The sequence below is a fragment of the Bradyrhizobium sp. RP6 genome (assembly GCF_003837805.1).
Classification (GTDB): domain Bacteria; phylum Pseudomonadota; class Alphaproteobacteria; order Rhizobiales; family Xanthobacteraceae; genus Bradyrhizobium.
Window position 1 is genome coordinate 113291 of record NZ_RQIT01000013.1, and the last position, 56734, is coordinate 170024.

The 56734-nt window shown below is 65.7% G+C and carries 53 protein-coding genes, 1 tRNA gene and 1 riboswitch (2 of these 55 cut by a window edge); of the genes, 21 read left to right on the forward strand and 33 right to left on the reverse strand.

What is annotated here, in order from left to right; translation table 11 throughout:
• The 3 genes from EHH60_RS22730 to EHH60_RS22740 all read right to left on the reverse strand — a co-directional run.
• A protein-coding gene (locus EHH60_RS22730; protein ID WP_199751777.1) for a TIGR02281 family clan AA aspartic protease crosses the window boundary here: on the reverse strand, nt 1-263 show its 5' portion. Its footprint begins 250 nt before the window's first position; only the first 263 of its 513 coding nucleotides appear in the window; its start codon is at nt 261-263; its stop codon lies off the left edge, out of view.
• A gap of 127 nt (nt 264-390) precedes the next feature.
• On the reverse strand, nt 391-2865 hold the full coding sequence (gene hrpB, locus EHH60_RS22735; RefSeq protein WP_199751800.1) for an ATP-dependent helicase HrpB: 2475 nt from the start codon (nt 2863-2865) through the stop codon (nt 391-393).
• A 127-nt stretch (nt 2866-2992) separates the two neighbouring features.
• Complete coding sequence (locus tag EHH60_RS22740) at nt 2993-4309, reverse strand: UDP-glucose dehydrogenase family protein (RefSeq protein ID WP_124161667.1); 1317 nt, start codon at nt 4307-4309, stop codon at nt 2993-2995.
• Between the two features lie 192 nt (nt 4310-4501).
• Between EHH60_RS22740 and EHH60_RS22745 the strand changes: the two genes are divergently transcribed.
• The 3 genes from EHH60_RS22745 to EHH60_RS22755 all read left to right on the forward strand — a co-directional run bounded on the left by EHH60_RS22745 (nt 4502) and on the right by EHH60_RS22755 (nt 9666).
• Entirely contained in the window at nt 4502-5569 is a 1068-nt protein-coding gene (locus tag EHH60_RS22745; protein WP_124161668.1) for an acyltransferase family protein, read from the forward strand.
• 195 nt (nt 5570-5764) lie between these two features.
• A complete protein-coding gene (gene polA / locus EHH60_RS22750) occupies nt 5765-8851 on the forward strand; it encodes a DNA polymerase I (protein ID WP_124161669.1) in 3087 nt (1028 codons plus the stop codon).
• A 179-nt stretch (nt 8852-9030) separates the two neighbouring features.
• Entirely contained in the window at nt 9031-9666 is a 636-nt protein-coding gene (locus EHH60_RS22755) for a LysE family translocator (protein WP_124161670.1), read from the forward strand.
• 178 nt (nt 9667-9844) lie between these two features.
• On the opposite strand, the gene EHH60_RS22760 is transcribed toward EHH60_RS22755, so the two are convergent.
• Complete coding sequence (locus tag EHH60_RS22760; RefSeq protein ID WP_124161671.1) at nt 9845-10471, reverse strand: glutathione S-transferase family protein; 627 nt, start codon at nt 10469-10471, stop codon at nt 9845-9847.
• Between the two features lie 170 nt (nt 10472-10641).
• Between EHH60_RS22760 and pyrE the strand changes: the two genes are divergently transcribed.
• Together pyrE and EHH60_RS22770 are read left to right on the forward strand one after the other, a co-directional pair.
• Nucleotides 10642-11205 (forward strand): orotate phosphoribosyltransferase, encoded by a 564-nt coding sequence (gene pyrE, locus EHH60_RS22765; protein WP_100234702.1) that lies wholly within the window; start codon nt 10642-10644, stop codon nt 11203-11205.
• 245 nt (nt 11206-11450) lie between these two features.
• On the forward strand, nt 11451-12200 hold the full coding sequence (locus EHH60_RS22770) for a DUF2865 domain-containing protein (RefSeq protein WP_124161734.1): 750 nt from the start codon (nt 11451-11453) through the stop codon (nt 12198-12200).
• Between the two features lie 123 nt (nt 12201-12323).
• Here EHH60_RS22770 and EHH60_RS22775 read toward each other — a convergent pair whose 3' ends face one another.
• From EHH60_RS22775 to EHH60_RS22805, 7 genes are all read right to left on the reverse strand, one after another.
• Nucleotides 12324-12755: a hypothetical protein gene (locus tag EHH60_RS22775; protein ID WP_124161672.1), complete on the reverse strand. Its 432-nt coding sequence runs from the start codon at nt 12753-12755 to the stop codon at nt 12324-12326.
• A 121-nt stretch (nt 12756-12876) separates the two neighbouring features.
• Nucleotides 12877-13575, reverse strand: coding sequence for a ligase-associated DNA damage response endonuclease PdeM (pdeM, locus tag EHH60_RS22780; protein WP_124161673.1), 699 nt, complete (start codon nt 13573-13575; stop codon nt 12877-12879).
• 116 nt (nt 13576-13691) lie between these two features.
• On the reverse strand, nt 13692-16277 hold the full coding sequence (locus tag EHH60_RS22785) for a ligase-associated DNA damage response DEXH box helicase (protein ID WP_124161674.1): 2586 nt from the start codon (nt 16275-16277) through the stop codon (nt 13692-13694).
• Nucleotides 16278-16354: 77 nt separating this feature from the next.
• Nucleotides 16355-16720: a nuclear transport factor 2 family protein gene (locus EHH60_RS22790; RefSeq protein ID WP_124161675.1), complete on the reverse strand. Its 366-nt coding sequence runs from the start codon at nt 16718-16720 to the stop codon at nt 16355-16357.
• 114 nt (nt 16721-16834) lie between these two features.
• Nucleotides 16835-17185, reverse strand: a complete 351-nt coding sequence (locus EHH60_RS22795) for a RidA family protein (RefSeq protein WP_124161676.1) — start codon at nt 17183-17185, stop codon at nt 16835-16837.
• A 133-nt stretch (nt 17186-17318) separates the two neighbouring features.
• Nucleotides 17319-18236: a CE1 family esterase gene (locus EHH60_RS22800; RefSeq protein WP_124161677.1), complete on the reverse strand. Its 918-nt coding sequence runs from the start codon at nt 18234-18236 to the stop codon at nt 17319-17321.
• Between the two features lie 3 nt (nt 18237-18239).
• A complete protein-coding gene (locus tag EHH60_RS22805) occupies nt 18240-19898 on the reverse strand; it encodes an FAD-binding dehydrogenase (protein WP_124161678.1) in 1659 nt (552 codons plus the stop codon).
• Between the two features lie 263 nt (nt 19899-20161).
• Here EHH60_RS22805 and EHH60_RS22810 point away from each other — a divergent pair, with 263 nt between their 5' ends.
• The 5 genes from EHH60_RS22810 (at nt 20162) to EHH60_RS22830 (ending at nt 24632) form a co-directional block, all read left to right on the forward strand.
• Nucleotides 20162-20683 carry a Clp protease/crotonase-like domain-containing protein gene (locus tag EHH60_RS22810; RefSeq protein ID WP_124161679.1) on the forward strand — a complete coding sequence of 174 codons (522 nt, stop codon included), beginning with the start codon at nt 20162-20164 and terminating at the stop codon, nt 20681-20683.
• Nucleotides 20684-20793: 110 nt separating this feature from the next.
• Nucleotides 20794-20988: a hypothetical protein gene (locus EHH60_RS22815; protein ID WP_124161680.1), complete on the forward strand. Its 195-nt coding sequence runs from the start codon at nt 20794-20796 to the stop codon at nt 20986-20988.
• Between the two features lie 24 nt (nt 20989-21012).
• Nucleotides 21013-21603 (forward strand): SCO family protein, encoded by a 591-nt coding sequence (locus EHH60_RS22820; RefSeq protein WP_124161681.1) that lies wholly within the window; start codon nt 21013-21015, stop codon nt 21601-21603.
• A 233-nt stretch (nt 21604-21836) separates the two neighbouring features.
• The gene (locus EHH60_RS22825; protein ID WP_124161735.1) at nt 21837-22772 is read left to right on the forward strand and encodes an ABC transporter substrate-binding protein; all 936 of its coding nucleotides are present in this window, start codon (nt 21837-21839) and stop codon (nt 22770-22772) included.
• A 219-nt stretch (nt 22773-22991) separates the two neighbouring features.
• Nucleotides 22992-24632, forward strand: coding sequence for a lysine--tRNA ligase (locus tag EHH60_RS22830; protein ID WP_124161682.1), 1641 nt, complete (start codon nt 22992-22994; stop codon nt 24630-24632).
• 372 nt (nt 24633-25004) lie between these two features.
• On the opposite strand, the gene EHH60_RS22835 is transcribed toward EHH60_RS22830, so the two are convergent.
• Nucleotides 25005-25661 (reverse strand): S24 family peptidase, encoded by a 657-nt coding sequence (locus tag EHH60_RS22835; protein WP_124161683.1) that lies wholly within the window; start codon nt 25659-25661, stop codon nt 25005-25007.
• 284 nt (nt 25662-25945) lie between these two features.
• Between EHH60_RS22835 and EHH60_RS22840 the strand changes: the two genes are divergently transcribed.
• Together EHH60_RS22840 and EHH60_RS22845 are read left to right on the forward strand one after the other, a co-directional pair.
• Nucleotides 25946-26290, forward strand: coding sequence for a DUF952 domain-containing protein (locus EHH60_RS22840; protein ID WP_124161684.1), 345 nt, complete (start codon nt 25946-25948; stop codon nt 26288-26290).
• Entirely contained in the window at nt 26287-27384 is a 1098-nt protein-coding gene (locus EHH60_RS22845) for a quinone-dependent dihydroorotate dehydrogenase (protein WP_124161685.1), read from the forward strand. Before EHH60_RS22840 ends, EHH60_RS22845 begins: the two co-directional genes overlap by 4 nt.
• A 122-nt stretch (nt 27385-27506) precedes the next feature.
• On the opposite strand, the gene EHH60_RS22850 is transcribed toward EHH60_RS22845, so the two are convergent.
• The 5 genes from EHH60_RS22850 to EHH60_RS22875 form a co-directional block, all read right to left on the reverse strand.
• The gene (locus tag EHH60_RS22850; protein WP_124161686.1) at nt 27507-28832 is read right to left on the reverse strand and encodes an MATE family efflux transporter; all 1326 of its coding nucleotides are present in this window, start codon (nt 28830-28832) and stop codon (nt 27507-27509) included.
• Nucleotide 28833: 1 nt separating this feature from the next.
• Nucleotides 28834-29568, reverse strand: coding sequence for an MBL fold metallo-hydrolase (locus EHH60_RS22855; RefSeq protein WP_124161687.1), 735 nt, complete (start codon nt 29566-29568; stop codon nt 28834-28836).
• Nucleotides 29569-29589: 21 nt separating this feature from the next.
• Nucleotides 29590-29895: a DUF6460 domain-containing protein gene (locus EHH60_RS22860; protein ID WP_199751780.1), complete on the reverse strand. Its 306-nt coding sequence runs from the start codon at nt 29893-29895 to the stop codon at nt 29590-29592.
• Between the two features lie 270 nt (nt 29896-30165).
• Nucleotides 30166-31827, reverse strand: a complete 1662-nt coding sequence (locus EHH60_RS22870; protein ID WP_124161689.1) for a cisplatin damage response ATP-dependent DNA ligase — start codon at nt 31825-31827, stop codon at nt 30166-30168.
• A complete protein-coding gene (locus tag EHH60_RS22875; protein ID WP_124161690.1) occupies nt 31824-32861 on the reverse strand; it encodes a ligase-associated DNA damage response exonuclease in 1038 nt (345 codons plus the stop codon). Before EHH60_RS22875 ends, EHH60_RS22870 begins: the two co-directional genes overlap by 4 nt.
• A 197-nt stretch (nt 32862-33058) precedes the next feature.
• Between EHH60_RS22875 and EHH60_RS22880 the strand changes: the two genes are divergently transcribed.
• Together EHH60_RS22880 and EHH60_RS22885 are read left to right on the forward strand one after the other, a co-directional pair.
• Entirely contained in the window at nt 33059-33985 is a 927-nt protein-coding gene (locus EHH60_RS22880) for a class I SAM-dependent DNA methyltransferase (RefSeq protein ID WP_124161691.1), read from the forward strand.
• Nucleotides 33986-34099: 114 nt separating this feature from the next.
• A complete protein-coding gene (locus EHH60_RS22885) occupies nt 34100-35329 on the forward strand; it encodes an ABC transporter substrate-binding protein (RefSeq protein WP_124161692.1) in 1230 nt (409 codons plus the stop codon).
• A 76-nt stretch (nt 35330-35405) separates the two neighbouring features.
• Here EHH60_RS22885 and EHH60_RS22890 read toward each other — a convergent pair whose 3' ends face one another.
• The 8 genes from EHH60_RS22890 to EHH60_RS22925 all read right to left on the reverse strand — a co-directional run bounded on the left by EHH60_RS22890 (nt 35406) and on the right by EHH60_RS22925 (nt 44171).
• Nucleotides 35406-36257: an amidohydrolase family protein gene (locus tag EHH60_RS22890; protein WP_124161693.1), complete on the reverse strand. Its 852-nt coding sequence runs from the start codon at nt 36255-36257 to the stop codon at nt 35406-35408.
• Nucleotides 36258-36261: 4 nt separating this feature from the next.
• Entirely contained in the window at nt 36262-37239 is a 978-nt protein-coding gene (locus tag EHH60_RS22895; RefSeq protein WP_124161736.1) for an aldo/keto reductase, read from the reverse strand.
• A 105-nt stretch (nt 37240-37344) separates the two neighbouring features.
• Complete coding sequence (locus EHH60_RS22900) at nt 37345-38277, reverse strand: sugar-binding protein (protein ID WP_199751783.1); 933 nt, start codon at nt 38275-38277, stop codon at nt 37345-37347.
• Nucleotides 38278-38371: 94 nt separating this feature from the next.
• Nucleotides 38372-39454: an ABC transporter permease gene (locus EHH60_RS22905; protein ID WP_199751786.1), complete on the reverse strand. Its 1083-nt coding sequence runs from the start codon at nt 39452-39454 to the stop codon at nt 38372-38374.
• Nucleotides 39454-40212, reverse strand: a complete 759-nt coding sequence (locus EHH60_RS22910) for an ATP-binding cassette domain-containing protein (protein WP_124161696.1) — start codon at nt 40210-40212, stop codon at nt 39454-39456. Before EHH60_RS22910 ends, EHH60_RS22905 begins: the two co-directional genes overlap by 1 nt.
• 12 nt (nt 40213-40224) lie before the next feature.
• The gene (gene xylA, locus EHH60_RS22915) at nt 40225-41547 is read right to left on the reverse strand and encodes a xylose isomerase (RefSeq protein ID WP_124161697.1); all 1323 of its coding nucleotides are present in this window, start codon (nt 41545-41547) and stop codon (nt 40225-40227) included.
• Nucleotides 41544-43001: a xylulokinase gene (gene xylB / locus EHH60_RS22920; RefSeq protein ID WP_124161698.1), complete on the reverse strand. Its 1458-nt coding sequence runs from the start codon at nt 42999-43001 to the stop codon at nt 41544-41546. Before xylB ends, xylA begins: the two co-directional genes overlap by 4 nt.
• Nucleotides 43002-43082: 81 nt before the next feature.
• Nucleotides 43083-44171 carry a LacI family DNA-binding transcriptional regulator gene (locus tag EHH60_RS22925; RefSeq protein ID WP_124161699.1) on the reverse strand — a complete coding sequence of 363 codons (1089 nt, stop codon included), beginning with the start codon at nt 44169-44171 and terminating at the stop codon, nt 43083-43085.
• 118 nt (nt 44172-44289) lie between these two features.
• Between EHH60_RS22925 and EHH60_RS22930 the strand changes: the two genes are divergently transcribed.
• Complete coding sequence (locus EHH60_RS22930; RefSeq protein ID WP_124161700.1) at nt 44290-44817, forward strand: DUF1003 domain-containing protein; 528 nt, start codon at nt 44290-44292, stop codon at nt 44815-44817.
• Between the two features lies 1 nt (nt 44818).
• Here the strand turns inward: EHH60_RS22930 and EHH60_RS22935 are convergent, their stop codons facing one another.
• Both EHH60_RS22935 and EHH60_RS22940 read right to left on the reverse strand, forming a co-directional pair.
• On the reverse strand, nt 44819-45292 hold the full coding sequence (locus EHH60_RS22935; RefSeq protein ID WP_124161701.1) for a GNAT family N-acetyltransferase: 474 nt from the start codon (nt 45290-45292) through the stop codon (nt 44819-44821).
• Between the two features lie 40 nt (nt 45293-45332).
• Nucleotides 45333-45914: a helix-turn-helix domain-containing protein gene (locus EHH60_RS22940; RefSeq protein ID WP_026312288.1), complete on the reverse strand. Its 582-nt coding sequence runs from the start codon at nt 45912-45914 to the stop codon at nt 45333-45335.
• Between the two features lie 170 nt (nt 45915-46084).
• Here EHH60_RS22940 and EHH60_RS22945 point away from each other — a divergent pair, with 170 nt between their 5' ends.
• Nucleotides 46085-47077, forward strand: coding sequence for an alpha/beta fold hydrolase (locus tag EHH60_RS22945; protein ID WP_124161702.1), 993 nt, complete (start codon nt 46085-46087; stop codon nt 47075-47077).
• A gap of 4 nt (nt 47078-47081) precedes the next feature.
• On the opposite strand, the gene EHH60_RS22950 is transcribed toward EHH60_RS22945, so the two are convergent.
• Nucleotides 47082-47155, reverse strand: a tRNA-Gly gene (locus EHH60_RS22950).
• Between the two features lie 173 nt (nt 47156-47328).
• Here EHH60_RS22950 and EHH60_RS22955 point away from each other — a divergent pair.
• The 4 genes from EHH60_RS22955 to EHH60_RS22970 all read left to right on the forward strand — a co-directional run bounded on the left by EHH60_RS22955 (nt 47329) and on the right by EHH60_RS22970 (nt 49790).
• A complete protein-coding gene (locus tag EHH60_RS22955; RefSeq protein ID WP_124161703.1) occupies nt 47329-47907 on the forward strand; it encodes a methylated-DNA--[protein]-cysteine S-methyltransferase in 579 nt (192 codons plus the stop codon).
• Nucleotides 47908-47999: 92 nt separating this feature from the next.
• Nucleotides 48000-48839: a helix-turn-helix transcriptional regulator gene (locus EHH60_RS22960; protein WP_124161704.1), complete on the forward strand. Its 840-nt coding sequence runs from the start codon at nt 48000-48002 to the stop codon at nt 48837-48839.
• A gap of 57 nt (nt 48840-48896) precedes the next feature.
• A complete protein-coding gene (locus EHH60_RS22965) occupies nt 48897-49256 on the forward strand; it encodes a VOC family protein (RefSeq protein ID WP_199751788.1) in 360 nt (119 codons plus the stop codon).
• Nucleotides 49257-49388: 132 nt separating this feature from the next.
• Nucleotides 49389-49790 (forward strand): SRPBCC family protein, encoded by a 402-nt coding sequence (locus EHH60_RS22970; protein WP_124161706.1) that lies wholly within the window; start codon nt 49389-49391, stop codon nt 49788-49790.
• A 237-nt stretch (nt 49791-50027) separates the two neighbouring features.
• On the opposite strand, the gene EHH60_RS22980 is transcribed toward EHH60_RS22970, so the two are convergent.
• From EHH60_RS22980 to EHH60_RS22995, 4 genes are all read right to left on the reverse strand, one after another.
• Nucleotides 50028-51470 (reverse strand): MATE family efflux transporter, encoded by a 1443-nt coding sequence (locus EHH60_RS22980; protein WP_124161707.1) that lies wholly within the window; start codon nt 51468-51470, stop codon nt 50028-50030.
• A 165-nt stretch (nt 51471-51635) separates the two neighbouring features.
• On the reverse strand, nt 51636-52688 hold the full coding sequence (locus tag EHH60_RS22985; RefSeq protein ID WP_124161708.1) for a hypothetical protein: 1053 nt from the start codon (nt 52686-52688) through the stop codon (nt 51636-51638).
• A 104-nt stretch (nt 52689-52792) separates the two neighbouring features.
• Entirely contained in the window at nt 52793-53206 is a 414-nt protein-coding gene (locus tag EHH60_RS22990) for a PAS domain S-box protein (protein WP_124161709.1), read from the reverse strand.
• A 171-nt stretch (nt 53207-53377) separates the two neighbouring features.
• Nucleotides 53378-54484, reverse strand: coding sequence for a 2'-deoxycytidine 5'-triphosphate deaminase (locus tag EHH60_RS22995; protein WP_124161710.1), 1107 nt, complete (start codon nt 54482-54484; stop codon nt 53378-53380).
• A gap of 109 nt (nt 54485-54593) precedes the next feature.
• Nucleotides 54594-54673, forward strand: a riboswitch (SAM riboswitch).
• 76 nt (nt 54674-54749) lie between these two features.
• Between EHH60_RS22995 and EHH60_RS23000 the strand changes: the two genes are divergently transcribed.
• Nucleotides 54750-55937 (forward strand): O-succinylhomoserine sulfhydrylase, encoded by a 1188-nt coding sequence (locus tag EHH60_RS23000; protein WP_199751791.1) that lies wholly within the window; start codon nt 54750-54752, stop codon nt 55935-55937.
• A gap of 57 nt (nt 55938-55994) precedes the next feature.
• Here the strand turns inward: EHH60_RS23000 and EHH60_RS23005 are convergent, their stop codons facing one another.
• A protein-coding gene (locus EHH60_RS23005; protein WP_124161712.1) for an SGNH/GDSL hydrolase family protein crosses the window boundary here: on the reverse strand, nt 55995-56734 show its 3' portion. The gene runs 253 nt beyond the window's last position; only the last 740 of its 993 coding nucleotides appear in the window; its start codon lies beyond the right edge, outside the window; its stop codon occupies nt 55995-55997.

Below are 56734 nucleotides of genomic sequence, written 5' to 3' on the forward strand. Positions count from 1 at the left end.
GTCTCGTTCAGCGCAACGACCGAGGCGCCGGTGTCGATCATGAAGCCGATGCGCTGGCCGTCGATCCGACCCTCGGTCTGGAAATGACCGCGGCCGTCGCGCGAAATGCTGAGACTGCGGCCGCCGGCCGGGGCGGTGGAGGCAACGGCCACCGTCGTGCGGGGGATCGAGGTGGCGGAGGCGGAGCTCATCTTGTCAGCCATCTGGGCCATGAAGGTGCCGAGGCCGATCATCACGGCCGCGAAGATCATAATGTTACGCATCACACCACTTCCGAGCCGGAAAGCTCGATTTCATCACGCAGCGTGCCCGGCGGCGAGCGAAGCCGCGGTCAGAGCGCTGCTATTTTGACGAAAAGCATGAGCGGACGGTTAATGCGCGATCGAACTTTCACGTCCCGCGCGGCTTCGCCCGCCGCGTCGGCACTGCGTTCGCCGGATCGTCCGGCCAAGGGTGGCGCGGGTATCGGCCCCTCAGGTCGGAGCGTACGGCGGCGTAGCTGCCGCGCCAAAAGCCGGGGAGATCGCGCGTCACCTGCACCGGGCGCTGCGCTGGCGACAGCAATTCCAGCACCAGCGGCACCTTGCCGGCGGCGATCGATGGATGGGTGTTGAGGCCGAACAATTCCTGGAGCCGCACCGCGATGGTCGGCCCCTGCTCGGCCTCGTAATCGATCGCGAGCGCGCTTCCGGTCGGCGCTTCGAAATGGGTCGGCGCCTCGCGATCGAGCCGCGCGCGCATGTCCCAGGGCAGCAGCGCCATCAGCGCGTCCGAGAGGTCCCCCGCTGAGATGTCCCTGAGCGCGATCTTGTCGTAGAGCGCCGGCACCAGCCAGTCCTCGCGGCGCGCGATCAACCCATCGTCGGAGAGGTCGGGCCAGCTCTCGCCCTCGGCCTTGCGCAGGAACATCACGCGGTCGCGCCATTGCTTCGCGGCCTTCGACCAGGGCAGCCGGTCGAGACCTGCGGCGATCAGCCCATCGGCAAGGATCCGCGCTGTCTCCTCCGAAGGCGACACGGCGAGCGTCGCCTCGGACAGCGTGATCGCATGCAGTGCGCGCTTCCGTCGCGCGCGCAGCGCCATCGCGCCGCGATCAAAGGAGATCTCGTCGGAGGTCTCGATATGCTCGGCGAAATGCCGCTCGATCTCATCCTCGGTGATTTGCGCCGCGAGCAGGATGCGTCCGCTCGCCGCCGTACCCGTCATCTCGCCGATCGCGATGTAGGGCGCGCGCGCGAGCGAGGACGTCTGCTCGACGGACGCGCCACGGCCGTTGGCCAGCACGAAGCTGCCATTGCCGCGGTTGCGCGCGACACGGTCCGGAAAGGCATAGGCGAGCATCAGGCCGGTCGAGAGCTCCTCGTGCTGCCCGGTCTTCTCCGATGCCGCAACCTGCGAGGCCCAGCGGCGCGCCAGATCGCGCGCGCTCGCGGCACGCGGCGAGCGGTCGCGACGAAACTGGTCGCGCCGGTGCTCGAGATCGACGCTGTCGCCCCCTAACCCGCGCTCGGTGATAATCGCAGCGATCTCGGCGGCAGCCTCGCCGCTTCCCGCGCGATGCGAATCCACGATCATGCGTGCCAGCCGCGGCGGCAGCGCCAGCGCGCGCAGGCTCTTGCCCTCGGCTGTGATACGGCCGTCGCCGTCGAGCGCGTTGAGCTCGGTGAGAAGGCTTTTGGCTTCCTTCCAGGCTGGCTGCGGCGGCGGGTCGAGGAACGACAATGCGCCGGGATCAGTGACGCCCCATTGCGCGAGGTCGAGCACCAGCGAGGACAGATCGGCGCTGAGGATTTCCGGCTGGGTGTAGGGCGCAAGCGAGGCCGTCTGCGGCTCGTCCCAGAGCCGGTAGCAGACACCGGGCTCGGTGCGGCCGGCGCGGCCGCGGCGCTGGTCCACCGCCGCACGCGAGGCGCGCACGGTCTCGAGCCGCGTCAGGCCGATGTCGGGCTCGTAGCGTGGCACGCGGGCGAGCCCGGAATCGACGACGATGCGCACGCCCTCGATCGTGAGCGAGGTCTCGGCGATCGAAGTCGCCAGCACCACCTTACGCGAGCCCCTGGGCGCCGGTGCGATGGCGCGGTCCTGCACGGCCGCATCGAGCGCCCCGAACAGCGGCACGATCTCGATGGAGGCGTCGTGCACGCGCTCGCCGAGAAAGTTCTGGGTGCGGCGGATCTCGGCGGCGCCCGGCAGGAACGCCAGCACCGAGCCGCTGTCGACGCGCAGCGCAGACGCAATCGCATCCGCCATCTGCCGCTCGATCTGCGCATCGGCCTTGCGGCCGAGATAGCGCGTCTCGACCGGAAAGGCGCGGCCCTCGCTTTCGACGACGGGCGCCTCGCCGAGCAATTTGGCAACGCGCGCGCCGTCGAGCGTGGCCGACATCACGAGGATGCGGAGATCCTCGCGCACGCCGGTTTGCGCATCGCGCGCCAGTGCGAGGCCGAGATCGGCGTCGAGCGAGCGTTCGTGGAATTCGTCGAACAGGATCGCGGCAACGCCCGACAGTTCGGGATCGTCGAGGATCTGGCGAGTGAAGATGCCCTCGGTCACCACCTCGATGCGCGTCGCGCGCGATATTTTCGAGCCGAAGCGGACACGATAACCGACGGTCTCCCCCGCGCGCTCGCCGAGCGATTTGGCCATGCGATCGGCACTGGCGCGCGCGGCGATGCGGCGCGGCTCCAACACGATGATCTTCTTATCCTTCGCCCAGGGCGCATCCAGCAGCGCCAGCGGCACCCGCGTGGTCTTGCCGGCGCCGGGCGGCGCCACCAGCACGGCGGCATTGTTGGCCTCCAGCGTGCGCGACAAATCGTCGAGCACGGCATCGATCGGGAGGGGCGTGTCGAAGCTGCGGGCCAAGGTGTATCCACTCGTCATGCCCGGCCTTCTCGCCGGACATCCACGTTCTTTCAGGCGAGAGTGAACAAGACGTGGATGGCCGGGACAAGCCCCGCCATGACGGCTTCTTTCAACAAGAAAGCAGCTGTCAGCCCTGCACAGGGGGCCGGCCGACGCTCTCGTAGGTGAAGCCGGCGGCTTCCATGTCTTCGGGGCGATAAATGTTGCGGAGATCGATGAGAACGGGCTGCGCCATGGTCGCCTTCAACCGATCGAAATCGAGCGCGCGAAACTGCACCCATTCGGTGACGATGACGAGCGCGTCCGCGCCTTCCGCGCAGGAATAGGCGTCCTCGCAGTAGGTGACGTTGGGCAGCTCACTCTTTGCCTGCTCCATGCCGACGGGATCGAACGCCTTGACGTTCGCACCCAAGTCGATCAGGCCCGTGACCAGCGGGATCGACGGTGCGTCGCGCATGTCGTCGGTGTCGGGCTTGAAGGTGAGGCCGAGCACCGCGATGGTCTTTCCCCGCAGCGAGCCGCCGAGCGCCTGGCTCACTTTCCGCGCCATCGCGCGCTTGCGGTTCTCGTTGACCGCCAGCACGGATTCGACGATGCGCAGGGATACGTCGTAGTCCTGCGCGATCTTGATCAGGGCCTTGGTATCCTTCGGGAAGCACGAGCCGCCGAAGCCGGGACCTGCATGCAGGAATTTTGTGCCGATGCGGTTGTCCAGGCCAATGCCGCGCGCGACCTCCTGGACGTTGGCGCCGGCCTTTTCCGAGAGATCGGCGATCTCGTTGATGAAGGTGATCTTGGTCGCCAGGAACGCGTTGGCGGCGTATTTGATCATCTCGGCGGTGCGGCGCGCGGTGAACATCAGCGGCGCCTGGTTCAGCGACAACGGGCGGTAGATATCGCCCATCACCTTGCGGCCGCGCTCGTCCGAGGTGCCGACCACGATGCGGTCGGGGAACTTGAAGTCGCGGATCGCCGCGCCCTCGCGCAGGAACTCGGGGTTCGAGGCGACCACGACGTCGGCCGCAGGGTTCGTCTCGCGGATGATGCGCTCGACCTCGTCGCCGGTGCCGACCGGCACGGTCGACTTGGTCACCACGACGGTGAAGCCGGTGAGCGCTCGCGCGATCTCCCGGGCGGCGGCGTAGACGTAGGACAGGTCGGCGTGGCCATCGCCGCGGCGCGAGGGCGTGCCGACCGCGATGAACACGGCATCAGCATCCGCGACCGGCTTGGTGAGATCGGTGGTGAAGTCCAGCCGCTTGGCCTTGACGTTGGTCGCGACCAGTTCGTCGAGGCCGGGCTCGTAGATCGGAATCTCGCCGCGATGAAGCGCCGCGATCTTCTTCTCGTCCTTGTCGACGCAGGTGACGTCATGGCCGAAATCCGCAAAACAGGCCCCGGACACCAGTCCCACATAGCCCGTGCCGATCATCGCGATGCGCATGAAAAATCCTGTCCCAGCTTGGTTAACGGAAGCCCAATTCGCGGCGGTTTAGCATTTTCCCGAGGTCATGGAACAGTCCGGATGCAAAACCGGCCCGCGATTTGAACCGGTAAAGAAGTCGGAAACCACTGGGCCCCAAACTGCCCCGCACCCATACATGGACGGGCGGAACCCGCCTCGAAAAGGGACATCATGGCACGATCAGGCACAATCGCGGTGGCCGGGCTTTCCAGGGCCCCTTCTGCAGCGCGTGTCGACTGGGTCGACTACGCCAAGGGTATCTGCATCGTCATGGTGGTGATGATGCATTCGGTGCTGGGGGTCGAGCTCGCCGCCGGGCAGACCGGTTTCATGCATGTTGTCGTGGCCTTCGCAAAGCCGTTTCGGATGCCGGACTTCTTCCTGATTTCGGGCCTGTTCCTGTCTCTGGTGATCGATCGGGACTGGCGAACCTATCTCGACCGCAAGGTGGTGCATTTCGCTTATTTCTATGTCGTCTGGGTGACAATCCAGTTCGGCTTCAAGGCGCCCGCCTTCGCGGCGGAGACCAGCTGGCACGACGTCGGCCTCTTGTACCTCGAATCCTTCATCGAGCCGTTCGGCACGCTGTGGTTCATCTATCTGCTGCCGATCTTCTTCGTCGTCACAAAACTGACACGCAAACTCCCGCCGCTCGCGATCTGGCTTCTCGCGGCGGCGCTGGAGACTGCACGGATCACGACGGGCTGGACCGTCATCGACGAGTTCTGCGCACGCTTCGTCTATTTCTATTCGGGCTACCTGTTCGCGCCTTACGTGTTCGCCCTTTCGGATCGCGCGCGGAAGCATCCCGCGCTTGCGCTCGCAGCGCTCGCGGCCTGGGCACTGATCAATGCCGGCTTGGTCGCGCACGGGGCCAGCGAATGGAAGATCGTCTCGCTCGTGCTCGGCTTCGCCGGCGCCTGCGCCATCATCACGACGGGCACGCTGCTCGCGCGCGCGCGGTGGCTCAATTTCCTCCGCTTCTGCGGCGAGCATTCGATCGTGATCTACCTCGCCTTCTTCCTGCCGATGGCGGCGACGCGGACGCTGCTGCTGCGCACGGGCGTCATCCCCGACATCGGCACTGTGTCGCTGATCGTCACCATCGCCGGCGTGCTCGGCGCGCTGGCGATCTGGCAGGTGGCGCTGCGGCTCAATGCGCGCTTCCTGTTCGAGCGGCCCGATGCGTTCTGGATCGTGCCGAGGAAGGCGGGCGTGCGGTTGCAGGCAGCGGAGTAGCTGCCCTCTGGGGTGTCGTCGCCCGGCTCGACCGGGCGACCCAGTACGCCGAGATCATTGATTGAGCCGAGAAGCCGCGGCGTACTGGATTCCCCGCTTTCGCGGGGAATGACAGCGGGGGATAGTCGCGCTACCAAGCCAAAAATCCGCCTCCCAAGGCTGTCAAAGTCCGCAAAAATTCATACATTGCGGCCCATGCCCAAAACCTCTTCGAAGACCACCGCCAAAGCTGACACCAAGGCCGCGCCGAAGGCGGCCGCTGACATTAAGCCTGTTGCCAAAGCCGCGACAGCTGCTGCCAAACCGGTGGCGGCGAAGGCCGCCGGCAAGGGCGACCATGTGTTCCTGGTCGACGGTTCCTCCTACATCTTCCGCGCCTATCACGCGCTGCCGCCATTGAACCGCAAATCCGACGGGCTTCAGGTCAATGCCGTGCTCGGCTTTTGCAACATGCTGTGGAAGCTGTTGCGCGAGATGCCCGAGGACAACCGGCCGACGCATCTGGCCATCATCTTCGACAAGTCGGAGATCACCTTCCGCAACAAGATCTATCCGGACTACAAGGCGCACCGGCCGCCGGCTCCCGATGATCTGATCCCGCAATTCGCGCTGATCCGCGAGGCCGTACGTGCCTTTGACCTGCCGTGCCTGGAACAGACCGGCTTCGAGGCCGACGATCTCATCGCGACCTATGTGCGACAGGCCTGCGAGCGCGGTGCCAGCGCCACCATCGTGTCCTCCGACAAGGATCTGATGCAGCTCGTGACCGATTGCGTCACCATGTACGACACCATGAAGGATCGCCGCATCGGCATATCAGAGGTGATCGAGAAATTCGGCGTGCCCCCGAACAAGGTGGTCGAGGTGCAGGCTTTGGCCGGCGATTCCACCGACAACGTTCCCGGCGTGCCCGGCATCGGCATCAAGACCGCTGCGCAACTGATCACCGAATATGGCGATCTCGACCAATTGTTGTTCCGCGCGGGCGAGATCAAGCAGCCCAAGCGACGCGAGGCGCTGCTGGAGAATGCCGAGAAGGCGCGCATCTCGCGGCAGCTCGTGCTGCTTGATGACAAGGTCGACCTGGAGGTGCCGCTGGACGACCTCGCCGTCCACGAGCCGGACGCGCGCAAGCTGATCGCCTTCCTGAAGGCGATGGAGTTCACCACGCTGACGCGGCGTGTCGCCGAATATGCGCAGATCGATCCCGCAAATGTCGATGCCGACCCGGGCTATGCCAGCGGCGCCAGTGTGTTCACGACGCTGCCGCCCTCGGACGTCGTGCCCGCGCCGGGAACCGGCACGCCGGCGCAAGCCGCGCCGGGCAAACCCAACAAGGCGGCGGGCAAGGAGGACAAGGCTGCGAGCCCGAAGGGTGCGCCGATCTCGCTCGCCGCCGCGCGCGAAGAGGCACTGCGCAAGCTTCCGGTCGATCGCAGCAAATACCAGACCATCAAGACCCTCAAGGAGCTCAACGCGTTCATCGCGCGCATCCATGATGCGGGCCATGTCGCGATCGAGACGAGAGCGAACTCGATCGATCCGATGCAGGCCGATCTCTGCGGCATCGCGCTGGCGCTGGCGCCGAACGAAGCCTGCTACGTGCCCCTGGCGCACAGACAGTCCGGCGGCGGCGCCGGCCTGTTCGATGCCGGGCTCGCGCCGGACCAGGTCAAGCATGAGGACGCGCTGCAAGCGCTGCGGCCGGTGCTGGAATCATCAGGCATCCTCAAGATCGGCTTCGACGTCAAGTTCACCACCGTGATGCTGGCGCAGCACGGCATCACCCTGCGCAACATCGACGATGCGCTCCTGATCTCCTACGTGCTCGACGCCGGCCGCGGCTCGCAGGCGCTGGAATCGCTCTCCGAGCGCTGGTTCGGTCATGCCATGCTGAAGGAAAGCGAGCTGCTCGGCAGCGGCAAGGGCAAGATCACATTCGACCAGGTGCCGGTCGACAAGGCCGCGCCGCTGGCGGCCGAAGGCGCCGACGTCGCCTTGCGCGTCTGGCGCGTGCTGAAGCCGCGCCTCGTCGCCGAGCACATGAGCGCCGTCTACGAGACCCTGGAGCGACCGCTGGTCTCGGTGCTCGCACGCATGGAGCGGCGCGGCATCTCGATCGACCGTCAAGTGCTGTCACGGCTCTCCGGCGACTTTGCCCAGACCGCGGCGCGCGTCGAGGCCGAGATCCAGGAGATCGCCGGCGAGCCGGTCAATGTCGGCAGCCCCAAGCAGATCGGTGACATCCTGTTCGGCAAGATGGGATTGCCCGGCGGCACCAAGACGAAGACCGGAGCGTGGTCGACCACGGCGCAGGTGCTGGACGACCTCGCCGAGCAGGGCCACGACTTCCCGAAGAAGATTCTGGAGTGGCGCCAGGTCTCCAAGCTGAAATCGACCTATACCGACGCGCTGCCAACCTATGTCAATCCGCAGACCCATCGCGTGCACACGACCTACGCGCTGGCCGCAACGACGACGGGGCGGCTGTCGTCCAACGAGCCGAACCTTCAGAACATTCCGGTGCGCACCGAGGATGGCCGCAAGATCCGCCGCGCCTTCATCGCCGCGCCGGGGCACAAGCTGGTTTCCGCGGACTATTCGCAGATCGAGCTGCGGCTGCTCGCCGAGATCGCCGACATTCCCGTGCTGAAGCAGGCGTTCCGCGATGGGCTCGACATTCACGCCATGACGGCGTCGGAGATGTTCGGCGTCCCGATCAAGGGCATGCCGAGCGAGATCCGCCGCCGCGCCAAGGCGATCAATTTCGGCATCATCTACGGCATCTCGGCGTTCGGCCTCGCCAACCAGCTCGGCATCGCCCGCGAGGAAGCCTCGGCCTATATCAAGAAGTATTTCGAGCGCTTCCCCGGCATCCGCGCCTATATGGACGAGACGCGCGACTTCTGCCGGAGCCACGGCTACGTCACCACGCTGTTCGGCCGCAAGTGCCACTACCCCGACATCAAGGCCTCCAACGCCTCGGTGCGCGCCTTCAACGAGCGCGCGGCGATCAACGCGCGGCTCCAGGGCACCGCCGCCGACATCATCCGCCGCGCCATGACGCGCGTGGAGGATGCGCTGGCCGCAAAGAAGCTTTCGGCGCAGATGCTGCTCCAGGTGCATGACGAGTTGATCTTCGAGGTGCCGGACGCCGAGGTCGAGGCGACGCTTCCCGTCGTGCAGCACGTGATGCAGGACGCGCCGTTTCCGGCCGTGCTGCTCTCGGTGCCGCTCCATGTCGATGCGCGCGCGGCGAACAATTGGGACGAGGCGCATTAGCGTTCTCTTCACCTCTCGCGCCTGCGCTCGCTGATGCCACACTCTCGGTGTCATCCCCGCGTTCGCGGGGACGACGTTGGGGTGATATGCGGGCGCCTAATTGTCCTCCGAGCAATTGCGCGATGGCTCCACGATCTCGCGCATATTAGAACCTGTGCATCTCCCGCACCGGTTCATCCATGCCCCATACCTCCGCCCTGCTCGGCTTTGCCCTAGTCAGCCTTGGTCTCGTGCTCACGCCGGGGCCGAACATGATCTATCTGATCTCGCGCTCGATCACGCAGGGGCCCGCGGCCGGCATCGTCTCGCTCGGCGGCGTGGCGCTCGGCTTCGTGTTCTACATGCTGTGCGCGGCGTTCGGCATCACGGCGCTGCTGCTCGCCATTCCTTTCGCCTATGACGCGCTGCGCTTTGCCGGCGCCGGCTATTTGCTGTGGCTCGCCTGGCAGGCGGTGAAGCCGGGCGGGCGTTCGCCATTCCAGGTGAGGAAGCTCGCCATCGACAGCCCGCGCAAATTGTTCGCGATGGGCTTCGTCACCAACCTGCTCAACCCGAAGATCGCGATGCTGTATCTGGCGCTGCTGCCGCAGTTCATCGATCCTGCCGCGGGCAGCGTGCTGGCGCAGTCGTTGGTGCTGGGCGCGATCCAGATCGCGATCAGCGTCAGCGTCAACGCGATGATCGCGCTCGCGGCCGGCTCGATCGCGCTGGTCCTGGCGAACCGGCCGAGCTGGATGCTGGTGCAGCGCTGGCTGATGGGCACCGTGCTGGCGGGACTCGCGGTGCGAATGGCGGTGGAAGCGAAGAGGGTGTAGCGGAGGCCGCGACCGCACCCGGTGTCCCGGACGTGCTGCAGCGCTCTTGCGCTGCTGCGCAGAGCCGGGATCCAGAAGGCCAAGAATGAGATCGCAGAGGCATGGGCCCCGGCTCCGCGACGCACCGCTACGCGCTGCGTCGCGTCCGGGGCACGAGGCGCGAGAGCTCTTTGCCGGGTCAATCCAGCTTCGCTTCCATCCCGCGCTTCACCGCCGGGCGCGCCATCAGCGCCTCGTACCAGCGCTTGACGTTGGGGAAGTCGGCCAGATCAACCTTGTGGCGAGGGTGGCGCCAGGCCCAGCCCAGGATGGCAAAATCGGCAATCGAGAGCTCGCCGGCGACAAAGTCGCGTCCCTCGAGCCGCCGGTCCAGCACGCCGTAGAGCCGGCGCGTCTCCGCCATGAAGCGCTTCAGGCCGTAAGCGCGATCCTGCTCATTCTCCAGCGCGATGAAATGATGCACCTGACCCGGCATCGGCCCGAATCCGCCCATCTGCCACATCAGCCATTCATAGACCGGGACCCGCTCGCTCAGCGATCTCGGCAGGAATTTGCCGGTCTTTTCGCCGAGATAGAGCAGGATCGCACCGGATTCGAAGATGCTGACGGGTTTGCCGTCGGGGCCCTCGGGATCGACGATCGCGGGGATCTTGTTGTTCGGAGAGAGCTTGAGGAACTCGGGCGCCATCTGCTCGCCCTTGGTGATGTTCACCGGGATCACCTTGTAGGGCAGCCCCATCTCCTCCAGCGCGACCGAGATCTTGCGGCCGTTCGGCGTGTTCCAGGTGTACAGCTCGATGGTCATTCCGTTTCCTTCCCAAAAGGCTTGCCCCCTCAACTACTCCAGATGGTTGCACCCTCACAACCGGCGGCCCGGGATGGCCAATCCCTGTTGACGGGAGACGCCCCCTCTGGAATGTCGCGGCGGTGCCGGATAAATTCCGCCTCCACCCAAAACGCTGTTCGAGGGTCCTCGTGTCGAAATCTGCCTCCCGCGCCCGCCTGTTCGAAATCATCCGGCGGCGCTCATTCGGCCGCGGCGAGGTGACGCTCGCGTCGGGCCGCAAGAGCGATTTCTACTTCAACCTCAAGCCGACCATGCTCGACCCCGAAGGCGCGACGCTGCTCGCCGAGCTGACCTATGAGGCGCTCAAGGACGATCAGCTCGATTTCATCGGCGGGCTCGAGATGGGTGCCGTCCCGCTCGCCGGCGCGCTGGCGCAGATCTCCTGGATCAAAGGCCATCCGATCGCGGCCTTCTTCGTGCGCAAGAAGCCGAAAGAGCACGGCGCCAAGCTCGCGATCGAAGGCCTGCCCAAGGGCGAGACGCTGGCGGGCAAGCGCGTCGTCATCGTCGAGGACGTCACCACCACGGGCGGCTCTGCGATGAAGGCGGTGGAATCGGTGCGCGAGACCGGCGCCGATGTGGTGCTGGTGCTAACCATGGTCGACCGCGAGGAAGGCGCCACCGACACCTTTGGTGCGGCCGGCCTGCCGTTCCGTTCGCTGTACAAGGCGTCGGAGTTCTTGAAGGCGTAAGAGGACGAGACCTTCTCCGTCGACATGCCTGGGCGTGCCCCGGGAGCAACGCCGTCCGTGAAAGCTGCGCCCGGCCATAAAGAGATCACCGCCTCGTCTTGAAACCGCCGCCACGCAACCGCTCATTTACCATCGCGCATTAGGGTGAACCGTGCGCTGGAGACCTCGAACGGTCCCGGCCGGTTCCGTAGCGTCGGGTGGAGTGAGCCGTGCGTACAGATTTGTTCCATACGCAGCGTCGCGCAATGTTCGCAGCCGTCACGGTTGCGGTTCCCATGCTCGCGGCCCCGACCCCGGTTTCGGCCGAAGGCCTGTTCGATTTCCTGTTCGGCGGAATGCAGCGGCCGCAGCCACAGCAGCCGAACGCCTCCTCCGATCCCTTCACAGGCCAGCAGAATCCGCAATATGTACCGCCGACACGCGCGGCCGGCGGCTCGGGCCCGGCTTTCTGCGTGCGCAGCTGCGATGGCAAATATTTTCCGCTGATGCGAGGCGCCGTCTCACCAGCGCAGATGTGTCAGGCCTTCTGCCCCGCCACCGCCACAAAGGTCTATTTTGGGTCCAGCATCGACGGCGCCTATTCGCAGAGCGGCGAGCGCTACGCCGACAGCGAAAACGCGTTCGCCTATCGCAAGGCACTGCGCGCCGACTGCACCTGCAACGGCCGTGAACCGGTCGGGCTCGCCCCGGTCGATCTCGCGCTGGACTCCTCGCTGAAGGCCGGCGACGTGATTGCCACCACCGACGGCCTCGTCGCCTATACCGGCATCCGCGTCGGCAACGATCAGGCTGCGGACTTCACACCGGTTGCCTCCTATCCCGGCCTCACCGCCCAGGTCCGCGCGCGCCTCGGCGAGATGAAGGTGGCGCCGGTGCGGGCAGAGGCGGTGTCGGCAGATGCGCCGGCCCCGGCCGAGATCGTGCGCGAGACGCTGCCTGATGTGACGGTGCCGAAAACGGCCGCGAAGCCGGCGAAGCGCGCGGGGTTGGATTAGCTACTTCCGTCATTCCTGGGCATCGCGCAGCGATGAACTCCGGTGCGCGAGTGCGCACCGGAGAATCTCGAGATTCCAGGATCGATGCTAACGCATCGCCCCGGAATGACGGCGAACGAGCCGTCACCTCCCGATGATCACCCCGATCACGTTGGGCGCGGCCAGATATTTCTCCTCGATCGCCGCGCGCGCGGCGGCACGGTTCTCCGGCGTCAGGAGACCGCGCTTCTCGGCCAGGATCATCCAGCAGAAACCCCACCAATCCGTCAGCATGCCCGTTTCGTCGACAAGGTCGTAACCCTGCTCGGCCGCGAAGATGCGCGCATGGGCCTCGTCCAGCGTGTCGAGAAACAGATGGTCCTCGGTCGAGAACAGATCGTCGCTGACGTCGTCGATGGTGTAGCCCCAGATCGACTGGCACACGGCGTTGAACTCGCGGTCGAACTGATCGTCATCGACGGCGTAGCGCCGGGCCGCCTGATGCAGCCGCGATAGCGAGCGCGCGAAATCGGCGATCCGGGTAAGGGCAAATTGGTCGAAGGCAACGGTGGACATGTAGTCCTCGCAAAGTCGGACAGACACTAGATATTGTATCGGCAAGGCCGCCGAATCACAATGATATATCAAAGACTTGCTAAATTGTTCTTAATTTGTTCCGAGATGCAGACGGCGTCTCTTAGTAACAGCGCGAGGCCGCGATGGCGTGGACCCGGCGGTCGCCGAGGAGATGGGCGACGAAGCCGTTCTTCGGAAAGATCTTGGCGAAGGCAGCGTCGCGGATGCTGAGGCCGCCGGCATAGGCGCCGAAGGCGGGCATCACGGCACGCATCCCGTCACCGGCGAAGCAGCGGCGCTCCATCGAGCGACCGCGCGCGGAGACGCGCGCCTTCGGATGCAGATGGCCGGCGACCTCGCCGCTTGCACCGGTCGGCTCGTGGCGGAAGGTGATCGGGCCGATCATGACCTCGTCCGCGACGGTGCCGCCGAGATCGCGCGGCAGCATGGGATCGTGATTGCCTGAGATCCAGATCCAGTCGCGGCCGCTCTGGAGTTCCGCGACGGCGTTGCGATCGTCCGGCAACAGGCGCTCATGCGCGGTGCGGTCGTGAAAGCTGTCGCCAAGCGCGATGACGGTTCGCGGATTATGGCGGGAGATGACAGCAGCGAGCCGGCCGAGCGTCGCGATGGTATCGTAAGGCGGCAGCAGCACGCCGCGCGTTGCGAAACTCGAGCCTTTCTCCAGATGGAGGTCGGAGACCACGAGCAGGCGCTCCTCGTCCCAGAACAGCGCGCCGGAGAGATCGGTGAGGAACGAGATGCCCGCGACATCCAACCCGCCCGTTGACGTAATCGATAGTGCAACATGCTCCGTCATGGCCGGGCTTGTCCCGGCCATCCACGTTCTTGCTGCGGCGACGAAGACGTGGATGCCCGGGACAAGCCCGGCCATGACGGTGTGGATGGATTAGCGCGCCCCACTGGCAAAATTCTCTACGACATCGCCTCTTTGACGAGCTCGTCGGCGGCCTCCGCCAAAAGCTCGTCTGCAGCTTCGCCATAGACTGACTCGCGGCCGATTTCCAGCATCACGGGGACAGCCAGCGGGGAGACGTGGTCGAGTTCCCGGTGCGTGATGCGGCCGTGGATTCGGGCGAGCATGTCGCTGAGGCGGCGCAGGTCGAGCAGGCCGGTGGCGGCATCGGCACGCGCAGCGCGCAAGAGCACGTGGTCGGCCTGGTGCTTGCGCAGGACGTCGTAGACGAGGTCGGTCGAGAACAGCACCTGACGGCGGCTCTTCTCTTCGCCAGTGTGGCGGCGTGCGATCAGGCCGGAGATGATCGCGCAGTTGCGGAAGGTGCGCTTCATCAGCGCGGATTCCGCGAGCCAGGCTTCGAGATCATCGCCGAGCATGTCAGGATCGAACAGGGCGTTGAGGTCGATCCTGCCGTCGCGGATCATGAAGGAGAGATCGCCGAGCGCCCAGATCGCCACCGCATATTCGTTGGCGACGAAGCCGAGCGGCCGCGCGCGGGCGCGCTCGAGGCGCCGCGTCAGCAGCATGCCGAGGGTCTGATGCGCGAGGCGGCCCTCAAAAGGGTAGCAGACGAGATAATGCTTGTTGGCACGCGGAAAGCTTTCCACCAGCAGCTCCCGCACCGCCGGCACGCGCGAGACGTCCTTCTGCAGCGACAGCCAGTCGCGCACCTGCTCCGGCAAGCCGCCCCATGCGCGGCCATCATCGAGCAGGCGCCGCACGCGCTCGGCGAGATAGGTCGAGAGCGGGAATTTGCCGCCCATATAGGACGGCACCTTCGGGTCCTTGTCATGCGCGCGCGAGACATAGACCTGGTCCTCGACCAGGGTCTCGTAGCGCACCACCTCGCCTGAGAACACGAAGGTGTCGCGGGGCGAGAGGCCCTCGATGAAGGCCTCCTCGATCTCGCCAAGCAGCCTGCCGCCGCGCGCAATCACCCCGGTCGAGCCGCCTGCTTTCCCTTGACCGCCGCCGCGCGAGCGCACCAGCCGCACCTTCAGCATGTCGTCCTCGACGATGGTGCCGACATTCATCCGATAGCTCTGCCGCACCTTTGGATTGGCGACGCGCCAGCGGCCCTCCTTGTCCTGCTTGATGCGGGCGAAGCGCTCATAGGTCCTCAGTGCGTAGCCCCCGGAGGCGACGAAATCGACGACGTCGTCGAAATCCTGCCGCGACAGGTCGGCGTAGGGCGCGGCGGTGCGGACCTCGCGGTAGAGATCATCGGAGAGGAACGGCTCGCCGCAGGCACAGCCGAGCACATGCTGGGCGAGGACGTCGAGCGCCCCTTGGCGCAGCGGCGGCGTGTCCTGCGCGTTCTCCGCAATGGCATCGATGGCGACGCGGCACTCCAGCACTTCGAAGCGGTTGGCCGGCACCAGCACCGCGCGCGAGGCTTCGTCGAGGCGGTGATTGGCACGACCGATGCGCTGCATCAGGCGCGAGGAGCCCTTGGGCGCGCCGATATTGACGACGAGATCGACATCGCCCCAGTCGACGCCGAGGTCGAGCGAGGAGGTGCAGACCACGCCACGCAGCCTGCCGGCCGACATGGCATCCTCGACCTTGCGGCGCTGGGCGACGTCGAGCGAGCCGTGATGCAGCGCGATGGCAAGGCCGTCGTCGTTCATGCTCCAGAGATTCTGGAACAGCATCTCGGCCTGGCTGCGGGTGTTGACGAAGACCAGCGTGGTCTTGTTCGCCTTGATCAGCTCGTAGATCTCGGGGAGCGCGTGGCGCGCGCTGTGGCCGGCCCAGGGCAGCCGCTCGCGCGTATCGAGCATCTCGACCACGGGCGGCGCGGCACCGCCGGCGACGACGATATCGGCAGCGGCCTCCTTGCCGTCGGGCTGCGGCACCAGGAAGCGCGCGAGCTGATCCGGCTCGGCCACAGTCGCCGATAGGCCGATGGCGCGCATCTGCGGCGCGAGGCGCCAGAGCCGCGCGAGCCCGAGCGAGAGCAGATCGCCGCGCTTGGACGTCACCAGCGCATGCAGCTCGTCGAGCACGATGCGCTTCAAGGAGGAAAACAGGAACGGTGCGTCGTCGGAGGAGAGCAGCAGTGCGAGCTGCTCGGGCGTCGTCAGCAACACGTCCGGCGGATAGCGCCGCTGCCGCTGCCGCCGCGACACCGGCGTGTCGCCGGTGCGGGTCTCGACCTTGATCGGCAGCGCCATCTCCGCGACCGGCCGCTCCAGATTGCGCGCGATGTCGACGGCAAGCGCCTTGAGCGGCGAGATGTAGAGGGTGTGCAGGCCGCCGGCGCGCTGCACGCTGCGGCCGGTGGAGACGAGGTTCTTCGCGCCCGCGCCCCGTTCGACCGACTGCGCCGACAGCTCCACCAGCGTCGGCAGAAACCCGGCGAGCGTCTTGCCGGCGCCGGTCGGCGCAATCAGGAGCGCCGAGCGGTCCTCGCGCGCCTTCTCCAGCAGCGCCAACTGATGCGCGCGCGGCGACCAGCCGCGGGCTGCGAACCACGCCTGGAAGAGATCCGGCAGCAGCGCGGCCGGCTTGACCGATATTTGGAGGATCCGAGGCGGCACAGCATGACAGGTAAGCCGCAGGAGCGGATTCGTCGAGGGGTGGCCCTCCCCGCCTGCGGCGAGAAGGGCAAGAGATCTCACACGCCGGTCGGCACCTGGTCCAGAAATCCGGTCACGCGGCTGATGCGCCCCTCCTTCAGCACGGCAAATTCCGTGCCCTTGATCGGGCTGTCGGTGCCGTCAGGACCAAGTCCCCACGAAAAGCGGACGTGATCGCCGTAGCCGTCTGGCTCGCCGATCAGCCTGAACTTGAAATCGGGAAAGCGCTGCTGCACGCCCGCGATCAGCGCCTCGATGCCGTCCCGGCCCTCGCCCTTCATCAAGGGATCGACATAGCTCGCATCCGTCGTCCAGCTTTCGCTGAGCAGCTCGCGACGTCGTCCGGCCGTGCGCTCGTTCCAGAGCTCGATGTAGCGGTGGGCGATGGTGGTGGGGTCGATCATGGTGCTCTCCTTCGATGGTGCCGTGTTGTCCGGCTGACCGCGACTATCGAAGGTCCACGCGCGTTGATCGATTACCCCGGAGGTCATCAACGCGCGTGGGGTTTTCGCAAAAAATTACTTCGCCGCCGTCACCATGACCTCGACAGTGTATTGCGGGGCGGCCAGCTTGGCTTCGACGGTGGCGCGCGCCGGGGTGTTGCCGGGCGAGACCCAGGCGTCCCACACCGCGTTCATCTCGCCGAAAGTCTTCATGTCGGTGATGTAGATCGTTGCCGACAGCAGCTTCGACTTGTCGGTGCCGGCCTTGGCGAGGTGGCCGTCGATGGTCGCCAGGATGTCCTGGGTCTGCTTCGTCACGCTTTCGCCGGCCGCCTTGTTCGCGACGACGCCGGCGAGATAGACCGTGTTGCCGTGCACGACGACCTGGCTCATGCGCGGACCGGTTTCAAAACGCTGAATGCTCATTGGGGATCTCCTGGTGGAATGGCGGCCCTGTCTAGCCCAGCACCTCGCGCTCTGCCACCCCGGGCACGCATGCGTTGCCGGGCACGCATGCGTTGCCTGCGGCGGATGCGTCACCGCCGATGCATGCGTCGCTTTACGGAAACTGGCTGAAGAATGTCCAGATCGTCTCGGCACCATCGATGTCGGCGTTCTGCGGCCCCAGCAGGCCGACGGCGACCTTCGGGAAGCGGGCATCCGGAGCAAATCCGGGCACGCGATGGCCGCCCTGGTTGACACGATACAGCACCACGTCGTGTCCCCGGGGGCAGCGTGAGGAGATCCGCGTGACCGTGGAATGGTCTGCGGGCGCCCTGTCCGGCAAATCAGTCGTCTCGGCGTCATCGGTCTCGCAGCCATTGAGCCTGCGCCAGAAGGCCAGTGTCTCGTCGGTGGACCAGAACCCGTCCGCGGCAAAGTAGCTCGATCCGCGTCCGCCGGCGTAGGGGACCAGCAGGTCCGCGGTGCCGTTCATGAGCAGCATCGGGAGCGGCCGTGACGGATGGCATGTGACGGCAGCCTCGTCGGTGAGATTCATGATCACACTCGCAGCTGCCGCGAACAAATCGGCGCGCGCGCAGACCATCGTCATCGCCATGGCGCCGCCATTGGAGATGCCCGCGATGAAGACGCGCTTTGCATCGGCCGTGCCGTCGGCCACCAGCTTCTCGACGAGCTTTGCGATGAAGGCGACGTCATCGGTACCTGCCGGTGGTCCACGCAGTGCGGGCCCGGCCTTCGTTCGCGCGTCCGCCCATGCATTGTTGAGCCCGTCCGGAAAGACCACGGCCAGGCCCTCGCGCTTTGCAACCTGCGGCCAGGCCGTCCGCGTGATCATGTCGGCACCGCGCTGGGTCTTGCCATGCAGCACGATCACGAGCGGTGCAGGTCTCTTGGCCGGCAGTTGCGCGGTGTAGGACCGCTTCACGCCGTCGACGTCGATCGTAACGGCGGATGCAGCTGAAGCTGCCGCCAATGACGCGGCCAGCGCCGCGATGCGCATCCATCGCAGCATGATCTAGCCCACCGCTTTGGCGGCGGCACGGCCCGCATTGCGGCCCGAGAACAGGCAGCCGCCAAGAAAAGTGCCCTCCAGCGAGCGGTAGCCGTGCATGCCACCGCCGCCGAAGCCGGCGGCTTCGCCGACTGCGTAGAGGCCGGGAATGACGCGGCCCTCCTCCCCGAACACGCGGGAGTCGAGATCGGTCTCGAAGCCGCCCAGCGTCTTGCGGGTGAGAATGTTGAGCTTCACCGCGATCAGCGGCCCATGCGCGGGATCCAGGATGCGGTGCGGGGAGGCGGTGCGGATCAACTTGTCGCCGATATAGCGGCGCGCATTGTGGATGTTCATGACCTGCGCGTCCTTGACGTAGGGATTGGCGATCTCGCGGTCGCGCGCCTCGATCTGCATCCTGATGTGCTCGACCTTGAGGAGATCGCTGCCGGCGAGTTCGTTCATGGCCGTAACGAGCTCATCGAGCTTGTCGCGGACGATGAAGTCGACACCATGGCTCTTGAACGCCTCCACCGGCGCCGGCGCGCCCTTGTTGGTGGCACGGCGCAAGGTCATGCGCCAGCTCTTGCCGGTCAAATCGGGGTTCTGCTCCGAGCCCGACAGCGCAAACTCCTTTTTGATGATGCTCTGGGTCAGGATGAACCAGGAATAATCATAGCCCGTGGACATGATGTATTTGAGCTGGCCAAGCGTGTCGGACCCCGGGAACAGCGGCGCCGGCAGCCGTGTGCCCGTGGCGTCGAACCACATTGAGGAGGGGCCGGGCAGGATGCGGATACCGTGGCGCGGCCAGATCGGTGACCAGTTCTGGATGCCCTCGACGTAGTGCCACATCCGGTCGCGATTGATCAGCCGCGCACCGGTCGTTTCCGTGATGCCGATCATGCGGCCGTCGACATGCTCGGGAACGCCGGAGATCATGAATTTCGGCGGCTCGCCAAGCCGCTTTGGCCAGTTCTGCCGCACCAGCTCGTGATTTCCGCCGATGCCGCCGGAGGCGACGATCACGGCCTGCGCCTTCAACGCAAACTCGCCGACGACGTTGCGGGAGGAGCTCTTGCCGCGCTCGATCGTGTCGGGCGCGAGGATGGCGCCGCTGACGCCGTCCACGGTGCCATTGGTGATCGAGAGGGCATCGACGCGATGGCGGAACCTGAAGCTCAGCCGGCCGCTTTGGGCGGCCTCGCGCGCGCGGCGCTCGAAGGGCTCGACGAGGCCGGGGCCGGTGCCCCAGGTGACATGGAAGCGCGGCACCGAATTGCCGTGGCCCATTGCGTCGTAGCCGCCGCGTTCGGCCCAGCCGACCACGGGGAAGATGCGATGGCCCATGGCGCGCAGCCAGTCGCGCTTCTCGCCGGCCGCGAACGCCACATAGGCCTCGGCCCATTGGCGCGGCCAGAAATCCTCGTCGCGGTCGAAGCCGGCGGTGCCGAGCCAGTCCTGCATGGCGAGGTCGAAGGAGTCCTTGATGCCGAGCCGGCGCTGCTCCGGCGAACCGACCAGGAACAGTCCGCCGAACGACCAGAATGCTTGTCCGCCGAGCGATTGCTCGCCTTCCTGGTCCACGACGATCACGCGCTTGCCCGCGTCGGCGATCTCGGTGGCGGCAACGAGGCCCGACAGTCCCGCGCCGACGACGATGACGTCTGTTTCCTCAGCCATGCCTTCCCCCCTCCATGAATTCCCCTGTAATTGCCCGGATTGAAGCCAGCGGTTGTAACTGAGATCAAGGGTGTGACGCGTAAGACCTCATTAACTTGTTCCACTTTGGGTGAGAGACCGGTGCGAGTGCAGCGCGGACGCAACACTGGATTTGAATTTGTTTTGATCGAGCCGGCCTGCCTAGACAAAACCTTGGTTACGACAGACGCTAGCTGTGCATCACCACCTGACACGCAGATTCGAATTCGCTGGGGCGGGGGACAATGAAGTTTCTGACGGGATTGCTTGCGGTGGTTCTCCTGATTGCGGGCATGGGGGCTTCTCACGCGGTGGTTCGGATCGCGGATGACCGCGGTGGCCGGATTGGAACCTATGTCGACAGGTACCAGGACCTCAGACAATCGGGCGAGACCGTCATCATCGACGGCCTCTGCGCCTCCGCCTGTACCATCGTGCTCGGCGCAATCCCGCACGACCGGATCTGCGTGACCTCGCATGCGACACTCGGCTTCCACGCCGCCTGGGATTTCGGCTCCAACGGCCGCGCCATCACCAATCCTGAAGCGACCCAGATGCTCTATGCGATGTATCCCTCGCAGGTGAAGCGCTGGATCGGCCAGCGGGGCGGGCTTACCCCACGCATGCTCTTCCTGAAGGGCAAGCAGCTCGAAGCCATGTACAAGCCCTGCTATCTGGACGCTCAGGCCTCGACGGCCAAGCCGTCGCGCCGATCGCTTCCAAAAGCGGATCAACTCGAATCCGCTCGGGGCCAGCTGCTTCACTGATATTCGCAGCCTGAGGGATCCTTTTGCGCCGCCCGGCTGCGTCTTGCCCGCAGACGGCACAAAGCCTATCTGAAAGCCAGGGAACCGGGGCCTTCGTCCCGATCGTTGTCATGGCTCAACCACTGCATCCAGCACATCGGCTATCGGACAATTCGCCCACTGCCGGCCGGATGCCGTCCGTGCTGCTGTGGGTTGGCGCGGCAATCGGCGGCCCCGTCGTGATCGGCGCACTGGCGCTGTGGTTCCACTATGGCAGCCAGGTGTTCTTCGAAATGATCAGGACCGGCTTTGCCGCCTGCTTCTGACCTGCGACAGGAAGTTTTCCGCCTATGAGCTCCGCCATCCGCCCGCTGGTGATTGCGACCGCCTTCGCCGCAAGCCTTATTGTCGGGCTCCTGATCATGTTCTGGGCCATGGGCGGGCTCAGCAAGGTGGCGCAGCCGGCCGCGATCGGCGGACCGTTCCAGCTGACCAACCAGAACGGCAAGGCCGTCACCGACAAGAGCCTCAAGGGCAAGCCGACCCTGATCTTCTTCGGCTACACCCATTGCCCCGACGTCTGCCCGACCTCGCTGTTCGAGATCTCGGAGGTGCTGCGCGCAATGGGCAAGGACGCCGACAAGGTCAATGCCGTCTTCATCTCGGTCGACCCCGAGCGCGATACGCCGGCGACGATGAAGGATTATCTGTCGAGCTTCGATCCGCACCTGGAGGGCCTGTCCGGCGATCCCGCCGAAACCGCCAAGGTCATCACCTCCTACCGGGTCTACGCCAAGAAAGTCCCGACCAAGGACGGCGACTACACCATGGACCACACCGCGCTGATCTATCTGATGGACCGCGACGGCCGCTTCGTCTCGCCGTTCAACCTGAAGCGCGCGCCGGCAGAGGCGGCAGCGGATTTGAAGAAGTATCTCTAATTTGGCGGGCCGATCGCGCCTCAGTCTCGGTTTGACCTTCTTGCGGGAGAGGTCGGCGCGGAGCGCCGGGTGAGGGCTCTCTCCTCTGGGGGAGTCTTCGTCGTTGAGACACCCTCTCCCCAGCCCTCCCCCGCAAGCGGGGGAGGGAGCACACCCGCAATCGGCGCTCGCGTTCCCGGCGGGATGGTCTATAACGCCCTCCGATCCCAATGAAATTCGTTCATTTCCGGCCGATGGCTCCATCGCAACAGGCGAAATCGTCCAAATCTGCCCGCGGCTTGCTGACTGGGTTGGCCGTCGGTGCTTGCCTGCTCGCGGGGCTGACCGGCGCCGGGGCCCAAGCTCCCGCCACACGGCCCCCGGCATCACCCCAGGCCACACCGCAGGTCACCCCCCAGGCCGCTCCGCAGGCCGTGCCCGGCTTCTGGGACCCGCGCCGGCGACCGGAGCGGCCGGACCTGTCGCGCCTGACCGTGATCCGCTTCCTGACCGAGACCGACTATCCGCCGTTCAACTTCACCGGCGCGGACGGCAATCCGGCCGGTTTCAACGTCGATCTTGCCCGCGCCCTGTGCGAGGAGATCAAGGTCACCTGCACTGTGCAAATGCGCCGCTTCGAGACGCTGGTCGACGCGCTCACCTCCAACCGGGGCGATGCCATCATCGCTTCGATGGCGGTGAGCCCGCAGCTTCGCGCCCGCGTCGACTTCACCGATCCCTATTACCGGGTGCCGGCGCGCTTCGTCTCGCGCAAGGACGCGGTGATGCCGGAGATCCGGCCCGAATACCTTGAGGGCAAGAAGGTCGGCGTCATCGCCGGCTCCGCGCATGAAGCGTATCTCAAGGCGCTGTTCACCGATGCCGAGCTGCACGCCTACCCCAGTGACGATGCGATGCGCGCCGCTTTACGCAGGGGCGAGGTCGATTTCATCTTCGGCGACGCCATCTCGCTGGCGTTCTGGATCAACGGCACGGATTCCGGCGATTGCTGCGCCTTTTCCGGCGGCCCCTTCGTCGAGAGCCGCTTCTTCGGGGAAGGCATCGGCATTGCCGTGCGCAAGGGCAACGACGTGCTGCGCCAGGCCCTGAACTGGGCGATGTTCCGCGTCTGGGAAAAAGGCCGCTACACCGATCTGTGGCTGCGGTATTTCTCTGTGAGCCCGTTTTAGTTTCGTCGCTGCTCCCTCCGCCATCATTGCGAGGAGCCCTTGCGACGAAGCAATCCAGACTGTTTCCGCGGAAAGATTCTGGATTGCTTCGCGGAGCCTGTCATCGGGCCGCGCTTTGCGCGGACCCGGTGGCTCGCAATGACGGCGCGAGAGGCAACACCGCCCACAAAATTGCATTTGGCCCGGAAATCGCTATTTTCCGCGGCCCGGAGGCCCCTGATGTCCGTTATCGATCTTGCCGCGAACCCGAGCGACCTGCGTGCGCTCGCCGAACAATCCAACGCCTGGCCGTTCGAGCAGGCGAAGGCCATTGTCGCGCGGCTGAAGAAAAGCCCGAAGGACGAGGTGCTGTTCGAGACCGGCTACGGCCCGTCAGGCCTGCCGCATATCGGCACGTTCGGCGAGGTCGCGCGCACCTCGATGGTTCGCCATGCCTTCCGCGTGCTGACCGAGGACAAGATCAAGACCCGCCTGCTCGCCTTCTCCGACGACATGGACGGCCTGCGCAAGGTGCCCGACAACGTGCAGAACAGAGCGCCGCTGGAAGCCAATCTCGGCAAGCCGCTGACACGCGTGCCCGATCCCTTTGGTACGCATGACAGCTTCGGCGCGCACAACAATGCGCGGCTGCGCGCCTTCCTCGACCATTTCGGCTTCGACTACGAGTTCGCGAGCTCGACCGACTACTACACGTCGGGCCGCTTCGACGCGACGCTACTGAGGATGCTCGCCGCCTACGACAAGGTGATGGAGATCATCCTGCCGACGCTGGGTCCCGATCGTCGCGCCACCTATTCGCCGTTCCTCCCCATCAGCAAGACCACGGGCGTCGTGCTGCAGGTGCCGATGATCCGCCGCGACGTCGCCGCGGGCACGGTCACCTATGTCGATCCCGATACCAATCAAGAAGTCGAAACGACCGTCACCGGCGGCAACGTCAAGTGCCAGTGGAAGGCCGACTGGGCGATGCGCTGGGTCGCGCTCGGCGTCGACTACGAAATGGCAGGCAAGGATCTCATCGACTCGGTGAAGCTCTCCGGCGCGATCGCCAGGGCGCTCGGAGCGACCCCGCCCGAAGGCTTCAACTACGAGCTCTTCCTCGATGAGAAGGGCCAGAAGATCTCGAAGTCGAAGGGCAACGGCCTCACCATCGACGAATGGCTGCGCTACGCCTCGCCGGAATCGCTGTCGCTGTTCATGTATCGCGAGCCGAAGGCCGCCAAGCGACTCTATTTCGACGTCATCCCGCGCAATGTCGACGACTACCAGCAGTTCCTCGACGGCTTTGCCAAGCAGGACGGCAAGCAGCAGCTCGGCAATCCGGTCTGGCACATCCACAACGGCAAGCCGCCGAAGGGCGACATGCCTGTCACCTTCCAGCTGCTCTTGACGCTGGTGTCGTCCTCGAACGCGGAGAATGCCGAGACGCTGTGGGGCTTCATCGGCCGCTATCGCCCCGGCGTGACGGCGCAGACGCATCCGAAGCTGGACGCGATGGTTGGCTACGCCATCAACTATTATCGCGATTTCGTCGCGCCGACGAAGCAGTTCCGGGTGCCGACAGACGGCGAGCGCGCCGCGCTCCAGGATCTGCGCGATGCGCTGTCGCAGTTGGCGCCGGACGCTTCGGCCGAGGACATCCAGAACGTCGTCTACGAAGTCGGCCGCCGCGAGCCGTTCCTTGACCAGGTCAAGAAGGGCAAGGACGGCCGCCCCGGCGTGACGCTGGACTGGTTCAACATGCTCTACCAGGTCCTGCTCGGCCAGGAGAAAGGCCCGCGCTTCGGCTCCTTCGTCGCGGTCTATGGCGTGCAGAACGCGGTCAACATGATCGACGGCGCGCTGGCGAGAAGCGCGTAGTTTCGGGCCGCTTCTACAGCGGATCGCCCGCCTTGTCGTGAACTTGTAGACACCGTCCGGCCCGAGCACGGCGTGCATGTCGACGTCGGGCTGGCGATCGGCGCAGCCGTCCGCCGCGCGCATCAAGGTCAGCAGCAGCGTAGTCGGGATGGAGCGTAGCGCAATCCGGGGTCTTCACAAGCTACGCCACCGGTCCCCAGATTGCGCTGCGCTCCATCCTACGGGTCTCAGCACATAGACGCAAACAATCTCCCGGATCATCAGCACAGCATCAGTGGTCCTGACGTGCAACAGGTGCGCAACCTAGGCGAGAGGGCTTGTGAGTCGCAATGGCGCTCGCTGCGAGAATGGTGTCATGGTCCGCTCGCGCGATCACTGGCTTGCCCACACGATCCGCATGATCCAGCCGACGTCACCAATCGCCATCGTTCGCTCGGCGAGCGACGCATCGAGCGGTTGAAGCTCCAGCGCCTTTGCAGTGCGGCGCTTCAGCGTCGCGACCGTCACCTCACCCGCTTTGCTCCTCACCACCACGCGATCGCCTTTGCGGATCGGCGCGCCGGGCGAGACCAGAACGATGTCGCCGTCGCGATAGACGGGTGCATGCGCATCGCCGGAAATCGCCAGCGCAAAGGTGTGGCCGTCCTCGGTTGCGGGAAGCGCGATCTCGGTCCAGCCCCTGCCGGATGGAAGGCCGGCCTCGTCGAAGGCGCCGCTCATCCCGGCCTGTGCAAAGCCGAGCAGCGGCACCGAGCGCCCGTCGCCCGTACCGTCATGGTCAATCAACTTCGCAAAGCTGTCGATCGAGGCGCCGGCCGCGGCCAGCGCCTTTGCGATCGATTCGGTCGACGGCCAGCGCTCGCGGCCGTCGGCGGTGACGCGCTTGGACCTGTTGAAGGTCGTGGGGTCGAGCCCGGCACGCTTGGCAAGCCCCGACGGCGACAGTCCGGCACGCGCCGCCAGCCGATCCAGCGCGGCCCAGATCTGGTCGTGGGTCAGCATCCTCTGCGCTTTGGCTTGTCTGACCATGGAAGGTCCAGCCCGTCGCAACTCAGGAAAACTATCCTCAAATCAACCGGTTTTCCGTTTTTCGCGCAAGAGGCGGCAATGGCGCGTTTCAAGCGAAGTGGTACCGGTCGCGAAATCGCGTCAAAACAGGATCTGGGGCCCGGTTCCAATTTCATCGGAACGGAGAAGACTCTAAGTCTTGAGTTCGGAAGGGACGGCCTTTACGGTCGCGCCCGGGGTTTTGCGGACCCGCGAGAGACGAAAAAACCAAAAAGACTCAAAGAACAAACAAGGCTGCGGAAGCGGTGGTCAAGATCTACAAAATCTGTCCGGCCTCGGCCTGGCGCGAGGCGGAACGACAGGGTGCCTACCGGGGCAGCGCGGATGACGCGCGCGACGGCTTCATCCATTTCTCGACCGCGGCCCAGGTTCCCGAGACCTTGCGCAAGCACTATTTCGGGCAGCGTGCGCTGTTCCTGGTCGAGGTCGACGGCGACGTGCTCGGCAGCGAGCTGCGCTGGGAGCGCTCGCGCAACGACGAGCTGTTTCCGCATCTCTATGGCGACCTCGATCTCGGCGCGGTGATCGCGGTGATCAACCTCAACATGCGTTCCGACGGCGGTCACGATGTTCCGGAGCTGTTGCCGTGATCCGCGCGTTCGACGCCTTTTCGCTGCCGGTGCTGCGCTGGCTCGACCCCGAAGATGCGCATCGCCTCGCGATCCAGGGCCTGCGCTTCCTGCCACCGGCCAAGCCGCGTGCCGATGATCCAAAGCTCGCGGTGCGCGCCTTCGGGCTGAACTTTCCCAATCCGATCGGCATGGCCGCGGGCTTCGACAAGAGCGCCGAGGTTCCGGACGCGCTGCTGCGACTCGGTTTCGGCTTCGTCGAGATCGGCTCGGTAACGCCGAAGCCGCAAGACGGCAATCCGCGACCGCGGCTGTTCCGGCTCGAGCGAGACGAGGCGATCATCAACCGCATGGGCTTCAACAATGACGGTGCGGAGGTTGCATTGCGCCGGCTTGCAGCGCGCGCGCAGCACGGTGGCATCGTCGGCGTCAACGTCGGCGCCAACAAGGATTCGCCGGACCGCGTCGCCGACTACGTCAAGCTGATCGAAACCTTTGCGCCGGTGGCGAGCTATTTCACCGTCAACGTCTCCTCGCCGAACACGCCGGGCCTGCGCAATCTGCAGGAAGGCGCGCTGCTCGACGATCTCCTCGCACACGTGATCGACGCCCGCGAGCGGGTGCGCCGGAAGGCGGGCGACACACCGGTGCTGCTCAAGATCGCGCCGGATTTGAGCCTTGCCCAGCTCGACGATATCGTGCAGGTCGCGCGTTCGCGCCGGGTCGACGGCATGATCGTGTCGAACACCACGATCGCGCGGCCGAGCACGTTGCGCGAGCAGGTGCGGGCGAAGGAGCAAGGCGGCCTGTCCGGCCGGCCGCTGTTCCGTCTGTCGACGCGCATGGTCGCGGAAACCTATGTGCGCGTCGAGGGTGCATTCCCGCTGATCGGCGTCGGCGGCGTGGACTCGGGCGGCGCCGCGCTGACGAAAATCCGCGCCGGCGCCAGCCTAATCCAGCTCTATTCGTCGCTGGTTTACAAGGGTCTCGGCCTCGTCGACGAGATCAAGCGCGATCTGGCCTCGACGCTGCTCCGCACGGGGCGGGATTCGCTGTCCGATATCGTCGGTGCGGATGCGGCGACGCTCACGGCGGAAGACTGGCCCGGGATGTAGCACCGTCTCGTGCCCCGCGCGCAGCGCGCGGCGTCTTCGCGGCGTGATGCGCTGCTGAGCCGGGCCCCATGCCGCCGCATTCTGGGTCCCGGCTCGCGCTTCGCGCGTCCGGGACACGAGAGCTACGGCTTCACGAACGTCGCCCGATACAGCGCCGGATAGCGCGCACCCTGCAAGCCGCCGCGGGCGACGTAGAACGCGATCAGCGCGCTCCACAGTCCGGCATTGCCGAACGATTGCAGCGCCAGCCAGGCACCGAAAAAGATCGCGAGCGAAGCCAGCATCAGATTGCGCATCTCGCGCGCCCAGGTCGCGCCGACATAGATGCCGTCGAAGCCGAAGGCGAACACGCCGGGGATCGGCGCAAGCACGATGAACGGCAGGAAGTCGCGCGCGGCGCGGCGAACGTCCTCACTGGCCGTCATGACATTGATCAAGTTAGGGCCGAACAGCGCGAACAGCACGGCGACGACGAGCGCGAAGCCCAGGCCCCAGAGCAGCACCAGCTTGGTCGAATCCGCAAATCCCTTGGCGTCGCGCGCGCCAAAGCTGCGGCCGCAGAGCTGCTGGGCCGCGTTGGCGAGGCCGTCGAGAAAGAAGGCGCTGACCAGGAGGAAATTGTTGAGCACGGAGTTCGCCGCCAGCGTGACGTCGCCGGCGCGCGCCCCCTTGGCGGTGAAGAACAGGAATGCTGCGATCAGCGCCGCGGTGCGGATCAGGATGTCGGTGTTCACCGCCAGCAGCCGCATCAGTTTTGCGCGATTGAACAGCGTTGCGCGGGGCACCCTGAAGCCACCGCCCGCATAACGGCGGCAGACGATCACGCCCAGGGCGAAGCCGATCGTCTCCGAGAGCAGCGCGGCGATAGCCGCGCCGGCAATACCGGTGTCGTAGACGAGCACCAACAGGATCGTCGCCGCCATGTTGATGACGTTGATCACGACCTGGAGCGCAAGGGCGGGATTGGCGCGGGCCTGGCCGACCAGCCAGCCGAGCACGACGTAATTGGCGAAGGCGAATGGCGATGACCAGATCCGGATCATGAGATAGGTTTTCGCCGCGCGCGTCACGCCTTCGCTGCCGCCCATCAGGTCGAACAGCACCGAGGTCAGCGGCAGTTGCAGCGCGATCAGGCCGGTGCCGATCAGACCGGCAACGATGAAGCCGCGCACCAGGATCGCGGTCTGCTCGCGCGTCTCGCCGGCGCCCAGCGCCTGCGCGGTGAATGCAAGCGTGCTCATGCGCAGGAAGCCGAACAGCCAGAACAGGCAGTCGAAGATGACGGAGGCCATCGCGACGCCGCCGAGCAGCGCGGCATCGTCGAGCCGTCCGATTGCGGTGGTCGAGACGACGCCGATCAGCGGCGTGGTCAGGTTCGCGACCATCGCCGGTCCCGCGATGGAGAACACCTGGCGGGAGCTGACCCTGGGATGAACCGGCGCGTGCATGTCAGAACACGAGCACCATGCCGTCCTCGGCAGCGAGATGCGGCACTTCGCCCAGACGCGACAGCATGTCGTCGCTCATATGGGTGAGGACGAGCCGCTTGGCGCCGATCGCGGGCAGGTGCTGTTCCAAGGTCTTCAGGCTGAGATGGTTCTTGACCATCCTCTCGTACATGTAGGCTTCGGCGATGAAAAGGTCCGCGCCATGCGCCAGCGGAATGAGCGACTCCGTCCATTCGGTATCGGCGCTGTAGGCGAGCGTGCGGCCCTCGGCCTCGACGCGGTAAGCCACGAAAGGCCCGCCGGATTCGCCATGCACGACCGGATAGGGCGTCACCGTCACCGCGCCGAAGCTTTGGCCTTGCTCGGGGGCGAGTTCGATCACGTTCAGCTCGAACCGCTGTTGGGTGCTTGAGGAATGCTCGAACAGCGCTTCCATCACCTGGGCAAGCCGCGCCGCGATGCCTTGCGGACCCGCGATCGTCAACGGCCGCTTCCGCCGCGAGAATTGCGCGTCGAGCAGGACAAACGGTAGCCCGCCAAAATGGTCGCCGTGGAAATGCGTGATCAGGATCAGATCGATCTCGTTGCAATCGATCTCGAGCCGCTTCAGCGCCGGCAGTGCCGACGCGCCGCAATCGATCAGGAAGTTGGCCTCGCGCCCCGAGACGTGGAAGCAGGTGTTGAGCCTGCCACCGGAGCCGAAAGCATCGCCGCAGCCGACAAAGCGCAATTGCATGGGCAGCGAGCCTTCAAGATCTTACCGGCCGCGCGGCGCGCCGAAGACGCGCGAGAGCAGCCAGATCGGGATCACGATGACGGCGCCGAGCAGGAAGTAGCGCCACAGCCAGTTCACGGCATCGAAGCCGAGATCCCAGAGACGCTGGAACAAGAGACGAATGCTGGCGATGATGTTCCAAGGGTCGAAGCCGATCGCCGCCAGCACGACTCCGACCAGGATCGAGAGCAGAACCAGTCGGAACGCGACCGCCAGCGGGGAGCCGCCGAGAAAGCGGTGCAGGCCGTCGCTGCGGCCGGCCGGCAAATCTCTGACGTCTTGGACCATCGCAAACTCCTCGGGGGATTCGACCCCATTATAGGGCACGGCGGGGCACATGGGGAACCCTGACCAGACCAACAATCAGCTTACCGCATTTTAATCCGTAGCCCGCGCGCGCCGAAGACTGGCCGCAACCTCTCCCGCTTGCTTGCGGGAGAGATCGGCGCGCAGCGCCGGGTGAGGGCTTTCTCCTCTGGGGGATTGTCCCATCGCGGAGACACCCTCTCCCCGACAGCGGGAGAGGGAGCGCACTGACGCCAAGACGAGATCGATGCCTCACACCTCAATCTCTGCCGCTTCCTCCTTCAACATCCTTTCCAGCGTTTCCAACCGATCGGCCTCGCGCGGCGGCTTGTCCCAGCGCAAGCGGCTGATGCGGGGAAAGCGCATGGCAACGCCGGACTTGTGTCGCGGCGAACGTTGCAGACCCTCGAACGCGACCTCCAGCACGAGTCCCTTGTCGCGCTCGTGCACGACATGCCGCACGGGGCCGAACTTTTCCGTGGTATTGCGGCGGACGAAGCGGTCGATCTGGAGCAGTTCCTCGTCCGTGAAGCCGAAATAGGCCTTGCCGACCGGCACCAGTTCGTCGCCGCCCTCGCCCCCGGTCCAGACGCCGAACGTATAATCAGAATAATAGGACGAGCGCTTGCCGTGGCCGCGCTGCGCATACATCAGCACGGCGTCGATGATGTGCGGATCGCGCTTCCACTTCCACCATTGGCCCTTCGGCCGCCCGGGGAAATAAGGCGCATCGCGCCGCTTCAGCATCACGCCCTCCACGGCGTCCGCATCCTCACCGGCACCTGCGCTCGCCGGATCGGCGCGCGCGGCGGTCAGCGCGTCCCAGCTTGTGAAGGGGACGGTGGACGACAGGTCGATGCGGGGATCGTCAAGCTTCTTCACGAATCTCTCCAGCCGTTCACGTCGCTCGGCAAAAGGCAGCTCGCGCAGATCATTCTCGTCGTCGCCAAGCAGATCGTAGGCGCGAAGGTGGATCGGAAACTCCTTGATCAGCTTCGGCGAGACGACCTTGCGGTTGAGGCGCTGCTGCAGAACATTAAAACTCTGCACGCGACCCTCGCGCAGTATCAGCAGTTCGCCGTCGATCGCGCCGGGCAGGCGTAGCGACGGCACGAGATCCGGAAAGCTGCCGGTGATGTCCTCGCCGGTGCGCGAATAGAGCCGCGCCGTGATGTGGCCGCGATCGTCGCGCCCGGCCACCGCCTGAACGCGGATGCCGTCCCATTTCCACTCGGCGATGTAGTCGGCGGGGTCGAGCGCGGCGAAATCCGCATCCTCGATCGCATGCGCCAGCATCACGGGCCGGAACGGCGCGGGATCGCAATTGACCGGCTTTTCGGCGCGTCCCTCCAGCCATGCGAACAGCTCGAGATAGGGCGGCGAGAGGCCCGGCCAGATCAGCTCGACTTCATGCGGGTCCTTGTCGCCGAGCGCTGCGGCCGCGGTCTTGGCGAGGCGCGCGGAAATGCCGATCCGAAGCGCGCCGGTGACGAGCTTGAGCAGCGCCCAGCGGCCGGTCTCATCCAGCTCGTCAAGCCAGCGCTCGAGCTGCTTCGGCAACTCGGTCTTACCGAGCGTGCGCAGCGTGGTGACGACTTCGGTGAGGGATGGCGGTGGCGGGTTATTATGGGCGGCCAGCGCGGCCTTCGGCCACATCAGCGCCACCGTCTCCGAGAGATCGCCGATATAATCATAGGAGAGCCCGAACAGCACCGGGTCGGTGCGCGCCGCGATGAGCTCGCGGACCAGCGCGGGCTTGGCATGCTTGAAGCTGAGCGCGCCGGTCAGCGCGGCCAGCGCATAGCCGCGGTCGGGATCGCCGACCTCGCGGAAATAGCCGGTGATCAGCCGAAGCTTGTTGTTGCGGCCGGGCTCGTAAGCCAGGCGGTCGAGCAGTTCGGCGAAGCGGTTCATGCTTCGGCCTCGTCCGGAATCGGCGTCTCGCTCTCCTCCTCGTCGCCATAGCCGACGAGATCGAGCGGCCGCGCTTTCAGGCCTTTGCTCTGGCACCAATGCACCAGCGCATCTTCCTGACCGTGAGTGACCCAGATCTCGCCCGCGCCGGTCGCGCCGATGGTAGAGGTAAGGCCGTCCCAATCGGCGTGGTCGGAGATCACCAGCGGCAATTCCACGCCGCGCTGCCGCGCCCGGGCGCGCACGCGCATCCACCCCGACGCGAAGGCGACGACGGGATCGGGAAAGCGCCGCGTCCAGAGATCGGAAGTCGCCGAGGGCGGCGCCAATGTGATGGTGCCGGCAAGCGCCGCCTTCTTGACGCCCTTCACCGGCCTCAGCTCGCCGAGCGCGATCCCGCGGCTCTGGTAGTAGTGCGTGATCGTCTCCATGGCGCCATGCAGGTAGATCGGCGCGTCATAGCCGGCCTGCCGCAGCAGCGCGATCACGCGCTGCGCCTTGCCGAGCGAATAGGCGCCGACCAGATGGGCGCGCTCCGGAAACAGTGCGACGGAGGCCAGCAGCTTCTTCACCTCGTCGGCGGCATCGCCATGCCGGAAAACCGGCAGGCCAAAAGTGGCCTCGGTGATGAAGACGTCGCAGGGCACCAGCTCGAACGGCGCGCAGGTCGGGTCGGGCGCGTCCTTGTAGTCGCCGGAAGCGACGATGCAGATGTCCTTGCACGTCACCGCGATCTGCGCCGAGCCGAGCACATGACCGGCCGGGTGAAATTTGACGCGGACGTCGCCGAGCCGGATCTCCTCGCCATAGTGGATGACTTGCGTCGATCCGGCAAAGTTCTCACCGTAGCGCAGCCGCATCATGTCGAGCGTTTCCTGCGTCGCCAGCACCACGCCATGGCCGGCCCGGGCATGATCGGAATGGCCGTGGGTGATCACGGCGCGCTCGACCGGGCGGACTGGATCGATATGAAAGCCGCCGGGCTTGCAGCATAGGCCGGCAGCAACTGGCAGCAGAATGTCTTGCGGACGCATGGGCTTCATATAGGGAGCGGACGCTTCAAATTAACCCGTCATGCGCCGGCTTGCCGTCCCCGCTAGGCTTCGCCGGGCGGGGGGTGTAAAAGCCCGCCGAAGCCAATTTGCGGAGGCGGGACCCGCGCATCCATCCTCCAAAGCAGCGATTGTTTAAGGATTGCCGGGTCAAGCCCGGCAATGACGAGTTGTTCCAAATGCCTCTGCGCCTGTTCCAGTCCTCCGGCGATCTCATGGCCGACCGCCGCTTCGAGTTCGCGCGCGACCTCCAGCTCAAGGGCGACCTGCCGGCCGCCGCGGACCTCCTGGAGCAGGCGATCGAGCTTGCGCCGAACTTCACCTCCGCCTGGTTCACGCTCGGCGAGATCCGTCAGCAACTCGGCGAGCGCGACAAGGCGATCACGGCCTTTCGAGAATCGCGTCGATGCGATCCCGCGGACCGGCACGGCGCCGGCCTGCATCTGGTGCGGCTCGGCGACGCACAGATGGCCGAGATGCCCAAGGCCTACGTGCAGACCCTGTTCGACCAGTACGCGCCTCGCTTCGAGCACACGCTGATCAACGATCTCGGCTATCGCGGCCCGGCGCTGATCTTCAAGGCAGTGCTCGCCGCGCGTGGCGCGGCGAAGAAGCCGGCCTACTTCAAGCGGGCCATCGACCTCGGCTGCGGCACCGGGCTTGCGGCTGTCGCGTTCGCCAAGCAGGTCGATCATTTCGTCGGCATCGATTTGTCGCCTCGCATGATCAAGGAGGCGCGCGCCACGAACCTCTACGCGGAGCTCGAGGTCGCCGACATGATCGAAGGCCTGCGCAGCAAGGCGGATGCGAGCGCGAACCTCGTCGTCGCTGCGGATGCGTTCGTTTACCTTGGCGATCTTGCGCCGGTGCTGAATGAATCGAACCGCGTGCTCGCGCCTGGCGGCGTGCTCGCCTGCACGCTGGAGACGCACGATGGCAGCGGCATCGTGCTCGGTGAAGGCCTGCGCTATGCCCATTCTGCGGAATATGTCCGCGGCGCGATCGCCAGGGCGGAGCTCAAGCTGCAGACACTAGAGCCAGCCTCGCCGCGCAACGAGAACAACGAGCCGGTGCGCGGCCTCGTCGTCGTCGCCGAGAAAATTTGAGTCTAGGCGCTAGCACTGTTCAATTTGAGCGCCATTGCGTCGCAAAGCTGCGACTTCCCACTTGCGAGATGCGCTGCGATGCCAGCACAATGCCCTCGCTAGGGAGAAACAATAATGACGAAGAATCCATCGCGGCGCGATTTCAGCGCCGCCGCGCTCGCCACCATCGCTGTATCCACCTTGCCGGCGCCTTATGTCTGGCCTGCGGAAAAGAAATACGATGCGGGCGCCAGCGACACCGAGATCAAGATCGGGCAGACCGTGCCGCATTCCGGCCCCGGCTCGCTCTACGGCGTGCTCGGGCGCATCGGCGAAGCCTATTTCCAGATGCTGAACGAGAAGGGCGGCATCAATGGACGCAAGGTAAAATTCCTCACCATGGATGACGCCTACAGCGCGCCGAAATGCGTCGAGGCGACGCGGCGCCTGGTCGAGCAGGAGGAAGTGCTGGCGCTCTATGGCTCGCTCGGCACCGCGCCGCAGACCGCCGTGCACAAATACCTGAACTCCAAGGGCGTGCCGCAGCTCTTGCTCAACACCGGCGCATCGAAGTGGAACAACCCGAAGGAGTTCAAATGGACGATGGCGGGGCTGCCGCTCTATCCGACCGAGGCGCGCATCCTGGCCCGGCACGTCGTCAGCGTGAAGCCGAACGCGAAGATCGGCATCCTCTACCAGAACGACGATTTCGGCCGCGACTTCCTGGGTCCCTTCAAGAAGGTGCTGGCGGATGCCGGCGGCACCGCGCAGGTGATCATGGAGCAGACCTACGATCTCACGGAGCCGACCGTCGATTCCCAGCTCATCAATCTCTCGAAGTCGGGCGCCGACGTCTTCTACAACATCTCGACGGGCAAGGCCTCGTCGCAGTCGATTCGCAAGGTGGCCGAGCTCGGTTGGAAGCCGCTGCAATTGCTGTCGGCGGGCTCGACTGGCCGCTCCATCCTCAATGCCGCGGGCCTCGAGAACGCCACCGGCATCGTCGCCATCCGCTACAACAAGGAGGTCGGCCTGCCCAAATGGGAGAAGGACCCCGACGTGATGGCGTTCGAGGAACTGCGCAAGAAGTACACGCCGGCGATCGATCCCGACAACACCATCGCCTTTGCCGGTTACGGCCAGGCCGTGACCATGGGCGAGATCCTGCGCCGCTGCGGCGGCGAACTCACTCGCGCCAACGTGCTGAAGCAGGCCTCGACGCTCGCGGGCTTCCATTCGCCCTATTTCCTCGACGGCGTCACCTACAGCTACGCGCCCGAAGACTACACGCCGATGAAGACGCTGTTCATCTCCACCTTCACCGGCAAGGATTGGGACATTTCCGACAAGCCGATGTCGGAGTAGGTGGCGGGACGAACTCCGCCTTGGCCTCCCCTCTCCTGCTCCGTCAGGAGAGACAGGAGGACGCCGGCGCTTCGCGCTAAGCCGCGATCGGCAGCCGATACGCCTGCGCAGCATTCACGCCGAAAGCCTTGTCCCGCACATGCGGGCCAAGGCTCGCCAGGCAGGCCTCCAGCGCATTCTTGATCTCGCCGTAACTTCCCGCAAGCAGGCACACTGGCCAGTCCGAGCCGAAGATCAGCCTGTCCTCGCCAAAACATTCTGCGGCGTGCGCGACGAACGGAAACAGCCGTTCCGCATCCCAGTCATTCCAGACCGCCTCGGTCGCCAAGCCTGAGATCTTGCACCAGACATTTCCGCAGGCAGCTAACGCTGCGATGCGGTCGGCCCATTCGGTGCTCCCGCCGCCGGCGATCGGCGGCTTCGCGGCATGATCGAGCACGAAGCGCGCTTGCGGAAAGGCCTGCGCAGTCGCGATCGCAGCCGGCAGCTCGCGGGTGCGAACGAGGAGATCGTAGCCGAGATTGCGGGCGAAAACGGCCGTGAGACCACGCTGGACATCCTCGCGGAGCAGCCAATCCGGATCAGCCTCGTCGTGGACCTGGTGGCGGATGCCAACCAGCTTGCCGCCGCCGGGCAAAGCGCGCAGGCGATCAAGCGTTTCGTCGAGAGCGCCGTCCGTCAGATCAGCCCAGCCGACCACGCCGACGACGAAGGGATTCTCGTGCGCGATGTGCAGGAACTGCTCGGTCTCCTCCAGCGCAGAGCGGCACTGCACGAGGATGCTTGCGTCGATGCCGTTGCCCTTCATGAGCGGCGCGAGATCGGCGGGACCGAAGGCGCGGCGGATCGGCGCGAGTTCGTCCGCCTCCATCCAGGGATAGTCGCCATGCGCCGGGTCCCAGAAGTGCTGATGGGCGTCGATGATCATGCCCTTACACTCCGCCCGGCAGCGGCGCCCGGACATCGACGAGCTTTCGCGCACGGAGTTCCTGCCAGAACGCGGCCGGCACCGCTTTCTCCGACATCGCGATGTTGTCGGCCACTTCCACGGCATTGCGCGCGCCCATCACGGCGACCGTCACTGCCGGATGCGCCATGCAGAACTGGAGCGCGGCGGCTTTCAGCTCGGTGCCGTGCCTGCGGCAGAGCGCGTCGAGCTCGAGCGCACGCGCGACGAGCGCCGGATCGGCGTCCTGATAGTTGAACTTCGCGGAGGTCCGCGGATCGGCCAGAATGCCGCTATTGTAGATGCCGCCGAGCAGAATGCCGATATCCTTCGCCTGACAGGCCGGAAACAGGACGTCCAGCGCGCCCTGGTCGAGGAGCGTGTACCGCCCGGCGAGCAGGAAGCAGTCGACCGGCACGGCGTCGGCGAAGCGAACCAGCATCTCCGACTGGTTCATGCCGGCGCCGATCGCCTTGACCGTGCCTTCGCTGCGCAAGCGCTGGAGCGCACGGAAGGCGCCGGTGACGGCGTCGTCATAATGGTCGTCGGGATCATGCACGAGCAGGACGTCGACGCGATCGAGGCCAAGGCGCGCCAGGCTCTCCTCGACCGATCGCATCACGCCGTCATAACTGAAATCGAACACCGGGCGCTCGCGCGGCGTGCCCTTGTAGTGCTCGTCTTCCGTGGCATTGCCATCCGGTGCGCGCAGCAGACGGCCGACCTTGGTCGAGATGGCGTAGGAGTCGCGCGGCTGTTGCCGCAGGAATGCACCCAGCCGCCGCTCGGCAAGGCCAAAGCCATAGAGCGGCGCGGTATCGAAGAAGCGGACGCCGAGAGACCAGGCCCTTTCAATCGTTGCTTGCGCATCGGCATCGCTGACGGGGGAGAACAATCCGCCGAGCGGGGCGGAACCGAGGCCGATTGAGGTGACGTCGAGAGCGCCGAGCCGCGACATTTTCATACCCATTGCCTTCCAGCAGCCCTCTTCCAACAGCCCAAATCATCTCTCCCGCTTGCGCAAACCGCAAGCGGGAGAGACATATGGAAGCGCCAGGCTGGGGTGCTCCTACTTCAACATCTGTGCGACGTTGTCCTTGGTGACGAGATCGAGGCCGGTGTAGACGATCTCCGGCACCTTCTCGCCCTTCTTGATCGCGAGCAGCGTGTCCATAGCCTTCTCGCCCATCTCGAACGGACGCTGGCCGACCAGCGCATTGGCATAGCCATCGCGCAGCAGCTCGAGCTGCATCTTCAGCGTATCGGCTACGACCAGCGTGAACTTGCCGGAATCGATGTCCTTTTTGTTCCTGGACGCGAAGGCCTTGAAGCCTTCCGGAGCGAACATCGGCCAGCCGCCGATCGGAACGATGGCGGCAAGGTCAGGCGTTGCGGTGCGCATGTCCGTCATCTGCTGGACCGCCAGCGCGGGATCGTCGTTGCAGAAGGTCGGGGAACCCGCGACCTCGGTCCATTTCGAGCCCTTCAGTGCCTCGCGCACGCCATCGACGCGCTCGGCGAGGTTCTTGGCGCCGGGACCGCCCGAGACCATGGCGTACTTGCCGCCATCGGGCCGCATCTTCAAGAGTTGCTTGCCGAGGGCCAAGCCGAACTCTTTGTTGTTGGTGCCGATATAGGCGACGCGCTTGGAGCCTGGGGCATCGGCATCGAAGGTGATGACGGGGACGCCGGCCGCGGTTGCCGCCTCGATCGACTTGGTCATGGCTGCGACATCGGCAACCGAGATCGCGAGGCCGTCGACCTTCTGGGTGATGAAGTCCTGGATGATCTGGGCTTGCGTCGCCGGCTCATGCTCCACCGGCCCCTTGTAGATGCACTCGATGTTGCCGAGCTCCTTGGCGCGCTTGAGGCAGCCATCGCGTGCGAAGTCGAAGAACGGATTGTTCATCGCCTTGGGCACGATGACGAAGCGGTAGTTCGCGGCGAACGCCGGCGTCGCCATCATCGCAACCGCGATGCCGGCAAGAAGAAATTTCCTCATTGTCTCCTCCACCCTTGTTTGGTGCCCATCCTCTCGAAAGCGCCCGGGAAGCGGACAGGCGGCATTTTCGTTGCCTTCCCGAGACGACGTCGCGTCAGGTCATCCGCGAGCGGATGCGATCGACCAGCACAGCCAGAATGATGATCACGCCCACCAGCGTCTGCTGCCAGTAGGAGCTGACCTGCGCCAGCACGAGCCCGTTGCGGATCACCTCCAGCAGCACGCAGCCGACGATGGCCCCAAGTGGGCCGCCAATGCCGCCGGCGAGATTGGCGCCGCCGATCACGGCCGCCGCGATCACGTTGAGCTCGTAGGATGTCGCCATGTTGGCCGGCGCTGACCCGAGCCAACCGGAGATGATGATGCCCTGGAGCCCCGCGGCGAGCGCGCAGATCACATAGACCTCGATCTTCACCCGCACCACCGGAATGCCGGTGAGCTCGGCCGCCTTCTCGTTGCCGCCGAGCGCGAAGACGTGGCGGCCAAAGGAGGTGTGGTGCAGAACCACGGCCATCGCCAATGCGAGGATCACGAGATAGATGAAGGGTACGGGGACGCCAAGCACGTCACCCGAGGTGAGCGCATAGAAATAATCGGCGTCCGGTCCGCCCGGGAAACTGCCACGGCCGTTGGAGACGACGTAGCCGAGCCCGCGCACGATCGAGAGCATGCCGAGCGTGGTCACGAAGGGCGACAGGCCGAGCACGGCGATGCAGAAGCCGTTGACGAGACCGGCGACCAGCGCGACGCCAAGGCCTGCGAGGATCGACACCAGCAGGATCAGCCCCGGCACATTGGCGAGCGCGGTCTTGCCGTCGGCCCCCATGTGCACGAACAGCGCGCCCGCGGGCGAGCCGGGCGTCGACAGCTCGGTCATCACCATCGAAGTGATCATGGCGGAGAAGCACATCATCGAGCCGACCGAGAGGTCGATGCCGCCGGTGATGATCACGAACGTGACCCCAAGCGTCGCGATGGCGATGAAGGAGAAGTTCTTCGCCACGTTCTGCATGTTGCCTTCTGTGAAGAAATAGGGACTGGCGAAATGCATGATCACCAGCAGCACCGCCAGCGCGAGCAGGACGTAGCCGGTCTGGGAGGCGAAGATGCCGCGCTGCCACCACCTGATCTTGCCGACATTGGAGAACGTGACCGGGGATTCCATGGGCATGGTCATCACGCCGCCTCCTTCGCACCGGTGATGAGCGCGGTGATTTCCTCTGGCGATGTCTGGTGGATCGGCTTGTCGGCCCGCTTCTCGCCGCGGCGCATGACGATGACGCGGTCGCACACCGCGAACACGTCGGGCATGCGATGCGAGATCAGCATCACGGCGACGCCCTGCTCCTTCAGCCGGTGAATCAGGCCGAGCACCTGCTCGACCTGGCGCACAGAGATCGCGGCGGTCGGCTCGTCCATCATCACCAGCCGCGCATTGGAGAGCCGGGTCCGCGCGATCGCGACGGCCTGGCGCTGGCCGCCCGACATCTGCTTGACGAGATCGTCGGGGCGCGTCTCCGAGCGCAGCTCGCCGAACAGCTCGAGCGCGCGCGCCGCCATCGCCTTGTGGTCGAGCAAGGCGATGGGTCCGAATCTGCGCTTCAGCTCGCGGCCGAGAAAAACGTTGGCTGCCGCCGTCAGATTGTCCGATAGCGCGAGGTCCTGATAGACCACCTCGATGCCGACAGCGCGGGCATCGACGGGACGATTGAAACGCACGGCGCTGCCGGCGAAGCGCATCTCGCCTTGCGTGGGACGAAAATTGCCGGCAATGATCTTGACCAGGGTCGACTTGCCCGCGCCGTTGTCGCCCATCAGGCCGACCACTTCGCCGGGGAAGACCTGCATCTCGACATCGTGCAGCGCGCGGATCGCGCCGAACTCCTTGCCGATGCCGGTCAGCTCGAGGACCGGTTTTGCGTCGGTGTTTGCCATCAGCGGTCCTCCTCAGACGTAGCGGTTGACGAGGGATTCCAGGTATTCCTGCCGGCCCGAGCGCGGCTGCGGGTCGAAGCCGGGACTCATGGCACGGTCGGCGAGATCGGCGAGCGAGCGCTGGCCGCCGAGAATGGCGCGGCCCTCGGAGCCGGCCCACCCTTCGTAACGCCTGGCAAGCGGCTCCGTGAGGACGGCGGCATCGATCATGTCGGCGGCGGCGAGGAAGGCACGCGCGCAAGCATCCATCGAGCCGACATGGGCATGGATCAAATCGTCGGGATCGATGGACTGACGGCGGATCTTGGCATCGAAATTGAGCCCACCCGAGGTGAATCCGCCTCGGCTCAGGACCTCGTGAAACACTAGCGCGAGCTCGCCCACGTTCATTGCGAACTGGTCGGTGTCCCAGCCGAGCAGATCATCGCCGCGGTTGATGTCGAGCGAGCCGAAGACACCGAGCGCCTCGGCGAGCGCGACCTCGTGATGGAAGGAGTGGCCGGCGAGGATGGCGTGGTTCTGCTCGATGTTGAGCTTGACGTCTTTCAGGAGATCGTAGCGTTCGAGGAAGCCGTAGCAGGTGGCGACGTCGAAGTCGTATTGATGCTTGGTCGGCTCCTTCGGCTTGGGCTCGATCAGGATCGGACCCTTGAAGCCTATTCTGTGCTTGTGCTCGACCACGAGCGAGACGAAGCGGCCGAGCTGATCGAGCTCACGCTTGAGATCGGTGTTGAGCAGCGTCTCGTAGCCCTCGCGCCCGCCCCACAGCACGTAGTTCTCGCCGCCCAGCCGGTGCGTCACCTCCAGCGCGGCGCGGACCTGGCCCGCGGCATAGGTGAAGATATCAGGATCCGGATTGGTCGCCGCGCCCGCCATGTAGCGACGGTGCGTGAACAGGTTTGCGGTACCCCAGAGCAGGCGCACTTTTGCGGAAGCCATCTTCTGCTCGAACAGATCGGCGATCACGTTGAGGTTGGCGACGGATTCCGCGAGCGTGGCGCCTTCGGGCGCCGCATCCACGTCGTGGAAGGTGAAGAACGGCACGTCGAGCAGGCGGAACAGCTCGAAGGCAACGTCAGCCTTGGCGCGCGCCATTGCCATCGCGTCGGTGCCGTGGTGCCAGGGCCGCAGGAACGTCTCGCCGCCGAAGGGATCGCCGCCCGGCCAGCATAGGGAATGCCAATAGCAGACTGCAAAGCGCAAATGATCCTCGAGCCTGCGGCCATGCACGAGACGATCCTTGTCGTACCAGCGGAAGGCGGGCGCGCTTGCGGCATCCTTGCCGGCAAAGGCGACGGGTGCGCTTGCATCGAAGAACTTGGCTGACGCGTTCACTTAACGGACTCCTTCAGTGCTGGATAGAGCGCGCGCCATCGCCGATAACTCTCGTCATAGGCCGAAGCGACGGATGCACGGGGCATGAAGGTCGCGAGCCGCCGCGAACGGGTGCAGACATCCGCGGGAACTTCGCCGGTCGCGGCAAGCCGGGCGAGCCGCGCGGCGCCGAGCGCGGCTCCGACCTCGCCTTCCTCGACGCGGTGAACGGGAATGCCGAGCACGTCGGCGCAGATCTGCGCCCACAACGGTGAGCGCGAGCCGCCGCCGACGAGATCGACCTCGGCAATCGGCCCACTCGCCGCGCTCAGCACCGCCAGATTGTCGCGCGCGGCAAAGGCGACGCCTTCGAGCACGGCCTGGACGATCTGGCTCCGGCCGGTCGCACCGCGCAAGCCGACAAAAGCGCCGCTGGCAGCGGCATCGTTGTGCGGCGTGCGCTCGCCATCGAGATAGGGCAGGAACTTGATCGGGCTTGGCCCGTCGACGCGCTCGCCGAGCGGCGCCAGCAGCGCTGCAGCCGGCGTCTCCATCACGCCGGACAGCCAGGCCAGCGACGCTGCCGCCGACAGCATGACGCCCATCTGGTGCCACAGGCCGGGCAGCGCGTGACAGAAGGCATGCACGACTGATGCCGGCGCCGGGGCGAAGCGATCGGTGGCGCGGAATAGCACACCCGACGTTCCCAGCGACAGGAAGGCGTCGCCCGGTGCGATGGCGCCGAGCCCGATCGCGCTGGCTGCATTGTCGCCGGCACCGCCCGCGACCACGACATCCTTCTGCATGCCCCAGCGGCGCGCGTAGTCCGGCGCGAGCACTGCGCTCACCTCGCTGCCCTCGACCAGGCGTGGCATGTGGTGCAGATCGAGCCCGGTGGCATGCAGCAGCAGGGCCGACCAGCGGCGCAGACCGACATCCAGCCACAGCGTGCCTGATGCGTCCGACATATCCTCGACCATCTCGCCGGTGAGCCGATAGCGAACATAGGCTTTCGGCAACAGCACCTTTGCCACGCGGTCGAAGATTTCGGGTTCATGCCGCGCGACCCATAACAATTTCGGGGCGGTGAAGCCGGGCATGGCCAGATTGCCCGTTATCGTGTGCAGCGAGGGACAGCGCCGCTCCAGCGCGACGCATTCGGCCTGCGAGCGGCCGTCGTTCCAGAGAATGGCCGGACGCAGCGGCCGGCCATTCTCGCCGAGCAGCGTCGCGCCATGCATCTGACCAGACAGCCCGATGCCACGAACCTGCGCAACCTCGCGCGGCTGGCGCGAGGCGAGATCGTCTATTGCGCCGATGGCCGCAGCGACCCAGGCATCGGGATCCTGCTCGGACCACAGCGGCGCCGGGTGCGACAGCGCAAGCTCGCGCGCCGCGGTGGCGACGACCGCGCCGGCTTCGCTCACGAGCACCGCCTTCACACCGGATGTGCCGATGTCGATCCCGAGATACACGCAATCCTCCCTTTATCCTGCTGCGGTGCGCGATCTTGCGTCGCTTTCACCGCAACGGGCCCATTCGAAATCCACCTGCCGCTAAGGCAGATTGTCCCGCATCACGATATCGATCCTGATCTTCTCCTGTTCGCTCAAGATCGGCTCGCCGCGCGCGAGCGCCAGCAGCACGCGCACGGCCGCGCGCGCTTCATGTCCGGGGTTCTGCGAGATCGCCGCATCCATCACGCCCTGCAGCAGCAATCGGCGCGTCAGCGCCGTGACATCGTGTCCGACGAACACCACCTGCTTGTCGCGGCCGACTTCGCTCAACGCCTTGTCGTTCAGTGCCTTGTCGTTAAGCGCCTTGTCGTTAAGCGCCTTGGCGACGCCTTGCGTGCCGGCACCGACGTTATAAAGGCCGACAATGTCGGCATGGCTGCCGAACAGCCGTCCCAGCAGCTGCTCCGAGCGGTCGTCCTCGTCGCGCCCTTCCAGCACGGGCAACACGCTGAGACCGGGGAATTCTGTCGCCATTACCTGGTTGAAGCCGAAGATGCGCTCGGCATGATCGCGCAGGCCCTGCGAGCCCGCCACGATCGCGACCTTGCCGGACCTTTGGCCGACCAACCGCCCGACCAGCGCGCCGGCGGTGCGCCCCGCCGCAATATTGTCGATGCCGACATAATGGTGTCGGCGCGAGGACGGTACGTCCGAGACCAGCGTCACGACCTTGGTGCCGGCATCGACGAGGTCATTGATGGCAGCGCGCACGCCGGGATGATCCAGCGCCACCACGGCAACGCCGTCATAGTCGCCCGACAGCGCCTCTAGCGACGCCGCGAGCGCGGAGGGGTCGAACACGTCGGTTGTGACCATCTCGACGCCGAGACGGCGTGCCGCCAGCCAGGCCGACATCTCGCCGAGATAGGCCTCGATCTGCTGCATGAACGGGTTTGGCCCCGACGGCATCACGAAGGCGAAACGGCGGGCGCGGCCGCGGGCGAGCTCGGCGGCGGCCACATGCGGCTGAAACGAATTGCGTTCGATCGCCGCCTTGACGCGCCGCACCGTGTCCGGCCGCACGCCCGGGCGATTGTGCAGGACCCGGTCCACCGTCGCGAGGCTGACGCCTGCCTCGCGGGCAATGTCCTTCAGCGTCAACGCGGTCGCGGTGAGGGTCTCGGCCATGGCTGAAGGCTAGCAGAGGTGTTTTGAGGTACGCAACTCATTTTGAGGGAACATCGGTCATTTCTGGCATCCCATGGCCTCTCTAGGAACAGCACTTCCATCGGGCCGTTGCCGCCCCGTGCGGAACGACATCACCCATGATCCCGGCAAGGGGCTGAGCCCGACGCTCGAGCGCAATATTCATGCGTTGGTCGAGCGCCGTCGCCGCGAGCAGCAGGCGGCAAGAGGCCAGGACAAGGTCGCCGACTCGATCACGGCCTTCACCGGCAGCATGACGTTCGTCTACCTGCACCTTGCCGTGTTCGGGTTCTGGATCATTGCCAATCTGCATTGGCTGCCGGGTATCCCGGCCTGGGACGAGAGCTTCGTGGTGCTGGCGATGGTCGCGTCGGTGGAGGCGATCTTCCTCTCCACCTTCGTGCTGATCTCGCAGAACCGCATGACCGCAGCCGCTGACAAGCGGGCCGATCTCGATCTTCAGATCAGCCTGCTTGCCGAGCATGAGCTGACCAAGGTTGCCCGCCTCCTGACGCAGATCGCCGAGCGGCTCGACGTTCAGCCGGACTCCGCGCGCGATCTGGAGGAGGCCGCCCGGGACATCGCGCCCGAACGCGTGCTCGACAAGATCGAGGAGACGCGCTCCTGAGCTATCGGCGCGCCCACGCCGACAGGTCGAGGGTCAGGAACAGGCTGTTGGGATCCTCGACATAACCCTCGAACGGGCCGCAGGGCACGAAGTCGTGGGCCTGATAGAGCGCGTGCGCCGGCTTGAAATAGTCCCACGAGCCGGTCTCGAGGCTGAGCCGCGTCATCCCGCGCGCGCGGGCCTCCGTGATGATGTGACGCAGCATCTGACCGCCATAGCCGCGCCGGCGCGCGGTCTGCAGCGTGTGCATCGACTTCACCTCGCCATGGCTGGCCGAGAGCGTCTTCAGCGCGCCGGTCGCAACCAGCGTGTCGCCGTTCCAGCCGGTCCAGAACGCGACGTCGCTGGCGCGAAGGCCCGCCAGATCGAGCGCATGCGCGCTCCCCGGCGCGGTCTGTGCCCGCGCAGACGTGACGTGATAATCGAGCAGCGCTACGACGTGCGGATCGAAAGTGTCGCCGGTTCGGATCTGCATGGTCGGTCTCATTTCAATGGCTTGGATCGGATCAGCGACATCACATCTTCCCATAAGAGGTGCCGCGCCGGGTGATGATGACGTAGCGCGCGTCCTGCCTGGTTTCGTTCTCGAAGGTCACCGCGCGCATCACGTCGAAGTCGAGACAGTCGCCATCGCGCAGGCGCACCGTCTTGGCGTCGATATGCACGCAGACCGCGCCCTCCAGCATCAGGAGCTGCTGGGTGAAGGCGTTGCGGCCCCAGGGGCTGTAAGAGACCCGCGCGCCGGCCGGCAGGTCGACGACGATGATCTCGATGCCGCTCGCCGCATCCGGCGGCGAGGCGTGACGCCGGCGGTAGCCGCTATCGGGGTCGCGCCAATGCGGCTGGTCGGCAAGCCGCACCAGGCGCTCCGGCGGCTTCTCCGCGAGCGCAACGACGTCGCTGAGCGTGACGTCGAGCGCCGCACAGAGCTTGTTGAGCAGCGCCGCCGTCGCACTGCTCTGCGCCCGCTCCACTCGCCCGATCATGGCCCGGCTGACGCCCGACCGTGCCGCCAATTCGTTCAACGTCATGCCCGCTTGCGTCCTCAGCGTCTTCAAGCGACGACCGATCGCACGGTCGAGTTTCTGCTGGTCCATGGTGTCGTCACAATATTGCCCGGCGCAGGGACCGTGTTCCACCGGCCAAGACGAGCTTAGGGCGGGCGCGGCGTGCGTGCCGGGAGCAAGAGGCTAACATATTAGAATCTTTGCGGAGCCTGCAGCGCAGATTAGAATGCGCCAACCGCAGTGAACGGGGAGGCAATGGCATGGGCGAGCCGACGCAGCGGACGATCGGGGCAAACGGCATCAAGATCAAGATCGCCGAGCAGGGCGAGGGGCCAATGGTGCTGCTTTGCCACGGTTTTCCGGAAGGCTGGTACTCCTGGCGCCACCAGCTCGAGGCACTGGCAGCGGCGGGCTACCACGCGGTCGCACCCGACATGCGCGGCTATGGCAAGAGCGACCGGCCCGAAGCAATCGACCAGTACACGATCCTCCATATGGTCGGCGATCTCGTCGGCGTGCTCGACGCCTTCGGGGCGAAGGACGCCGTCATCGTCGGCCATGACTGGGGCGCGACAATCGCCTGGCACACGGCGCGCCTGAGGCCCGATCGCTTCCGCGCCGCCGCGATCCTCAGCGTGCCCTACCGTCCGCGCAGTCCAGTGCGGCCGACCAGCGTGATGCCGCAGACGGCGGATGCGCAGTTCTATCAACTGTACTTCCAGGAGCCCGGTATCGCCGAAGCGGAGTTCGAACGGGATACGCGCGCAACGCTCGGTGCCATGCTCTTTGGCGGTTCTGGCGAAGGGGCGGCGGCGATCCGTGCCAATGCCGAGCGTCAAGGTCGGACCGCCGGCGTCGGCATGGTCTCGCGGAAGGACGGCATGTTGCCGAAAGTGCAGGTACCGCGGCCCTCATGGCTGAGCGCTGCCGACCTCGACTATTATGGCGCCGAGTTTGCCTGCAGCGGGTTTCGCGGGCCGCTCAACTACTACCGCAACATCGATCGCAACTGGGAGCTGATGGGCGCTTTCGAGGGCGTGAAGGTGATCGTGCCGTCGCTCTTCATCGCCGGCGACCATGACATGGTCCTTGCCTTCCCCGGCGCCGCCGAGCATCTCGCCAACATGAGGCAATGGGTGCCCCAGCTACGCGAGATCAAGATGCTGCCGGGCTGCGGACACTGGACGCAGCAGGAGCGGCCGGCGGAGGTGAACGCGGCGATCGTGGAATTCCTGCGAAGTCTGCCGAACTGAAGCTTGGAGCGGGCGAAGGGAATCGAACCCTCGTATGCAGCTTGGGAAGCTGCCGTTCTACCATTGAACTACGCCCGCTTATGCGCGCTTCACGCCCCTCCTGATTAGCCGAGACGGCGCCTCCCGCCAAGCGGTTTGGCGCGCCCGGCCCGACGGATGTTAACGTCCTGACAAGATTCCAGGTGCGCCGGATTGTGGCAGTGTTATGATCGTATTTCCGGGAAGAAACGTGCACTGAGTGGGGCGTGTGCATGGTGGGGCGCGCGTACGCGATATTCGACACGGCGCTGGGGCGCTGCGGCATCATCTGGAGCAGCACCGGCGTGATTGCCGTGCAACTACCGGAGGCGCGGGAGATCGATACCCGCCGCCGGATCTTCCAGGCCTATCCCGACGCGCGCGAGCAACGGCCGTGCGAAAATGCCGAGCTTGCGATCGAGGGCATCGCGGCGCTGCTGCAAGGCAGCGACCCCGATTTTTCCGACGTCAGCCTGGACGCCGGCGGAGTGCCCGGCTTCAACCGGCGCGTCTACGAGTTCGCCTGCACCATTCCGCGCGGGGAAACACGCACCTATCACGAGGTCGCCAAGGCGCTGGGTGCCTCAGGCGCGGCGTATTCGGTGGCGCAGGCGATCGCGAAAAATCCCTTTATGCTGATCGTGCCCTGCCACCGGGTGCTGGAGGCCGGCAATTACACCGACGGGCTCTCGCGCCATGGCGGCGTGATCTCCAAGCGGCGGCTGCTGGCGCTTGAAGGCGCCCGCCCCATCGCCAGCAAGACGCTGTTCGAGGTGCTGCTGCCCGTTGCTCCGCCGCGCGCGCCTGGCTAAGGCGCGATCCTGATCGCACCTTAGCTTTTTTGGGACATGATCTTTTCGGACAACCGCTACACACTTGTCCGGATCATGCCTAGATAGGCGGCATGGACGCGACCACGCTGCTGACGACGCCATCGATGACGGTCTCCGAGTTTCGCTGCGATGCGGGACCGGACGACGCGCCGTTTCCCGAATGCCGCACCGGCCACTCCATCGCCTATGTCCGCACGGGCAGCTTCGGCTGCCATTGCCGCGCCGGTTTCTTCGAACTGGTGGCGGGCTCGATGCTGGTCGGCGCCCCCGGTGAGGAATACACCTGCACGCATGAGCACGTCTCCGGCGACGTCTGCCTGTCGTTCTTTCTCAGCGAGGGCCTCGTCGGGACTCTCGGCGGGCGGCGTGAGGTCTGGCAGGTCGGCGCGACGCCGCCGCTGCCCGAGCTGATGGTGCTGGGCGAGCTCGCCCAGACGGCAGCAGATGGCAACAGCGACCTCGGCCTCGATGAAGTCGGTCAGATCCTGGCCGGCCGCTTTGTGGATGTCGTCTCCGGCAAGGAGCGCAGGCCGGCGACGCCTACCGCGCGCGACCGCCGGCGCGCGGTGGAGGCCGCGCTGTGGATCGACGACAACTCGCATGCCGAGCTCGACCTCGAGCAGGCCGCACGGCAGGCGGGCCTCAGCCCGTTCCATTTCCTGCGGCTTTTCTCGAGCGTGCTCGGCGTCACCCCGCATCAATATCTGGTGCGCTCGCGGCTGCGGCACGCGGCTCGGCTGCTCGCTGACGACGCCATGGCGGTCACCGACGTCGCCTATGACGTCGGCTTCGGCGATCTCTCCAACTTCGTCCGAACCTTCCACCGCGCCGCCGGCGTATCCCCGACGAAATTCCGCCAGGCGTCGAAAGGGATGCGCAAGATTCTCCAAGAGCAGCTTGCCCTCAACTGACTAGAATCGTCTCCGGCGCGTGCCATTCGCGGCACGCTTTTCGCAATGGAGACGAACATGTACGACCACATCGGACTTCGCGTTGCCGATCTCGACGCCGCCACGCGCTTCTACACCGCAGTGCTGGCGCCGCTCGGCTATGTCCTGTGCTCGAGCGGCGATGGCTATGCCGGCTTCGGGCCGAAGGGCGAGCCGGCGCTGTGGCTGCACCTGAACATGGGGCGCAAGGCCGACGGTGCCCACATCGCCTTCCGCGCCAAGGATCATGACGCGGTCAAGGCGTTCCATACCGAAGGGCTGAAGAACGGCGGCCGCGACAACGGCGGCGCCGGGCCGCGCAAGGACTACGGACCGACTTACTACGCCGCGTTCCTGATCGACCTTGACGGCAATAATGTCGAGGCGGTTTGTACGTGAGTTTGTTGCACCGTCATTCCGGGGCGGTCCGAAGGACCGAACCCGGAATCTCGAGATTCTCAGGCGCGCAACTGCGCGCCGTAGTTCGCGCTTCGCGCGCCCCGGAATGACTCCATCTGATGAGAAAGAATCATGGCTTCCATCCGCAACGACATTCCCCTCCCCGCCTCCGCCCGCGACGTCTGGGACGCGGTGCGCGACTTCGGCGCGCTGCATGAACGGCTGGCGCCCGGCTTCGTCACCGCTTGCACGCTCGACGGCGATGCGCGCATCGTCACCTTCGCCAACGGCTCGGTGGCGCGCGAGGTGCTGGTCGATTGCGACGATGCGCGGCGGCGTCTCGTCTATGCCATCAGCAACGAGCGACTGAAGCACTACAGCGCCTCGGTGCAGGTGATCGCCGAGAGCGATGCGCGCTGCCGGCTGGTCTGGATCATCGACGTGCTGCCGAACGAGCTCGCGGCCTACATTCAGGGGCAAACGAAGGAAGCCGTCGGCGCCATCCACAGGGCGTTCCGGCCTGCGGCTGCGTGATCTTTTTCACAGAGCCGCGCCCTCGCCGGCCGTAACCATGGCGGCGTGCGTCCGGTTGGCTCTGCTCTCCCGGCGGCGCACGCACGCGAAGAGCATGCCATGAGAGGTGCGGGCAAAGTGATCTGTCAAGCAGCCGCCGTGCTGCCGCTGTTTTCGATGTCGCCCGCCGGCGAAGGCGCAGTTCGCGGGCTTCGGCGGCGGAGGTGCCGGCGGCGGCCACCGTCGCCACAAGCACCGCTAGTCGGCAGTCGAAAACGCCGGCCTGATCGCAGCTTTCGTCTTGCGCGGTCCCCAGCGTGTCAGCATCACGCTGGAGCACGACAGCAGGCCGAGCACGACCATCGAGCTCGCGGCCAGCCAGAAGAAGCTCTGGGCGCTGGCCTCGTGCGTCGAGAGCCACCAGCCGACAGTCGCGATGTAGATCAGCCGCGCTGTCTGCGCCAGCACCGGTCCGATCACCTTGGCCGCGCCCTGCGAGGAGAAATACATCGTCGTGGCAAGGCCGAAGAAGGCGTAGAACGGTCCGACCGTCGAGAGATATTGATGGCTCGCCGCGCGCACGGCCGCGCTGTCCGTGAACATGTTGATCCAGAGATCGGGGAACATCGCGACGACGCATGCCGGCGCGCCCACGGCCACGAAGGCGGCAGCACTGGCGATCCAGGCGACGCGCCGGGCGCGCGCGATGCGGCCTGCGCCGATCGCCATCCCCACCATCGGCACGCAGGCGATGCCGAACGAGAATGCGATCGAGGTCAGCAAGAATTCGAGCCGCGCACCGACGCCGTAACCGGCGAGGATTGCGGTGCCGAACTTCGCCAGCATGTGGGTGAAGATCGAGATCGTCAGCACCGATTGCAGCGGCGAGAAGCAGGCGATGGCGCCGACCTTGAGGATGTCGAAGAACATAACCCATTGGATGCGCAAGCCACGCAGTCTGAGAACGATCCGCGCTCGGCCGGAGAACAGGTACCAGCCCATGATGCAGATATTCATGGAATAGGCGATCAGCGCGCCGGCTGCGACGCCGCGCATGCCCAGCTGCGGAACGGGGCCAAGGCCGAGGCCCAGCGTGCCGCCGAGCACGATCTGCCAGGCCGCGGAGTTGAGGATGAGGAACGACGGCAGCTTCATGTTGCCGGTGCCGCGCAAGACGCCCGCCATGGTGTTGAGCAGCCAGGGCAGAACGGCGCCGCCGAAAAACACCTGAGTGTAGGCGATCGCGTGCGTCAGCACAGCGCCGCGGCCGCCAAGCATTTCGAGCACCCTGGGTCCGAAGATCAGCATGCCTAGCATGAAGACCAGGCCGAAACTGATGCCGATCAGCATCGCATGCACCGCGAGCGTGCCGGCGCGCTCGCGATCACCGGCGCCGAGCGCACGCGCGATGGCCGAGGCCACCGCACCGCCCATGGCGCCGCCCGACATGGTCATGGTCAGGATCACGGTCGGAAACACCAGCGCCATCGCCGCCAGCGCCTCGACGCCGAGCCGGCCGACGTAGGAGGTCTCCGCGATCACCACGCAGATGCCGGCCGACAAGCCGATCACGTTCGGCCAGGCGAGGGAGAGCAACGTGCGCAGGATCGGCCCGTCGGTCAGGGCGCTACGCACCGGCCCCGGAGGCGGCGGCAACGGACTCTCCTGTTCATCGACCGGGATTTCGGCGATGTCCGACATGTCTTCTCCCGGGCACGAGCCGCCCTTTGCGGCGCGGCAACGAACAGGTGTGCCAATCAATCACTTCGCGCGCAGGGCGGCGGGGACTTGTTAGCACGGCGCTCGCCGCTTCCTCCAGCGTCGGGTGCAGGCGCGCCCTGCGGCGGCGCATTCCGATGGGTGAACCTACCCGATCGTCCAGACCAGTGGCGGACGTCCGCCAACCGCGGAGCGCATCTGCACGCCGATGTGCCGGCCGCAGCCCGCGGCGAGCCCCTCGAACAATCCCGCCAGCACCCTGGCACAGGCGGGGTGATAGTCGGCGACGTCGTCCATCAGCTTCCAGCTCTGCTGGCGTATTTTAACCGTGCCTTCGGATTGCGTCATCTCGGCCGCGTCATCCTGCGCGGCGAACAACGCGCCCAGGAATGATGCGAATTCGCGCGCCCCGCCGCGGGGCATCGCCAGCGCCGAGGCAACCTCGTCGAAATATTGCATGCCGATCAACTTGCCGGTGAGATGCAGCAGATAGCCGGCGTCTTCCGGACCGAACAGCTGCACCATCACGGGTGCGGCGGTGCGGACATATTCCATGGCGTAGTTGCGATAGGCCTTTTCCAGACGCGGCTTCGGCCAGCTCGCGACCGGCAGCGCCGGCGCGGTCTTGGCGTCGAACATAGGGGCTTCCAAATGCCGCGCGAACACCAGGCGCTGGTCGAGCTCGAGGGGATGCTCGTATTGATGGTAATAGCCCTCAAGCCCGTCCTGGCCATCGACGCTCTGCTTGGTGCAGACGAAGCCGAGCCTGAGGTCACCGAGTGCAGCGCCGTTGTTGGCGTGCCAGCCGCGCAGCATCGCGCGGGAGACCTCGCCAGGCACGCCGCAGATCGCGGTGCCCTTCCAGATCCAGCGCGGCGGCGGATAGCGGATCCAGGCCTTGGCGTCGCTCTCATACATGTATTCGACGTGCACGCCGCCGATCCAGTTGGAGAGATAGTGATATTGCGCCGCCGCGACCGCGGGCGGCAGATCTCGAAGCCCGAGCTTCTCGAGCCCGGGCAGGAAACGCTCCTGCTGCTGGCGGCGGAACACGCGGAAGACGAATTCCGCGGCATCCGCCGTCCCGCGCCGCGTCACCACCGTGAGGATGAGGCCGGTGAAATAGGCGTGGTAGAGATCGGCGACTGCGCGCCAGCGTTTCCATTGCGCTTCCTGCGCAGAGTCTGATGCCGCGGTCATGTTTCCTCCCGATCCTTGTTGCGATCGAGTGTGTCACCGCACTTGGTGACAGGCAACCTGACGCTCGCGCAGGGCGCCCTGCACGCCGCCCCGACAATTCCGCATCACGAATTTTGCGCAGGCCTTGCAGCGCGCTCGCGCTCGACGCGCTCCGTGACGTCGCGCGCCACCGCAACCGATCCCTGCACGACACCGCCGGCATCACGCACCAGCGCGAATGTCATCTCGACGTAGAGCTTGCGCCCGCTCTTGTGGAGCGCGCGGGTCAGTGTCGGCTTGCCCGCAAGCTTCATCGCCCCGCTCCCCAGCGCGGCCTCGAAGCCTTTCCAGTGCGCGGCGCGGAGATGCTCGGGAATGATCAGGTCGAGGTTCTGGCCCAGCGCTTCCGCGACGGAGAAGCCGAACAGGGCGGCGGACGCGCGATTCCAGCGCATGATCGTGCCGGATCGGTCCGAATAGATCAGCGCGTCCGCAACGTCTTCGATGATGCTTGCGTCGAGATCGGATGGATTGCTCATCTCGTCACCTCGCATGTAGCCCTGATTTGCGTCGCGTCCTGACACCTACGCGGTGCCATCGCTGACTTGATCGAGTGATCCCATAGTCCGAGTCGGGCCGTTATCAAACTGAGCGGCCGCGGCGTACTGTCCTGCTCCAGTCAAGCCGAGGCATGACAGTAGAGTGTGTGGTCACACCCGAAAATGCTTCGATAGTTTGAGGCCCTGCGCCTGGTAGTTCGAACCGATGCGCTGGCCGTACATCGCGTCGGGCCGGGCCAGCATCTTCTCGTAGACGAGGCGGCCGACGATCTGGCCGTGCTCGAGAATGAAGGGCACCTCACGCGAGCGCACCTCGAGCACGGCGCGTGCGCCCTGCCCGCCGACGCCGGCATAGCCGAAGCCGGGGTCGAAGAAACCGGCATAGTGCACGCGGAACTCGCCGACCAGGGGATCGAACGGCACCATCTCCGCGGCGTAGTCGGGCGGCACCTGCACGGCTTCCTTGGACGCGAGGATGTAGAACTCGCCGGGATCGAGGATGAGGCTGCCGTCGGGGCGCGCCGAGATCGGCTCCCAGAAGTCTTCGACCGCATAGCCGGAGCGGCGATCGACGTCGACGACGCCGGTGTGGCGCTTGGCGCGATAGCCCACGAAACCGCTCGCCTTCTCGCCCGACAGATCCACCGATACAGCGACGCCGCCCGAGAGGTCGGCATCGTCGACATCGACGAGGCGCTCGGCGGCATGCAAGCCGTCGAGCTCGTCCGCGTTGAGGATGGCGTCACCGGTGCGGAAACGCACCTGCGACAGGCGCGAGCCCTCGCGCACCAGCACCGGAAAGGTCTTCGGGCTAATCTCGGCATAGAGCGGGCCATGGTAGCCGGCGCCGATCATGTCGAAGCGGCGGGTGCCATCGGCGATCACGCGGGTGAAGACGTCGAGCCGGCCGGTCGAGCTCTTCGGATTTGCGGCCGCGACGATTTCCGGCGGCAGCGCCAGGCTTTCCAGCAGCGGCACGATATAGACGCAGTTGGTCTCCAGCACCGCGCCGTCGGCGAGGCTGAACTCGTGCAGCTTCAATTCGTCAATGCGTTCGGCGACCGTGGCGCCGGGACCTGGCAGGAAGCTGGCGCGGACGCGATAGGCGATATCGCCCAGACGTAAATCGAGGCTCGCCGGCTGGATCTGGCTCTCGACGAAGTCGTATTCGGGCAGGATGAGCCCCGCTTCCGCCATCGCCGCGATCATGCGGTCGGGCAGGATACCATTGGCGTCGGCGGCGACCGTGAACGTCAACCGGGGGTCCTCATCAGGCTCGCTTGCATCCCAACATGCGGGAAATATCAGCCTCTTACGGCTAGCCGATGGACGTCTTGACGGAAAGGGCATTGCGGAATATGAGCATCACTTATCCCGTGGTGATTTGAGCCGGCCGGCTTGCAGCCACGTTAAATAAATCGCTAAACAGGCCGGGGACCTCTGTGATCCCGGCCAGTGGAGATATCCAGGCCGGTTTTTTTTGTGACCGTTTGCGTGTCGAATGGTCATGTCGGAGGGTCCTATGTCGAAGTCGCCTGCCAACTACCGCCCCGAAACCCGCCTGGTCCATTCCGGGACCCTGCGCTCGCAATATGGCGAGACGTCGGAGGCGCTGTTCCTCACCCAAGGCTACGTCTACAACAGCGCCGAGGAGTGCGAGGCGCGGTTCAAGGGCGAGGATCCCGGCTTCATCTATTCGCGCTACTCCAACCCCACCATCGCGATGTTCGAGCGCCGCATGATCGAGCTCGAAGGCGCCGAAGCCGCCCGCTCGGCGGCAACGGGCATGGCCGCGGTGACGACCGCGATCCTCGCACCGCTCAAGGCCGGCGACCACGTCGTGGCTTCGCGCGCCCTGTTCGGCTCGTGCCTCTACGTCATCCAGGACCTGTTGCCGCGCTACGGCATCGAGACCACGCTGGTCGACGGGCTCGATCTCGACCAGTGGCAGCGCGCTTTGAGGCCCAACACGAAGACGTTCTTCCTGGAGAGCCCGACCAATCCGACCCTCGACGTGCTCGACATTCCCGGCATCGCCGAGATCGCGCACAAGCGTGGCGCACGGCTCGTGGTCGACAATGTGTTCGCAACCCCGATCTGGCAGAGCCCGCTGGCGCTGGGTGCGGACGTCGTCGTCTATTCCGCGACCAAGCATATCGACGGCCAGGGCCGGTGCCTGGGCGGCATCATCCTGGCCTCGGAGGCCTTCATCGCCGAACACATTCACAATTTCATGCGCCAGACCGGCCCCTCGATCTCGCCGTTCAATGCCTGGGTGCTGCTCAAGGGCCTGGAGACGCTGGGCGTGCGCGTGCGCGCGCAGACCGATACCGCGGCGCGCATCGCCGACGTGCTGGCGAGCCATCCGAAGATCTCGCGGCTGGTCTATCCCGGCCGCGCCGATCATCCGCAGGCGGCGCTGGTGACAAAGCAGATGCGCGGCGGCTCGACGCTGGTCGGCTTCGAAGTCAAGGGCGGCAAGGCGGCGGCGTTCCGCGTGCTCAACGAATTGAAGCTTGCGAAGATCTCGAACAATCTCGGCGACGCCAAGAGCCTCGTCACACATCCGGCGACGACGACGCATCAGCGTCTCAAGCCGGAGGATCGTGCCACGCTCGGCATCAGCGAGGGATTCATTCGCTTCTCCGCGGGACTCGAGCATGCGGATGATCTGATCGAGGATCTGACCGCGGCGCTGGAGAAGGCGTGATGGGCGAATGGCGAATAGTGAGTGGCGAATAGATCAAACCCTATTCCCTACTCGCCTCTACATCGGCCGGTACGTCCGCACATCCGCGGGGACGTTCACCCCGAGCCTGATCTGGCCGACGGAACGGATGATATCGTCACCCAACAGCTGGGCGAAGCAGGCATAGCCCCAATCGTTCATGTGCAGGCCGTCGGCGATGACGAAGCCCTCGACCGGAATGGCCTGCTTCTCGTGCCAGTCGCGCATCACCTCGAAGCGCGGGAAGATTCCAACATGACGGAGCTCGGCGACCTTGCTGAGCAGCGTCACCATCTTGCCGGCGCTCTCGGCGCGCTGGTTGACCGCCGGCGAATATTGCGGATCGACCAGCACGATGTCGGCGCCGCCCGCGGCCTGGATGCGGCTGATGCCATCCTCCACCATCTTGGCGGTTTCCCCGGGATCGAGATTGCGCAGCACGGCGTTGGTGCCGACCTGCCAGATCACGAGGTCCGGATGCACGTCGATCACCTGCGTCTGCAGGCGCTTCATCATCTCGGGGGCGTCCTCGCCGCCGACGCCGGCATTGATGACGCTGATGTTGGCGGCCGGATAGTGCCGGCGCAGCTGCGCGGCGAGACGGTTGGGGTAATTGAACTCCGGCGAGCTCGCGCCGAACCCTTGAGTCGACGACGAGCCGAACGCGACGATGACGACGGGCTGGCCCGCGGCGAGCTTGCCAGCAACGTGCGGCAGCGAGCCCATCGCCTTCGAACCGCCCTTCGGCGGCAGGCAGGGCACACGGTTGAAGATGTCGC

Coding starts and splice junctions, on each gene's coding strand:
- EHH60_RS22740 (WP_124161667.1), bottom strand. CDS start 4,309: ATGCGCATCGCGATGATCGGCACGGGCTATGTGGGACTGGTGTCCGGG.
- EHH60_RS22745 (WP_124161668.1), top strand. CDS start 4,502: ATGGCACGATCAGGCACAATCGCGGTGGCCGGGCTTTCCAGGGCCCCT.
- polA (WP_124161669.1), top strand. CDS start 5,765: ATGCCCAAAACCTCTTCGAAGACCACCGCCAAAGCTGACACCAAGGCC.
- EHH60_RS22755 (WP_124161670.1), top strand. CDS start 9,031: ATGCCCCATACCTCCGCCCTGCTCGGCTTTGCCCTAGTCAGCCTTGGT.
- EHH60_RS22760 (WP_124161671.1), bottom strand. CDS start 10,471: ATGACCATCGAGCTGTACACCTGGAACACGCCGAACGGCCGCAAGATC.
- EHH60_RS22770 (WP_124161734.1), top strand. CDS start 11,451: ATGTTCGCAGCCGTCACGGTTGCGGTTCCCATGCTCGCGGCCCCGACC.
- EHH60_RS22775 (WP_124161672.1), bottom strand. CDS start 12,755: ATGTCCACCGTTGCCTTCGACCAATTTGCCCTTACCCGGATCGCCGAT.
- pdeM (WP_124161673.1), bottom strand. CDS start 13,575: ATGACGGAGCATGTTGCACTATCGATTACGTCAACGGGCGGGTTGGAT.
- EHH60_RS22790 (WP_124161675.1), bottom strand. CDS start 16,720: ATGATCGACCCCACCACCATCGCCCACCGCTACATCGAGCTCTGGAAC.
- EHH60_RS22795 (WP_124161676.1), bottom strand. CDS start 17,185: ATGAGCATTCAGCGTTTTGAAACCGGTCCGCGCATGAGCCAGGTCGTC.
- EHH60_RS22800 (WP_124161677.1), bottom strand. CDS start 18,236: ATGCTGCGATGGATGCGCATCGCGGCGCTGGCCGCGTCATTGGCGGCA.
- EHH60_RS22805 (WP_124161678.1), bottom strand. CDS start 19,898: ATGGCTGAGGAAACAGACGTCATCGTCGTCGGCGCGGGACTGTCGGGC.
- EHH60_RS22810 (WP_124161679.1), top strand. CDS start 20,162: ATGAAGTTTCTGACGGGATTGCTTGCGGTGGTTCTCCTGATTGCGGGC.
- EHH60_RS22815 (WP_124161680.1), top strand. CDS start 20,794: ATGGCTCAACCACTGCATCCAGCACATCGGCTATCGGACAATTCGCCC.
- EHH60_RS22820 (WP_124161681.1), top strand. CDS start 21,013: ATGAGCTCCGCCATCCGCCCGCTGGTGATTGCGACCGCCTTCGCCGCA.
- EHH60_RS22825 (WP_124161735.1), top strand. CDS start 21,837: ATGGCTCCATCGCAACAGGCGAAATCGTCCAAATCTGCCCGCGGCTTG.
- EHH60_RS22830 (WP_124161682.1), top strand. CDS start 22,992: ATGTCCGTTATCGATCTTGCCGCGAACCCGAGCGACCTGCGTGCGCTC.
- EHH60_RS22835 (WP_124161683.1), bottom strand. CDS start 25,661: ATGGTCAGACAAGCCAAAGCGCAGAGGATGCTGACCCACGACCAGATC.
- EHH60_RS22850 (WP_124161686.1), bottom strand. CDS start 28,832: ATGCACGCGCCGGTTCATCCCAGGGTCAGCTCCCGCCAGGTGTTCTCC.
- EHH60_RS22855 (WP_124161687.1), bottom strand. CDS start 29,568: ATGCAATTGCGCTTTGTCGGCTGCGGCGATGCTTTCGGCTCCGGTGGC.
- EHH60_RS22860 (WP_199751780.1), bottom strand. CDS start 29,895: ATGGTCCAAGACGTCAGAGATTTGCCGGCCGGCCGCAGCGACGGCCTG.
- EHH60_RS22870 (WP_124161689.1), bottom strand. CDS start 31,827: ATGAACCGCTTCGCCGAACTGCTCGACCGCCTGGCTTACGAGCCCGGC.
- EHH60_RS22875 (WP_124161690.1), bottom strand. CDS start 32,861: ATGCGTCCGCAAGACATTCTGCTGCCAGTTGCTGCCGGCCTATGCTGC.
- EHH60_RS22880 (WP_124161691.1), top strand. CDS start 33,059: ATGCCTCTGCGCCTGTTCCAGTCCTCCGGCGATCTCATGGCCGACCGC.
- EHH60_RS22885 (WP_124161692.1), top strand. CDS start 34,100: ATGACGAAGAATCCATCGCGGCGCGATTTCAGCGCCGCCGCGCTCGCC.
- EHH60_RS22890 (WP_124161693.1), bottom strand. CDS start 36,257: ATGATCATCGACGCCCATCAGCACTTCTGGGACCCGGCGCATGGCGAC.
- EHH60_RS22895 (WP_124161736.1), bottom strand. CDS start 37,239: ATGAAAATGTCGCGGCTCGGCGCTCTCGACGTCACCTCAATCGGCCTC.
- EHH60_RS22900 (WP_199751783.1), bottom strand. CDS start 38,277: ATGAGGAAATTTCTTCTTGCCGGCATCGCGGTTGCGATGATGGCGACG.
- EHH60_RS22905 (WP_199751786.1), bottom strand. CDS start 39,454: ATGACCATGCCCATGGAATCCCCGGTCACGTTCTCCAATGTCGGCAAG.
- EHH60_RS22910 (WP_124161696.1), bottom strand. CDS start 40,212: ATGGCAAACACCGACGCAAAACCGGTCCTCGAGCTGACCGGCATCGGC.
- EHH60_RS22925 (WP_124161699.1), bottom strand. CDS start 44,171: ATGGCCGAGACCCTCACCGCGACCGCGTTGACGCTGAAGGACATTGCC.
- EHH60_RS22935 (WP_124161701.1), bottom strand. CDS start 45,292: ATGCAGATCCGAACCGGCGACACTTTCGATCCGCACGTCGTAGCGCTG.
- EHH60_RS22940 (WP_026312288.1), bottom strand. CDS start 45,914: ATGGACCAGCAGAAACTCGACCGTGCGATCGGTCGTCGCTTGAAGACG.
- EHH60_RS22945 (WP_124161702.1), top strand. CDS start 46,085: ATGGGCGAGCCGACGCAGCGGACGATCGGGGCAAACGGCATCAAGATC.
- EHH60_RS22955 (WP_124161703.1), top strand. CDS start 47,329: ATGGTGGGGCGCGCGTACGCGATATTCGACACGGCGCTGGGGCGCTGC.
- EHH60_RS22960 (WP_124161704.1), top strand. CDS start 48,000: ATGGACGCGACCACGCTGCTGACGACGCCATCGATGACGGTCTCCGAG.
- EHH60_RS22965 (WP_199751788.1), top strand. CDS start 48,897: ATGTACGACCACATCGGACTTCGCGTTGCCGATCTCGACGCCGCCACG.
- EHH60_RS22970 (WP_124161706.1), top strand. CDS start 49,389: ATGGCTTCCATCCGCAACGACATTCCCCTCCCCGCCTCCGCCCGCGAC.
- EHH60_RS22980 (WP_124161707.1), bottom strand. CDS start 51,470: ATGTCGGACATCGCCGAAATCCCGGTCGATGAACAGGAGAGTCCGTTG.
- EHH60_RS22985 (WP_124161708.1), bottom strand. CDS start 52,688: ATGACCGCGGCATCAGACTCTGCGCAGGAAGCGCAATGGAAACGCTGG.
- EHH60_RS22990 (WP_124161709.1), bottom strand. CDS start 53,206: ATGAGCAATCCATCCGATCTCGACGCAAGCATCATCGAAGACGTTGCG.
- EHH60_RS23000 (WP_199751791.1), top strand. CDS start 54,750: ATGTCGAAGTCGCCTGCCAACTACCGCCCCGAAACCCGCCTGGTCCAT.